This window comes from Arthrobacter sulfonylureivorans (assembly GCF_047607445.1).
Taxonomy (GTDB): Bacteria; Actinomycetota; Actinomycetes; order Actinomycetales; family Micrococcaceae; genus Crystallibacter; species Crystallibacter sulfonylureivorans_A.
This window is the reverse complement of sequence record NZ_JBLKRT010000022.1, coordinates 1-56,532: the sequence shown is the minus strand read 5'-3', so window position 1 is coordinate 56,532 and position 56,532 is coordinate 1. Positions and strand designations below refer to the sequence as shown.

The window sequence follows — 56,532 nt, the reverse complement described above, 5'->3', positions numbered from 1 at the left end:
ACGGCGGCGCCTGCCCTTCACGGGGCGGGCGCCGCCGTCGTTGGTGCCTGCGCTAGATCCACGGAGGCGGCCCTACGGGCCGACCAGGGTGTCCTAGCCCGACCCACGCTAAGCGGCTCCTCCCGGGCGTCGCCAGAGTGTCGTCGCCAGACTCACGGTAGGCGGCCCTCCGGGCGTCGCCAGGGCGCCGAGTGGCGCGGCCCACTACAGCTTCCGGAGCTCCATGAGGCGGCGTGCGCAGCACCGGAACGGCAGAAGGCCCCAGCCGATGGCTGGGACCCTCTGCGTCAGCACGGTTCTGTGAACCGGCTTACTCCAGCTTGCCGAACTCCTCAAGCTTCGGCTGCGGTACGTTGGTGTCGTCGTACTGGTAGATGCCGATGTAGGCCTCGGTCGGGTCACCGTTCTCGTCGAAGGTGATCGGCCCGGAGATGCCGTCGTAGTCGATGTCCTGGCCGTCACGCAGCAGCGTCACACAACCGGCGAAGTCATAGCACTTCTCACCGCCTTCAGACACAGCCTTCATCTCCTTGGCGATGTCCTCGCCCTTGGTGCTGCCGGCTGCCTCGGAGGCCAGCGCCACGAGGTTCACCGCGTCGTAGGACTCACCCGCGTACGAGTAGGAATTCAGCTTGTCGTCGACTTCCGCCAATTGCGCCTGGAATTCGTCCTTGGCGAAGGTGCCGGGAATGGTGCCCTGTGCCCCTGCCATGGCACCCGGGTCAAGTTCCTTGCTCAGGTCCGAGGTGTTGCCATCCACCAGGAACAGCTGGTCGGCCTTGACGCCCTTGGACAGCAGCAACGGTGCGATCGACTTGATCTGGTCGAACGTGATCAGCGCGATGGCGTCGGGCTTGGCGTTGACCACGGCGTCAACCTGCGAGCTGAACTGCGAATCGCCCTCGTTGAACATCTCGGTTGCCACCACTTGGCCGCCGGAGCCTTCGAAGGCCTCCTTGACGTTGTCCGCCAGACCGGTGCCGTACGCGTCGTTCAGTACGATCATGCCCAGGGTCTGGGCACCGCAGGTCACCATGTAGTTGCCGAGGGTGCGTCCCTGCAGCACATCCGACGGGGCGGTGCGCCAGTACAGGCCCTTGTCGTCCCACGTGGTGAAGTCCGGTGAGGTATTCGCCGGGGAAATCTGCAGGACACCCGCGCCGGTGATCTGGTTGATCACGGTAAAGGAAACACCCGAGGACGCCGCTCCCACGATCGCGTTGACCTTTTCGCTGAGCAAGTCGGTCACGGACTGGGTTGCGATGTCCGTGGTGGTGTCACCGGAGTCGCGTTGAACAGTTTCAACGTCTTTGCCGAGCACGCCGCCGGCTTCGTTGATCTTGTCCACGGCAAGCTTGACGCCTGCAATTTCCGGCGGGCCGAGGAAGGCCAAAGTTCCGGTGGTCGGCAGCAGCGTGCCGATTTTCAGCGGCGTATCGGTGGATCCCTTGGAATCGGGAACGTCCGCCGGGTTTCCTGTTGCACCGCCGGTGGGTCCCCCGTCCTCCCCCGGACCTGGACATGTCAGGCCCGATGCCGCCGCCGGTGCCGAGGACGCTCCCCCTCCAGTCTCCGACGGCGTGGAAGACCCTCCGCCGCAGGCCGAGGCAAACAAAGCGATCCCCAATCCGAGCGCGGCCAGCTTCCCCGCCCGCGCGGAGTTGCCGCCGGTGCCGAAAAGCACTGCGTTACGTGTTGCAGTCATGTATGTTTTCCCCTCGATCTAAAGGTTTATGAACCTTTGATGCGATTACCAGGTATTCCTGATTACAGAGAAAACTAGTCGAATTTGTTGTTGAAAATAAGCGTTTTCGGTTACATCCTTGTAACGCTCATCACACACTTCGGGTACCCCCGGTGGGACTCGAACCCACACTGGACCGATTTTAAGTCGGTTGTCTCTGCCATTGGACTACGGGGGCGTGGCGTTCCTGCACCTATCTAGGGTACTGGATAGCCTGGTGACGCTCTCCCCCGCGGCCTCGGCCCGCCGGCGCGTTTCGGCCAGCAGGGCAGCGCCGATGCCCGAACGCTGACGGTCCGGTTCCACCGCGATCGGCCCCAATCCGAGCGCCGGCGCCCCGTCAATCCAACCGCGGGTACTGATGACCTGGCCGACGACGGTTCCCGCATCCTCGGCGACGAGGGAGAACTCCGGCAGGAACCCGTCGCATGCGTACAACTCGGCCAGCAGCCGGAATTCAACGGGTTCGGAACCGTCATCGGTGGCGAAGGCCCGGGCTACAAGGTTGAGGACGGCGGGACGGTCCGCTGATTGTTCTGTCCGGATGAGCACCAAGACATTCTATGCCGCGGCCATGCGGTAAAAGCAGCAGGCCCAAAACAGCGGGCCCGGCCACCGCCGTGCGGTAGCCGGGCCTGCTGTCTTGCTGTGGCTAGCGGCCGGTGGAAGCGAGTTCCTTGTCCGACTCGGTGCCCTTGGCCTCTGCTGCGGGCTGGGGGGCTGCGGCGGCCTGCGGGCGCGGCTGCGGGGACGCGGCCTCGCGGAACTGGCGGTACGGAGTCTGCAGGTCGGCCAGTCGCGTGGTATCGCGGCCCAGGAAGATGGTCCAGAACCAGTTCGAGATCACGCGGATCTTGCGCTCCACGGTGGGCATGGCCAGTCCGTGGTAGCCGCGGTGGGCCATCCATGCCGGCCAGCCCTTGAGCTTGATGCCCATGATCTTGGCGACACCCTTGTTGAGGCCGAAGCCGGCAACAGCACCCAGGTTCTTGTGCTTGTACTGCTGGACGCTGCCCACACCCCAGCGGGCCGCGTAGATGTTCTTGGCGAGCCGCTTGGCCTGGCGGATGGCGTGCTGGGCGTTCGGCACGCAGAAACCGCCCACTCCGCCTCCGGTCAGGTCCGGCACGGCGGCGACGTCGCCGGCGGTCCAGGCGCCGTCGATCGGGCCGTTCTCGTCGACAATCCGGAGGGTGGCGTCGGCCTTGATCCGGCCGCGTTCATCCTGCGGGAAGCCGAAGCTGCGAGCCACCGGATTCGCCTGCACTCCGGCGGTCCACAGCAGGGTATCGGCCTCGAAAGTTTCGGCCGGAGTCTTGTCCGGCATGTTGATCAGTTCCAGCACGCCGCCCTCTGCCTTGGCCAGGGAGGTGTTGAGCATGACCTCGATGCCGCGGGAGCGCATGTGCTCGACGACCCACTTGGCCTGCTCTTCGGTGACCTCGGGCATGATCCGGCCCATCGCCTCAACCAGCACGAAACGCAGGTCTTCCTGGCGCAGCCGGGCGTTCTTCCTGACGGCAGAGCGGGCCAGATCCTCGATTTCGGTCATGGCCTCGATGCCGGCGAAGCCGCCGCCTACGCCAACAAACGTCAGGGCGCGGGTCCGTTCCGCCCCTGCCGGCAGCTGGGAGGCGGTCTCGATCCGCTCCAGCACCTTGTTGCGCAGTTCCACGGCTTCTTCGATGGTCTTCAGGCCAATGCCGGCTTCGGCCAGCCCCGGGATCGGGAAGGTGCGGGTCACGGCGCCGGCGGCAACGACGACGTCGCGGTAGTCCAGTTCGAAGGCCTCGCCCGCTGCGGGGGTAACCACGGCCTTCTTGGCGGCATGGTCGATGGAGGTGACCCGGCCGGTGATGAGTTCGGTGTCCTGCAGATGCTGGCGGTGGTTGACCACGGCATGCCGTGCTTCAATACTGCCGGAAGCCACTTCGGGCAGGAACGGCTGGTAAGTCATGTAGGGCAGCGGATCCACCAACGTGACGATGCCGCCGTGCTGCTTCACCTTTTTCTGGAGCTTCAGCGCAACGTAGAGACCAACGTAGCCGCCGCCGACCACAAGGACGCGCGGGCGATCGGACAGAGCTTCAGTGTTTGCCATGCCCTCCAGTGTAGCGGCTTTTGTGAAAGTTTTCACGAAGTGGCCGGAGCCACATTATCAGCGCTTGGTCGGCTTCTGCTGGCCGTCACGGATCGGCGGAATAAAGTCGGTATCCGCTTCTTCGACGGCTTGGGCTCCGCGTGCAGCCCGGCGCGCCCGGACTGTCTGCACAGCGCCCAGCACCAGGACACCGGCGATCAGCGCACCGAACGAGAAAACGAGGATGGCCGGCAATACCGAGTTTTCGGTGCGGGGAGGAACTGCCACCGGCGTGGTCGGTTCCGGAATCTCCGGGGCCTGGGCCTTGGACTGCACGGGAGACTGCGATTCCGGCGCCGCTACCTCGCCACGACGGTGCACGGTGATCCATTGGGCAATCGAACCCAGCGGGTTGGCTGATACCTCTGGGACTTCGGCGTTCAATGCCGCTTCAGCGTCCAACAGGCCGTAACCGTAGATCGGGTCATGCCCGGCAACGCCAGAGTCCTTGGCTGTGCTGATAATGCGGTTGATGACCTGGGCGGCACTCATGTCCGGGTATTTGGAGCGGATCAGTGCGGCCACGCCGGAGACCAGCGGGGTGGCACCGGACGTTCCGGACCAGTCTGCATAGAGCCCGCCGGGCAGCCCGCCCACCAGGTCCTCGGCCGGCGCCGCAACGCCAATGACGATGCTCTGGGCCGAGGCCTCCTGGCTGGCTTCGCCGTCGCGGTTAAGTCCTGCCACGGTCAGGACTCCCGGAATGGTGGCGGGAGCACCCGACTGCTCGGTCCCTCCGGCGCGGTTTCCGGCGGCGGCAACCACAACCACGTCATGCTGTTCGGCATAGAGGAATGCGGCGTCCCAACTCTCCGGCCAGGAGGTGCTGGAACTGGTCAGCGACATGTTGATGACCTTGGCGCCGTTGTCTACTGCCCAGCGGACGGCCGCGGGGATCTGCTCGTCAACACCGACGCCGGAAGGGTTCGGCGTCCCGAGCCAGGTTGAGGCGGTCAGGATCTGTGCCTTGGGCGCCACCCCGATCACGCCGTCGGTGCCGGCACCGATTCCCTTGTCCTTGGGATCAGGCTCTTTGTCCTTCTTGTCATCCTTGTTGTCTTTGTCCGGGGCATGTCCGCGTCCGGCCAGCAGGGTCGCCACCAGGGTGCCGTGCTCGGGCGTTTGTCCGATCCCGCGCTGGCCGTCGGGATCGCCCGATCCGGAGACGTCCGTGCCGCCTGCCATGGCCCCTTTAAGATCCGGATGGGTGCCATCGACGCCGCTGTCGATGACGGCGACTTTCACGCCTTCGCCCTGCGAGTCCTCCCATGCGGCCCGTACTCCGTAGGAGTCCAGCCAGTATTGCTTGTCCCGGGTGGAGTCAGCCTGGGCCGGTCCTGCCAGCACCAGCGAGGCGAGCACTGCAATCGCCGACCCCAGCGAAAGGGCCGTCGCGGCGGACCAGCGCCTGCTTGGCCGTTCACTTTCGCGGTGGCGCATAGATGTCCCTTCGGTTGGCACAGCTGTCTAGGTTCCTGGGGCCCGCTGGGTGGGCAGCCGGGTGGCGGCACTCAGGGCGATTCCATCAAGAATATCGTGTTCGCTGGCTGTTGCGCCGTCCACCCGACCAGCGGTCAATGCCGTGAGCCGCCGTGCCACGGTCCGCCAAATCAGTGCTCCGGCGCCAATGACGTCCACCCGCCCGGGGTGCATGTACGGTAGCGCGGCACGCTGCTGCCGCGTCATCTCCAGCAAGGAGGTGCAGGCCGCATCCAGCCGGTCCCCTTCCAGGCGAGCCCCGTGGATCGCTTCGGAACGGTACTGGTCCAACTGCAGGGCGTGCGCAGTGACGGTGGTGACGGATCCGGCGACCCCTACGAGCCGGTCCACCTCCGCCAGCGGCACCTCGTCCAGCACGCGAGCCAGATGCTGTTCGGCGTCGGCCACGGCCTCGGCAATCTCCGCAGCGGTGGGCGGGTCTGAGCGCAGGTGCCGCTCGGTGAAACGGACGCAGCCCATGTCGGTGCTGAGCGCGGCCAGCACCCCGTCGGCGGTGCCCAGCACAAACTCCGTGCTGCCGCCGCCGAGGTCGACCACCAGGACCTTTTCGCCCGGCGCCGGAGCCAGCACGCTGGAGGCGCCGGCGAAGGACAGCTCGGCTTCCTCGCGGCCGCTGATCACCTCAGGTTCCACACCGAGGCGGTCCCGGATGCCGTCGACAAACACCTGCCGGTTTGCAGCATCGCGGGTGGCGGAGGTGGCAACGAAACGCAGGCTTTCGACGCCCTGGCTGCGCAGTTGCTCTGCGTATTCTTCCGCCGCCGCGAACGTTCGGTCCAGCGCTTCGGGAGCCAGCGCCCCGGTGGCGTCGACGCCTTGCCCCAGCCGCACGACCTTCATCTCCCGGACCACGTCGCTGAGCCCGCCGTCCTCTACGTCGGCGATCAACAGGCGGATCGAGTTGGTGCCGCAATCGATGGCTCCGACCCGTGCCACTAGGACACCACTCCACCGGCTGGCGTCTGCGGAGCTCCGGCGTCGTCGCCGTCGGAGGATTCCTTGCTGACGGAACGCCGGGCCTTCTTGGCTGCCAGCTCGTCGGCGGACAGGCCCTGCGTCTTGGTATGCCGGCTCAGATCGCGGGCGGGCGCGGCACCTGCAACGTCCCAGGCGCCGGCGCAATAGCAGCGGTCGGCCGTCCACCATTCCGCGATGCCCTCAAGCGCCTCGTCGCCCAGCGGATTCACGCCCGGCCCCGCGGCCAGCGAATGGCCCACCAGGACGTGCAGGCACTTGACCCGGGTGGGCATGCCGCCGGCCGACACGCCAGCAATCTCCGGCACGTCCCCAATACCGGCCCGGTGGCCCACCTCATCGCGTGCGGCCAGGTATTGCTCGTGGGCGCGACGGTACGCGGCGGCCAGTTCAGCATCGTTCTCCAGCCGCTCGGTCATTTCCGTCATCACCCCGGCCGCTTCCAGGCGGGACACCGCGGCGGTAATGACCGGGTGGGTCAGGTAGTAGGTGGTGGGGAACGGGATGCCGTTGCCCAACCGCGGTGCGGTCGTGGCGACGAGCGGGTTTCCGCAGACGCATCGTGCGCCGATTTCCACCACGTCCCGTACCGGCCTGCCGAGCTGGCGGCTCAGCGTGTCGAGGTCTTCGGGGGTGGGTGTGCGCTGAGCGGTGTTCATGGCTCAGTCCTTCCTGGCGCTGCGGTTGGTCTGGCAGCATGCCGTGTGATCCGGCAGCGGTGGCTGGCGGGATGTTAGTCGGCGGCGGGCGCGTCGGTGGCGGCCCGGGTCATCGAATTCCACAGTGCGTCGACCCACGGCAAATCCTCGGGAGCCGTCGCGGAGGCGTGTTCGTCCGATTCACCCAGTCCTTCCGCGCCGGTGACCATGTACCGCTTCTCCCCCGGCATTACATAGAATATGCGATCCCGTGCCTGCTGTTTGATGTAGGCGGGGTCATCCCAGCGGGCCAGCTCCTTCGTCAACTGCTCGTTGGAGTCCTTCTTGGCTGCGATGTCGGCCTGCAGGGCCGCCAGTTCCGCGCGCTGCTCGATGAAAACCCGCACCGACGGTGCCAGCAGCACCGTGATCGAGACCAGGACCACCGCCAGCGCCAGAAGTCGGCCGGAGAAGGCTTTGGCCGGGACCGGGACGGCATCGGCAGGCGCTTCCCGGGCAGGTTCCCGGGGTTCCCGGCGCACAGCCGGTTCTACCGGCTGCCTGATTCCCCCGGACAGCTGCCGGCGTTCGGCGGCGCGGGCTTCCGAGGGCGCCGGCTTCGGCTTCGGTCTCCGGCGGTGGCCTGCCTCCGGGGTGCTCGGGGAGCCAGCGGGAGCCCGGTCCACCGATGCCCGGTCCACCGGCGCAGCAGACGTCCGGCCGAAGTCGGCCCTGATGACTTTTCCGGTCTCTGGTTCCCTGCGGCCGGTATCCGTTCCGGTCCCCTGTCCGCCGCCCTGCGCAGGCCCGCTGCCGGCCGGACGGCCAGCCCGCGGCATGTTGGGGCGTCGGGTGGACATGGAGGCTCCTCACCGTTGTCGTGCGGGGGCCGGCGTCGGCTGACGGCCGGTCCCCCGCTTAAGACATTACCGAGGGTTGGGCCGAACTATGCCGTGAAACGCGGAAAAGCGCTGCGACCGGCGTAGCGTGCCGCGTCGTCGAGCTCTTCCTCAATCCGCAGCAGCTGGTTGTACTTCGCCACCCGCTCCGAACGGGCGGGTGCACCGGTCTTGATCTGGCCGGCGTTGGTGGCCACGGCAATGTCGGCGATGGTGGTGTCCTCGGTTTCACCGGAGCGGTGCGAGGTGATGGTGGTGTAGCCATTGCGCTGGGCCAGGGCCACGGCTTCCAGGGTTTCGGTCAGCGACCCGATCTGGTTGACCTTGACCAGCAGCGAGTTGGCGGTCTTGGCGTCGATGCCCTGCTGCAGGCGTTCCGGGTTGGTGACGAACAGGTCGTCGCCCACCAGCTGCACCTTGTCGCCGAGCTCGGCCGTCAAGGTTGCCCAGCCGTCCCAGTCGGATTCGTCGAGCGGGTCCTCGATGGACACCAGCGGGAAGTCAGCCACCAGCTGACCGTAGTAGGCGCTCATCTCCGCTGCCGTCAGGGCCTTGCCTTCGAACTGGTAGGCGCCGTCCTGGTAGAACTCGGAGGACGCCACGTCCAGGGCCAGGGCAATGTCCTTGCCCGGCGTGTAGCCGGCGCGGGTGATCGCCTCGGTGATCAGGTCCAGTGCGGCACGGTTGCTGGGCAGGTTCGGAGCGAATCCACCCTCGTCGCCCAGCCCGGTGGAGAGGCCCTTCTCCTTCAGCACGGCCTTCAGGCTGTGGTAGACCTCCACGCCCCAGCGCAGCCCCTCGGAGAACGTTGCGGCGCCCAGCGGCACCACCATGAACTCCTGGATGTCGACGTCGGAGTCGGCGTGCGAACCGCCGTTGAGGATGTTCATCAGCGGCACCGGCAGCACGTGCGCGTTCGGTCCGCCCAGGTACTTGTACAACGGAAGGTTGGCGGACTCGGCGGCAGCCGACGCCACGGCCAGCGAGACACCCAGGATGGAGTTGGCGCCCAGATCGGATTTGTTGGACGTGCCGTCCAGGTCCAGCATGGTCTGGTCGATCAGCCGCTGGTCGGTGGCGTCGAGGCCCACCAGTGCCGGCTGGATGGTGTCCAGCACGGCGGCCACGGCCTGGCTGACGCCCTTGCCCAGGTAGCGGCCCTTCTCGCCATCGCGGCGTTCGACGGCCTCGAAAGCACCGGTGGAGGCGCCGGACGGCACCGCGGCGCGGCCCATCGAGCCGTCGGACAGCAGCACCTCAACTTCAACGGTGGGGTTGCCGCGGGAATCAAGAATTTCACGCGCGTGGATGGCATCGATCAGCGCCATGGAGTAGCTCCTGTTCGTTGGAACGAAAGATGGAATGTCTGCAGGCAAGGCAACAGCCGGCCGCAAGGTCCGGCTTAAGACTAATCGAGATCAGCCCGTGGAGTTTTCTTCCGTTACGCGCTGCTGGAATCGCCGGACGGCGGCCCGGAGGGCCTGCTCCGGGTCCACGCCTGCCTCCGCAGCGCGGCGGACGACGGCGAACAGCGCCTCGCCGACCTCAGCTTCTCCCGGTGATCGGCCAAGGCCCTCAAAGGCCGCCCGGAGATCCTCTGGCAGATGCGGTCCGTTCGCGGCAGGGTCGGCGTTGCCGCGCTCCGGATGCGTCTCCACGCGGCGCTGCGCGCCTTGGTCGACGACCGGGTTGCCGTTCTGCGCGCCTTGGTCGACGACCGAGGGACGGCGCTGCGCGCCTTGGTCGACGAACGGGGGGCGGCGCTGCGCGCCTTGGTCGACGACCGGGTTGCCGTTCTGCGCGCCTTGGTCGACGACCGGGGGACGGCGCTGCGCGCCTTGGTCGACGACCGGGGCCCGACGTGCCCGGTCCAGGGATTTTGCCGCCAGGGTCAGTGCCGGCAGCGACATCGGAACGCCGTCGAACGGCGTGCTGCGCTCCGGTTTCTCTGCGGCCTTCACCGCGTCATAGCTGGCCACGATCTTGGCGATGGTGTCCGGGAACGTCTCCTGCAGGGACCCGTCCGGCCGGAAAACGTGGCGGTTCCGCCGGATGAGTTTGGCAGTCAGTGCGGCAGCCACGGCGTCGAAATTAAAATGCCCGCGTTCTTCCTGCAACCGGGCATGCAGCAGCACCTGGAACAGCACGTCGGCCAGTTCGCCCCTGAGTTCGGCCACGTCGGCCGGGCCGGTGTGGCCCGTTTCGATTGCCTCGGCCAACTCGTGCGCTTCCTCGACCAGGTACTCGATCAGCGATTCATGCGTCAGCGCGGCCGTCCACAAGCAGTGGTCGCGCAGTTGCGCGACCACCTGGAGCAGCCGCGGAACCGCCCAGCCAGGGCCGGGCTCCGCCGTCGTGCTGTCCCGGCGCCGTCCGGGTGATGGTGGAACGGAGTCGGGCATGGTCCCGTCAGTCCAGTTGGCTGCGGAAGCCCTCGGCGATGTACTCGACCAGCGCCTCGCGCTCTTCCAGCGGCAGGAAGGCGGCTTCCGCGGCGTTGAGCGTGATCTCCAGCAGGTCGTCCAGGTCGTAATCGAAGGTTTCCACGAGCAACTCGTACTCGTCCGAGAGCGTAACCCCGCTCATCAGCCGGTTGTCCGTGTTGATCGTGACCTTGAACCCGGTCTGGTACAGCAGGTCGAAGGGATGGGCTTCGATGCCTTCGCCGAAAACGGCGATGGCTCCGGTCTGGAGGTTGGACGATGGGCTGCACTCCAGCGGAATGCCGCGGTCGCGGACCCAGCTGGCGACCCGGCCCAGGGTGACCATGCCGACCTCTTCGCCGTCCTCCTCGTCCGGGCCGAAGTCCACCGTGATGTCCTCGGCGATCCGCACGCCGTGGCCCAGCCGCAGCGCACGGCCGCTGACCAGTGCATCCGCGATGCTGTCCACTCCGGCCGCCTCGCCCGCGTGGACGGTAACCGGGAACTGGTGTTCGGCCAAGTACGTGAAGGCGTCCTTGAAGCGCGAGGCCGGGAAGCCGTCTTCGGCGCCGGCGATGTCGAAGCCGACGGCGCCGCGGTCGCGGTGGCGGATGGCGAGTTCGGCGATCTCCTGTGAACGGTCGGCGTGCCGCATTGCGGTGATCAGCTGTCCCACCTGGATGGGCCGCCCGCTGGCCTCGACCGCGTCCACGCCCGCTTCCAGCCCCGCTTGGACGGCTTCCACCGCTTCGTCCAAGGTCAGGCCCTTGGCCAAGTGCTGCTCCGGCGCCCAGCGGACCTCTCCGTACACGACGCCGTCGTCGGCCAGATCTTCGACAAATTCCTGTGCCACCCGGAACAGGCCTTCTTTGGTCTGCATGACGGCAACCGTGTGATCGAAGGTTTCCAGGTAGCGGACCAGCGAACCGGAGTCTGCCGACTCGCGGAACCACTCGCCCAGCGCCACCGGATCGGTGGAGGGCAGTTCGTGGCCCACGGCCGCTGCCAGTTCGATGATCGTGGCCGGACGCAAACCGCCGTCCAGGTGGTCGTGCAGTGATACCTTCGGCAGGCTGCGGATGTCGATGTCCATGTCGGCTGCGGTGTCTTCGGAGTAATCAGGCTCAGTCACACGCACCACCTTACGCGAGCCCGTGGCCTGCCTGAACCGGCACGGCTGCAGCGCGCCGGTTCAATCGTCCAGAGCGGCCGTGGAACGATTGCGCGAGGGCACGCTGGCATGGACGTACGGCTCAAAGCGCACCGTGCGCGAACCGGATTCCGGCGGTTGGTCGCCGGGATGCCGCCACGCCTGGACTGGGGCCCCGGCGGCCGACGTCGCGCCGTCGTCTTCGGTGGCCCGCTGTCCTGATTCGGCCCGCCCGGCAGGGCTGTGCGCGGCCTGGGCTGACGCACGCAGCCGCGCGGCGTGGCGGCGGCCGACCAGTTTCATTGCATGGTCCAGCACCAGGCCCAGCGACAGTGCCAGCACGATGGCCAGGCCCGCGGCCAGCAGCGTGTGGTCATGGAACCACTGACCCGCCAGCGCGCCGATGCCCACCGAGTACAAAGCCCAGGAGATGCCGGCCGCCACGGAGAAAAGGACAAACTTCCGGTGGTGGTATCCAGTGGCCCCGGCCGTCATGTTGACCGCTACCCGGCCCACGGGGATGTAGCGGGCGCCCAAGATCAGCAGGGCGCCGCGCCGGTCCAGTTCCCGGCGGGCCCAGGCGAAGGCGGCGGCAACGCGTGGGCGCTGCATCCAGCGGAAGCGGTCCGCTCCGATGCTGCGGCCGATTAAATAGGCGATGTTGTCGCCGGCGATGGCGCCCGCAGCCGCCACGGCAACGATCAGCCAGATATTGGGCGCTCCGGCCGAGATGGCGATGGCGGCCAGGGCGACGACGACCGATTCGCTGGGCACCGGTGGAAAGATGCCGTCGATCAGGCAGAGCGCCAAGAGCAGTGGGTAGATCCACCATTGTGCTGCCGCGTCGATGATGAAGACGCTGAGCGCGTCCATAAAAGTCTGCACGAGGTGTTCCTGTCCGCTGGATGTCTAGTCCAACGATGCCATGCCGCATTTGGTGCCGCTATCGGGTAAATCCCTGACCGGGCCCCCAACGATCGATGCCGCAGACCCTGCAGTGCGCCGGAGCCCTCCCCCTGGCTCCGGCCGCACACATCATCGTAGCCGGGTGCGGTAAGGCCGGGAAGAGGTTTATCCAGCGAATCTATAAACGGCCATCCCCAGATGTTTTCTGCTGGGGCCAGCTCGCCAGTCGATGGTCAGACGGCTGGGGCTAGGCGATCCGGTCAATGATCAACCGGCGGGCAGGCCGGCTTCCCTCGGGAGCAATAACGACGGCGTCGCGCAGCGCGTCCTTGGCCCGGTCGAACTTCTCCGGGGTATCGGTCAGCAACGTCATGAGCGGTTCGCCAGCGCGGACCGTTGCACCGGGCTTGGCATGCAGCCGCACGCCGGCACCGGCCTGCACTGCATCCTCCTTGCGGGCGCGTCCTGCACCCAGCCGCCAGGCCGCCACACCCACCGAGAGGGCGTCCAGTTGGACCAGCACACCGTCTGCCGGCGCGTAGACGACCTCGGATTCCTTGGCCACGGGCAAGGGCGCGTCGGGGTCGCCGCCCTGGGCGCGGATCATGGACTTCCAGACGTCCATGGCCCGGCCGTCGCGCAGCGCTGCCGCCGGGTCGGCGTCCGCCACGCCGGCCGCCTGCAGCATCTCCTCGGCCAGCCTGACGGTCAGCTCCACCACGTCCTCGGGGCCGCCGCCGGCCAGCACCTCCACCGATTCTTCGACTTCGATGGCGTTGCCCGCGGTGAGCCCCAGCGGGGTGCTCATGTCCGTCAGCAGGGCCACGGTGTTCACGCCGGCGTCCTTGCCCAGGGCCACCATGGTTTCGGCCAGTTCGCGGGCGTTGCGCTCGTCCTTCATGAAGGCACCGCTGCCGACCTTCACGTCCAGTACCAGCGAGCCGGTGCCTTCGGCGATCTTCTTGCTCATGATCGAAGAGGCAATCAGCGGGATCGCTTCCACCGTTCCGGTCACGTCCCGCAGCGCGTAGAGCTTCTTGTCCGCCGGGGCCAAGCCGGAGCCGGCCGCGCAGATCACCGCGCCGACGTCGGCCAACTGTTTCATCATCTCGTCGTTGGTCAGCAGTGCCCGCCAGCCCGGGATCGATTCAAGCTTGTCCAGGGTGCCGCCGGTGTGGCCCAGTCCGCGACCCGACAGCTGCGGCACGGCCACACCGAAAACGGCCACCAGAGGGGCCAGCGGGAGAGTGATCTTGTCCCCCACGCCACCAGTCGAGTGCTTATCCGCCGTCGCCTTGCCGAGCGATGCAAAGTCCATCCGCTCGCCGGAGGCGATCATCGCCGTCGTCCAATGCGAGATCTCCTGCCGGTCCATGCCGTTGAGCAGGATGGCCATGTTCAGTGCGGACATTTGCTCGTCTGCTATGACCCCGCGGGTGTAGGCATCGATGGTCCAGGCGATCTGCTCCGGGCTCAGCGTTCCCTTGTCGCGCTTGGTCCGGATGATGTCCACCGCGTCGAAAGTTTCGTTCATGCCCTCTTCCTCACTTGATCTGTGCCGGCTTATCAAGCCAAGTGCTGCGGACCGAAGGCATCCGGCAGCACCTCGTCCATGGTCTTGACTCCGGCGGGCGTCATCAGCAGCATGCCGGGCGCCCGGAATTCGTACAGCAACTGCCGGCAGCGGCCGCACGGCATCAGCGCACTGCCGTCCCGGTCCACGCAGCTGAAGGCCGCCAGTTTTCCGCCGCCGGTCATGTTCAGCTGGCTGACCAGTGAACACTCGGCGCACAAGGTCAGCCCGTAGGACGCGTTTTCCACGTTGCAGCCGGAAACCACCCGCCCGTCGTCGGTCAGTGCCGCCGCGCCGACCGGGAACCCCGAGTACGGCACATAGGCCCGCTGCATGGCGTCAGCTGCGGCTCGTTGGAGTGCATCCCAGTCAACCGGTCGGCCCGTCGTCGGTTCCATCCCTTACCCCTTGATGTACGGCACGCCGCTGGCGGCCGGCGGTCGGGCACGGCCCACCAGCCCGGCGACGGCGAAGATCGTCACCACGTAGGGCAGCATGGCCAGGAACTGGTTCGGCACCGTGGAGCCGAGAGCACTGAGCACGTACTGCAGGTTGGTGGCAAAACCGAACAGCAGGGCGGCGAAGAAGGCCCCGAGCGGATTCCAGCGCCCGAAGATCAGCGCCGCCAGTGCGATGTAGCCCTGCCCGGCCGTCATGTCCCGGCCGAAACTGGAGACGAGGACGAGGGTAAAGAAAGCGCCGCCGAAACCGGCGACGACGCCGGCCAGCAAAACGTTCATGAACCGCATCCGGTTGACCTTCACGCCCAGTGTGTCGGCGGCCTTGGGGTGCTCGCCGACCGCACGGGTCCGCAGGCCCCATTTGGTGTGGAACAGGCCAACGTAGATGACGGCCAACGCGATGTACATCAGGTAGCCGACCACCGACTGCTCAAACAGAATGGGGCCGAGGACCGGGATGTCGGACAGCACCGGGATGCTGATGATCGGCAGGCGCGGCGGCGAGTTCCACTTGGCCGGATCCGAGGAGAGGACGGTGGAGAACAGAAAGCCGGTCAGGCCGGAGACCAGCACGTTGAGCACCACGCCGACGATCACCTGGTTGACGATGTACTTGATGCTGAACACCGCCAGCACGGCCGACACCAAGACGCCGCCGATGGCCGCGGCGGCCAGGCCAACGAAGGCGTTGCCGGAGAGCGATCCGGCAACCGCAGCCGAGAACGCACCGAAGAGCAGCTGCCCTTCGATGGCGATGTTGACCACGCCGGACCGTTCGCACAGCACGCCGGAGAGGGACCCGAAGATCAGCGGAACGGCCAACGTGAAGGAACCGGCCAGCAGCCCGTAGAGGGCCACGTTCGGTGTGCGGGCGCTGCCCACCACCCAGGTTAGGAAAGCGACAATGAAGAGGATGGCAAAAACGGCCACCAGCCAGCCGGGCACCTTGCGGCCGGACCGGACCAGCTGGAACGACCAGACGGCGGCGGCGAGCATCAGGATAGCGGTGACCCAGCCGGTGACAACTGCCGACAGCACGATATCGGGCAGCACCAGGGCGTCGTTGGTAGCCGACAGCCGGAAGGTGACGGAGTTGTCCGGGGCGCCGATGGCGAAGACCAGGAGGGCCAGGACGGAGAGCACGGCCAGGATGACCGGGGTCTTCCAGTTGCGCACGACGTCCGTGGGGGCCGAGCCTTGTTGCGGTTCGGTGGCAGTAGCCGTGCTCATGCTGCACCTCCGGTGCTTGCGGTCTTGCGGGGTTTCGCCGTCAGCCGGCCCGGCTCAGGCAACCGGAAAATTGCCCGGACCAGTGGCGGAGCGGCGATGAACAGGACAATCAGGGACTGGACCACCAGCACAATGTCGATCGCGGTGCCGGTGTTGGTCTGCATGGTGACGCCGCCGGCGCGGAAGGCGCCGAACAGCACACCTGCCGCGAACGTACCCCACGGCGTCGAGCGCCCCAGCAGCGCGACGGTGATGGCATCGAAGCCGAAGCTGGCCGCCACACCGGCGGTCAACACCTGTTCGGTGCCGGCCACCTGGGCGGTGCCGGCCAGTCCGGCCAGTGCACCGGCGATCACCATAACCACGACGTAGCCCTTGGTGACGCTGATGCCCGCGGTCCGGGCGGCATGCGGGTTGGAACCCACGGCGCGCAATTCGAAGCCGATCGTCGAGCGGTTCAGCAGCCACCAGGCAAAGGCAGTGGCCAGGATGGCGACGATGAAGCCCCAATGCAGGCGGAAGGCGTCGCCAAAGAGCGGCGGGTACATGGCCGTCTCGTCCAGCTGGGGACTGATCGGGTTGGTGGATCCCGGGCGCTGGAAGGCCGGAATGGTCAGCAGGTACAGCACCAAGTTGATGGCCACATAGTTGAGCATGATCGAGACGATCACCTCATGGGCGCCGGTTTTGGCCTTCAACAAGCCAACCAGGCCGCCCCAGAGTGCGCCGCCCACGATGCCGGCCAGGATGACCAGCAGCAGATGCAGGCCCACCGGCAGGTGCCAGCTGAAACCGACCCAGGCGGCCAGGGTGGCGCCGATGATGATCTGGCCCTGGGCACCGATGTTGAACAGCCCGGCACGGAAAGCCAGCGCAACGCCCAGACCGGCGCAGATCAGCGGCGCCGCCACCGTCAGCGTCTGGGTCAGCGGGTAGATCATCCGGGTAAAGGTAGACCCGTCGGCGTTGAAGACAGCCCCTTGGAAGAGGGCGATGTAGGCCTCGGATGAAGCTGTCCAGGCCGCGATCAGCATGTCCTGCGGCCTGGCGAAGAAGTAGCTGGAAGTCCGCGCCACTTCTTCGTTGGTGAGTGCGATCAGGATGCCGCCGGCGACCAGCGCCAGCACCACGGCGAGGACCGACACCAGGGCATTACCGGTGACGATCCGCTGTATTACGGTCTGCTGCTCGCGCAGTTCCGGCTGCAGCCGCTCCCCCGAGGCCGGGACCGCCGGCGGCGCCTGGGTGCCGTCGCCGAGTTCGGCGGCCGCTAGCAGCCGCTGCTCGTCGCCGGCCGCTGGCTTGCCACCGTGTTCCGGCCGGTTCCCGGTCTGCTGACCGGTCTCATCCGCACTCATGCCTCGCCTCCTTCGACGTCTGTCTGTTCTGCTTCGACCTGTGCCTGCTGTGCCTGCGCTTCCTCTGCATTCATGCCGGCCATCATCAGGCCCAGCTCGCCGCGCGAAGTGCCCGCCGGCACGATCCCCATCAGCCGTCCTTGGTACAGCACGGCGATCCTGTCGGCCAGCTCCAGCACTTCGTCCAGCTCGGTGGAGACGATCAGCACCGGGGTGCCGACGTCGCGCTCGGCGACGATCCGCTTGTGCAGAAATTCAATGGAGCCCACATCGACGCCACGGGTGGGTTGCGAGGCGATGAAGAGTTTCAAGGGCCTCGACAGCTCCCGGGCCATCACCACTTTCTGCTGGTTTCCGCCCGACAAGGTGCCCGCCGCGGCTTCCGCCGACTGCGTGCGGACGTCGAACTCGGCGATGTATTGCTCGGCGTTCTTGGCGATCACGGCCGGTTTCATGGCCAGGCCGCGGGCGAAGGGCGGCTGGTCATAACGGTTGAGAATGAGGTTTTCCGCAACGGAGAAGGTACCGACCAGGCCTTCGACGCTGCGGTCCTCCGGCACAAAGCCGACCCCGGCTTCGATGATGTCCTTGACCTTTTTCCCCACGAGTTCGTGGCCTTCGAGCCGGATGGAGCCGGACACGTGGTCCTGCAGGCCCAGAATGGCCTCGGTCAGTTCGGTCTGTCCGTTGCCCTGCACGCCGGCCACTGCCATGATCTCGCCGCGGGCAATGCCAAAGCTTAGGCCGTCCACCACGCGCTGGCCGGTTGGCGAAAGCACCGTAAGGTCCGAGACCGTGAAGGTTTCCTCTCCCGGCTGCGCTGCTTCCTTGTTCAGGGTCAGGCTGACCGCCCGGCCCACCATCATTTCCGCCAGTTCCGTGGTGGATGCCGACGGCGGGGCGTCGCCGACCACCTTGCCGCGGCGGATCACGGTAATGATGTCCGAAACCGCTTTGACCTCGCGCAGCTTGTGCGAAATGAAGACGATCGCTTTGCCGTCGGCCTTGAGCTGGCCCATGATGCCCAGCAGTTCATCGGTTTCCTTGGGCGTGAGGACGGCGGTCGGCTCGTCCAGAATCAAGACTTCGGCGTCGCGGACCAAAGCCTTGATGATTTCCACGCGCTGCTGCACGCCGACGGGCAGGTCCTCGATCACGGCGTCCGGGTCCACCTGGAAGCCGTACTGGTCCGAGATCTCCCTGATCCGGGCCCGGGTGTCGTCGAGGTTCAGCATGCCGGCGGCCTTCGTAGCCTCGTTGCCCAGCGCCACGTTTTCCGCGACGGTAAAGACCGGGACCAGCATGAAGTGCTGGTGCACCATGCCGATGCCGGCGGCCATGGCGTCGCCGGGGCCGTCGAAGGTCACCGGCTTGTCGTCTACCAGAATCTGGCCTTCGGTCGGCTCGTAGAGCCCGTAAAGGACGTTCATCAGTGTCGACTTCCCGGCCCCGTTTTCGCCGAGCAGGCTGTGCACCTGGCCCGGCTGGACCACAAGGTCAATGTGGTCGTTGGCGACCAGGGAACCGAACCGCTTGGTGATTCCTTTGAGCTCGAGCTTCAAACCCCAACCCACCTGTTCTTTGTCCGTAGGTACGACGGTCCTCGTCCGGCATCGTCGGGCGGTGCCGGTCTTTCAAGCTGTGCCTAGCCTAAACCGATTCGGCTGCTGACAGCACGAACCGCCGCCCTCGGCACCGATGTCCGGCACGGAGAGCGGCGGTCCGCTTCATGCTTACTGCTGCGGGCTGGCCTTGGATTCGACCTTGATCTCGCCGGAGATGATCGATTCCTTGATGGTGTCCAGTTCCGACTTGGTGTCGTCGGAAACCGCAGCGTCGAGATCGTGGAACGGAGCCAGTGCCACGCCGCCGTTTTCCAGCGTTCCGACGTACGGGGTGCTGTCGAAGTTGCCCTCGGTGTCGGTCTTGATGACTTCCTCGACGGCGGTTCCCATCAGCTTCATCACGGAGGTGAGGATGAATTCCTCTGCCTTGCCTGCGGTCTCGTAGCCGTCCGAGTCAACCCAGACAACCTTGGCATCCTTGCCGTCTGCGTTGGCCTCGATCACCGCATCCAGGGTGCCCAGGCCGACCGGCCCGGCCACCGGCATGATGATGTCGGCGCCTTCATTGATGAAGTTCAGGGTGTTGGTCTTGCCCTTGCCCTGGTCCTCGAAGTTGCCCACGAAGGTGCCGTTCTGGGACTTCTTGTCCCAGCCCAGCAGTTCAACGTTGGCGTCCTTCTGCTGGTTGTAGTAGTCCACGCCATCGGCGAACCCGTCCATGAAGATGGTGACGGTCGGGATGTTCATTCCGCCGTAGGTGGCCACCTTGCCGGTCTCGCTGGTTGCCGCCGCGGCGTAGCCGGCCAGGAACGCAGCCTGGGCGGTGTCGTAGACGATCGGCTTGACGTTGTCGGTGAACTCCGGGTCGTTGTAGTCGACGATCGCGAAGTTGGTCTCGGGGTTGTCTGCCGCAGCTTCCTTGGTGACGTCGCCCAGCAGGAAGCCCACGGTGAGGATCATGTTGCAGTCGGCCTGCACCATGGCGTCCACGTTCGGGCCGAAGTCGGTTTCGGCCTGGGATTCCGCTTCACGGATCTTGATGCCCAGGTCCTGTTCGGCCATCTTCAGGCCTTCGTAGCTGGACTGGTTGAACGAACGGTCGTCGAATCCGCCGGAGTCGGAAACAATGCAGCCCAGGTAATCGGTGGCTTCCGCTGCCGGGCTGCCGCTGCCGCCTTCCTGGGCCGGCGGAGCACCGCAGCCGGTCAGGACCAGGGCGGACGCGCCGAGCACTGCGGCGGAGAGGCCGGTGCCACGCTTGATCTTGCGCAGTGAAGTCTTCAATTATCCTCCATAAAAGAATGTCTGCCCACGCCACAGTTCAATGGTCGCTTCACAAAGTGCGGCGCATGCCTTGTACTCCGCGTGGCACAACACCTGGCCTGCAGGTGCACAGTTGATGAGCCTACAGTAGTGGCCCGACGGGCAACGGGCGACGCCATCGGACGTGCGCGCCTGGATTGTTGAAAAGTTGTTACTTTTGGGTAGCTCCGGCAGCGATGTCCCGGTGGCGCCGTGCGGCCAGGGTCGCTGCCTTCGCCATCACCCGGACGCCCACGCCGATGGCATGCTCGTCCGGGGTGTAATCGCCCCGGTGCAAATCAAAAGTTTCGCCTCCGGGGGTCCTGGTCCCCAGCCGCATCATGGCGCCGGGCACTTCCTGTGTCATCCAGGCAAAGTCCTCCCCGCCCATGGACTGCGGCGTCAGCGTCACCGCGTCTTCGCCCAATTCGCTCCGGGCCGCGGCCTCGATCAGCGCCGTCTCCCGCTCGGTATTGATGACCGGGGGAACCCCGCGGATGTGTTCCAGTTTCACGTCCACGCCGAACGGGGCCGCCACTTGCGTCACTACCTCGTCCACCAGTTCCCCAGCGGCCTGCCAGGCTTCGCCGTCGAGGCAGCGCATGGTTCCAGCCATGTAACCGACGGCGGGAATGGCGTTCGGGGCGGCGCCGGCCTGGATCTGTCCCCAGACCAGCGAAACAGCACTGCGGACGTCGATCCGCCGGTTGATGACGGCCGGCACACTGACAGCGATCTCGGCCAGCGCGAACACCAAGTCCTCGGTCAAGTGGGGACGCGAGGTGTGTCCGCCGCGGCCGTTGAGCTGGATGCGGATGGTGTCGGAGGCCGATGTGATGGCGCCGATCCGGGTACCGACCTGTCCGACGTCGATCCGCGGGTCGCAGTGCAGCGCCAGAATGCGCGGCAGGCCTTCCAGGACGCCCTGCTCGATGACGGCCAAAGCCCCGCCAGGCATGGTTTCCTCGGCCGGCTGGAAAATCACCCGGACGCGGGCCGGCAGTTCGCCTTCCAGATCGAGCTTGTGCAGCACAAGCGCTACACCGAGCATCACCGTGGTGTGGATATCGTGCCCGCAGGCATGGCTGATGCCGGTGTTGACCGAAGCGTAGGCCAGGCCGGTTTCCTCCAGGATCGGCAGCGCGTCAATGTCAGCGCGCAGTCCGATGGCCAGCGGGCCTTCGCCGACGTCCACAAAAAGCCCGGTCCCGTCCAGCCGCTGCGGTTCCAGTCCTGCGGCCGCCAACCGGGCCGCGAGCTTCTCGGTGGTGAGGAATTCCTTGTGCGACAGTTCGGGATGCTGGTGCAGGTCCCGCCGGAAGTGCCTCAGCTCATCCAGCAGCGGCGATGCCCAGACGCCGATATTGAGATTGGCCGTCGGAGTTTCTGAAATCTTCTGCACACAAGCACTCTAGCGACTTGCGCGCGTGCCGACTCAGGCGGGGTGCCGGACACTGGTCTTTCCCGGTAACTTTTGCCAGCTTCCGGCGTTCCGCTCCGTTGGTTCCGCTACAGGACGTCGGTATCGCCGCTGGCTTTAAGGTGCTCCACAGCCGACTTCACCTTCTGCGCGTGCTCCTTGGTGGTGACCAGCAGCGCGTCCGGGGTATCAACCACGACGACGTCGTCGATCCCGATCAGCGCGATCACCCGCTTGGTATCGGAGACCACGACGCCGGTGGCGGACTCGGCGAAGACCCTCGCGCCGTCGCCGAGCACTGTCAGCCCGGACGTTTCGCTGGCGGTGTTCAGCCGCCCGATGGCGGCGAAGTCACCGACGTCGTCCCAGGAGAACGAGCCAGGGATCATCGCCACGTCCCCCGCGGCCGCCGCAGGTTCGGCCACCGCGTAGTCGATGGCTGTCTTGGGCAAGCCGGGCCAGACCCGCCGCATCACCGCTCCGCGCTCCGGCGCGTCCCAGGCCTCGGCGATCTCGGTCAACCCGGCGAACAGCTCGGGCTCATTGGTCTCCAGGTGCTTGAGCAGCACGTCCACGGGGGCCACGAACATGCCCGCGTTCCACGAATACTCCCCGGTCGCCAGGTAGCCGCGCGCCACCTGCTCGTCCGGCTTCTCCACGAACTCGGCTACCGCATGCGCGTTCGGAGCCCCGGGCACTTGCAGCGCCCCGGCGGAGCGGATGTACCCAAAGCCGGTGGCCGCGTGGGTCGGAGTGATCCCAATCGTGACGATGTAGCCTTCGGCTGCGGTATGCACCGCCTCCCGCACCGCCTGCTGGAAATCTTCTACCGGGGTGATCACCTGGTCGGCGGCAAATGAGCCCATGATGATGCGCGGATCGCGGCGGTGCAGGATGGCCGCGGCCAGGCCGATGGCCGCCGCGGAGTCCTTCGGTTCCGGCTCCAGCACCAGGTTGGCGTCCTCCAATTCCGGCAACTGCGCGCAGACGGCCTGACGGTGGACCTTGCCGGTGACCACCAGCGTGCGACCGTGGCACAAAGGCTCCAGGCGTGCATACGTGGCGCGGATCAGCGTGGAGCCAGACCCGGTCAGGTCATGCAGGAATTTCGGTGCCGCCGCCCGCGACAGCGGCCACAAGCGGGTTCCGGTACCGCCGGCCGGGATCACGGCATAGAAACGATCCAGCACGGCATCTTCGGCCGCGCCCCGGCCTGAATCTTGAGTCTTCACCCTCTCCAGGGTAATCCCCAGAAAAGCTGCTGGCCTCCACCCCGGGGCTGATTTCGTGCGCCGCAGGCAGTTGCCCCGTGCAAGCCGGAACGAAAAACCACAATTAGGGCATGGTTTAGTTGCGTATATTGCCGGAAATCCGCGGAATACGGCGTCCGGGACCCCGTGTCACCGATTGCTGTTAAAAAGGTCACATCGGCTGGTTCCTAAATTGAATAAGCCCTCAGCGAAGCCTAGATTAGTCTTGAGCTAATAGAGCGCTCTCGCACCGGCGTCAACTCTTGCGTGGAAGCCACGCTGCGCCTGGAGCGATGCAGGGAGGGTAATTCAGTGTCGAAGACACCAGCAGGGACCTTATACCGCGGCCGTGAAGGCATGTGGTCTTGGGTAGGACACCGCATCACGGGCGTCTCAATCTTTTTCTTTCTCTTGGTACACGTACTCGACACCGCGTTGGTCCGGGTATCTCCGGGTGCCTACGACGCCGTCATGGCCACGTACAAGAACCCGATCATGGCCGTCTTGGAAGCCGGTCTCGTCGCAGCCATCGTCTTCCATGCCTTCAACGGGCTGCGGATCATCCTCATCGACTTCTGGAAGAAGGGCCCCAAGAACCAGGCCAAGCTTCTGTGGGGCGTCGTCGGCCTGGCGGTCATCGTCATGATTCCGTTCCTCATCCGCCACCTCACGCTCGCTTTCACGTTCGCCTTCAACGGGGGTCACTAACTCATGTCGGTCAACTCTGAAATCCAGGCTCCCCGCAGCGCACGCATTGCTCCCGAGTACATGCGCAATAAGGGGCGCAAGGGCAACTTTGAGATGTACGCCTGGCTGTTCATGCGGCTCTCCGGCCTCATCTTGGTCGTGCTCGTTTTCGGCCACTTGTTCGTCAACCTGATGCTGGGCGATGGCGTCCATGCGATCAACTTCGGCTTCGTGGCCGGCAAGTGGGCGGACCCGTTCTGGCAGGTGTGGGACCTGGCCATGCTCTGGCTGGCCATGCTGCACGGCACCAATGGTGTCCGCACCATCATTGAGGACTACGCGGAGAAGGACAGCACCCGTTTCTGGTTCAAGATGGTCCTGTACGTGGCCTCTGCCGTCATCATCGTGCTCGGCACTCTGGTGATCTTCACCTTCGATCCGTGCCCGGCCAACGCCAGCGCTGAGCTGCTGCCGTCCTTCTGCCCGGCACCGTAACCGGGTCCGCGGAGAACGCGGTCCCGCTGCCTCGCCGCGGGTTTGAAGCGGCGACAAACTTCAGTTCAACAGAAAGAGCATCCAGTATGCAGGTCCATAAGTACGACGTCGTCATTGTCGGTGCAGGTGGCGCCGGAATGCGCGCGGCCATCGAATCCGGCCAGCGCGCGCACACGGCAGTACTGACCAAGCTGTACCCCACTCGTTCCCACACCGGCGCTGCCCAGGGCGGCATGTGTGCCGCGCTGGCCAACGTGGAAGAGGACAACTGGGAGTGGCATACCTTTGACACCATCAAGGGCGGGGACTACCTGGTAGACCAGGACGCCGCCGAAGTGATGGCCAAGGAAGCCATCGACGCCGTGCTGGACCTGGAAAAGATGGGCCTGCCGTTCAACCGGACACCCGAAGGCAAGATCGACCAGCGCCGTTTCGGCGGGCACACCCGCGACCATGGCAAAGCCCCCGTGCGCCGCGCCTGCTACGCCGCGGACCGTACCGGCCACATGATCCTGCAGACCCTGTACCAAAACTGCGTCAAGCACAACGTGGAGTTCTACAACGAGTACTACGTGCTGGACCTGCTGATGGTGGAGGAAGACGCCGTCCGCGAAGACGGCACGCCGTACAAGCAGAAGCGCGTCGCCGGCGTCGTCAGCTATGACCTCGCCTCCGGTGAGCTCCACGTCTTCCAGGCCAAGTCCGTGGTCTTCGCCTCCGGCGGCGTGGGCAAAGTCTTCAAGACCACGTCCAACGCCCACACCCTCACCGGTGACGGCATGGGCATCGCCTTCCGCCGTGGCCTGCCGCTGGAGGACATGGAGTTCGTCCAGTTCCACCCGACCGGCCTGGCCGGCCTGGGCATCCTGCTCTCCGAGGCCGCCCGCGGCGAAGGCGGAATCCTCCGCAACGCCGACGGTGAGCGTTTCATGGAGCGCTACGCCCCCACCATTAAGGACCTGGCGCCGCGCGACATTGTGGCCCGCTCGATGGCCCTTGAGGTCCGCGAAGGGCGCGGCTGCGGCCCGAACAAGGACTACGTGCTGCTGGACCTGACCCACCTGGAGCCGGCACACATCGACGCCAAGCTGCCGGACATCACCGAGTTCGCCCGCACCTACCTGGGCGTCGAGCCGTACACCGAACCGGTGCCGGTATTCCCCACGGCGCACTACGCCATGGGCGGCATTCCGACCAACATCAAGGGCGAAGTCCTGCAGGACAACGACACCGTTGTTCCCGGACTGTACGCCGCCGGCGAGGTTGCCTGCGTTTCCGTGCACGGCTCTAACCGCCTGGGCACCAACTCCCTGCTGGACATCAACGTGTTCGGCAAGCGCTCCGGAATCAACGCTGCCGAGTACGCCAAGACCGCGGACTTTGTCGAACTGCCGGAGAACCCGGAGCAGTACACGATGGACCTGCTCGAGACCGTCCGCGGTGCCGCCGGTACCGAGCGCGTCGCCCAGATCCGCAAGGAACTGCAGGACATCATGGACGCCAACGTTCAGGTGTTCCGCGATGAGCGGTCCCTGACCGAAGCACTGAACGTGATCGCGTCGCTGCGCGAGCGCTACAAGAACATCAGCGTCCAGGACAAGGGCAAGCGGTTCAACCTGGACCTGCTCGAGGCCGTGGAACTCGGCTTCCTGCTGGACATGGCCCAGGTGATGACCGTGGCCGCGCTGCACCGCACGGAATCCCGCGGCGGACACTTCCGCGAGGACTTCCCGGACCGCGACGACGAAAACTTCATGAAGCACTCCATGTGCTACCTGGATCCCGATGCCGTCACCGACGTGACGGCCGGCATCCGCATGGATACCAAACCGGTGGTATTCACGCGCTACGAACCGATGGTGAGGAAGTACTGATGAGCACCCCGACCGAAATTCCCGAAGGACCGTCTAAGGTCGAGCTGGCTCCCGGGGTCGGCGGCGGCGGCGAAATCCCCAGCTTCGACGTCACCCTGAAGGTTCGCCGCTACGATCCCGAGGTTTCCGCTGAAGCCCGCTGGGACGAGTTCAAGGTCACCATGTACGGTACGGACCGCGTGCTGGACGCGCTGCACAAGGTCAAGTGGGAGCATGACGGCTCGGTCTCCTTCCGCCGCTCCTGCGCCCATGGCGTCTGTGGTTCCGATGCGATGCGCATCAACGGCCGCAACCGTCTGGCCTGCAAGACCCTGCTGAAGGACCTTGACACCTCCAAGCCGATCACGGTGGAGCCGATCAAGGGCCTGCCGGTGGAGAAGGACCTGATCGTGGACATGGAACCGTTCTTCCAGTCCTACCGCGAGATCATGCCCTTCCTGATCAACAATGGCCACGAGCCCACTCGCGAGCGGCTGCAGTCCGCGGAGGACCGCGAGCGGTTCGACGACACCACCAAGTGCATCCTCTGCGCAGCCTGCACGTCCTCGTGCCCGGTGTTCTGGACCGACGGCCAGTACTTCGGTCCGGCCGCGATCGTGAACGCGCACCGTTTCATTTTCGACTCGCGCGATGATGCCGGTGACATGCGTCTGGAGATCCTCAACGACAAGGAAGGAGTGTGGCGCTGCCGCACCACCTTCAACTGCACCGAGGCGTGCCCCCGCGGCATCCAGGTGACCAAGGCCATTGCCGAGGTCAAGCAGGCCGTCCTGAACCGCTCCGTCTAGTTGTTCCAGCAGTCCTAGGGGTCATCCCGGGACTAGCCCCGCGTGGTGACCCAAGGTTCGCGGGGGGCCCAAGGTTCGCGTGGGGACCCGAGGTTCGTGTGGGGACCTAAGGTTCTCGTGGGGTTTTAGGCTCGTGTGGGGACGTAAGCCTTGGTAGGGATCGATGTCAGACGACCGCCGCTCCCCCGTCCCGGCGGGTTCCTTTCCCGGGCTTCCGGCGGCGCAGGCCCCATGCCCGCCGCCGCAGCGAGCGGCTGCCCCGGCCGCCCGCCAGCGCATGCCTGGCCACCGCGTCGGCCTTGCCGATGGCTCCCCAGGCAGTGGCGACCATGTACAGCTGGCTGAGCAGGTAGAACCACACGAAGAGGCCCAGGATGACGGCGGAAGAGGCCAGCAGCGGGTTGTTGCCAACACTGCCCAGGAGGATCGATGAGAAGTACCGGAGTACGGTGCTGCCGGCGCCGGCGATCAAGGCGCACTGCAGCATGATGGGACGAGGCATCCGGATTCCTGATGCCACCCGGAACAGCACCACTGCCACCGCCATGTCCAGCAGCAGCATGATCACGATGCTGCCGATCCGCGCCAACGGTTCGGCAGCGGCGCCTTCGAAGTGCAGCCATTCCACGATCAGGCCCAGCGCGGTATTAGCAAAGACGGCGAGGGCCGTGGTCACGATCAAGGCCACGGCCAGGATCAGCAGCGTTCCCGTGTCCTTGAGCTTGACCAGAACGATGTTGGTCTTCAGCGGCGGCAGGTCGAAGATGCCGCGCATTCCGGTGCGCAGCCCGGCGATCCACCCCAGTGACGTCCAGATCATCAGCGCCGTGGAAATGACCAGGCTGACGCCGAATCCGCCGCCCAGCGAGAACAGCTGCTCTGGTGTGACCAGGCCTTCCCCGGATTCACCGGTGGTGTTGATCAGACCTGGGGTGGTCTCGTCCAGCACCCGGATGATGGCCAGCTGCAGTTCACGGTTGCCGGAGACCACCAGGCCGAGAATAGAGAAACCGGCGACCAGCATCGCTGCCACCGAGAAGAACAGGTTGTAGGCGCAGCCGGCGGCCAGCAACGGCCCGTGCCGCAGGGCATAGAGATTAAAGACCCGCATCAGTCGCCAGGAATTGAGCTGCGCCAGCCGGTACTGGGCGCTGGCCAGCATCCCCGTCCATCTGCCGCCTTCGCGCTTGGCCCGGCCGGCTTCCCGCCGCAGTCTTAAGGCAGCGAGGACCATTTGCTGCCGTTGCAGCGGGTCCGGCCTTCCGTCAGCCTTCTCCTGCGGATTCGGCGCCAAAGGTCAACTCTTCCCGTAGTTTCCACACACCCGTCGCATCGTGCTCGTAGAGGCCCATGCTACTGACGAGGAAGGCTGCGTCATAACCGGCGAGCTTACTCTCGGCCGAATCCATGCTGGCGTCGCTGACATCGTGGGCCACGGTGACATGCGGGTGGAAGTCGAACTCGAGTTCGCGTTCCAGCGGCCCGGACTGCAGCTTACGGTGCAGTCCGACGCAATCGTCGAAACCGTCCCGGATGCCCAGATAGACCACGGGCGAGACCGGACGGAAACTACCGGTTCCGCACATGGCCAACGTGAAGGGGGCCTGCTGGCGGGCGACCGAGCGCACGTGGTCGGTCGCCTCATCCCAGTCGTGCACCGGGGTGGTGGTGATCAGCGTGATGTGCGGCGGGATCACCGCGGCCAGCGGGTCCCCGAAGGACGCCCGCCAGCCGCGCAGCTCGCTGGCCATCGGCTCGGGGATCCCGATCACCACTCCGATGCTCCCGACCGCAGGCCGGGCACCCGGGTCAGCACCGCCGTCGTGCTCCACACGGGCGATGCTGTCCTGGTCCTGCTGGCTCATGGCTAGCGTCCGCCTCCGGCGGGCAGGAAACCGACTTTGCTGTACACATCAGCGAGTGTAGCCGATGCAATTGAACGGGCTTTCTGGGCCCCGCGGGCCAGCAGCCGGTCAAGTTCGGCCGGGTCGTCCAGCAGCTCCTGGGCCCGGGCCTGCACCGGTGCAAGGGTCTCGACGACGACGTCGGCCAGATGCACTTTCAGGTGCCCGTACATCTTGCCCTGGTACTCCTCCTCCAGCTGGGCGATGCTCTTACCGGTGAGGGTGGAGTAGATGGTGAGGAGGTTGGAGATCCCCGGCTTGGCCTCACGGTCAAAGCGGATCTCGGTGCCGTCGTCGGTGACGGCGGACTTGATCTTCTTGGCAGCCTGCTTGGGGCTGTCCAAAATGTTGATCAAGCCAGCCGGCGATTCCGCCGACTTGGACATCTTTGCCGTGGGATGCTGCAGATCGTAGATCTTCGCTCCCTCCTTGGGGATGACCGCTTCCGGCACCACGAACGTCTCGCCGAACCGGTGATTGAACCGCTGGGCCAGGTTGCGTGCCAGCTCCAGGTGCTGGCGCTGGTCCTCCCCCACCGGCACGCCGTAGGGGCGGTAGAGCAGGATGTCCGCCGCCATCAGCACCGGGTAGGCGAACAGGCCCACGGTGGCTGCGTCGGTACCGCTCTTCTGGGTCTTGTCCTTGAACTGGGTCATCCGGGACGCCTCGCCGAAACCGGTCACGCAGTTGAGCACCCAGGCCAGCTCGGCGTGTTCGGGAACATGCGACTGGACGAACAGCGCCGTGCGCTCGATGTCGATGCCGCCGGCAATGTACTGGGCGCAGGTGACCCGGGTGCGCTGGGCCAAGTCCTTCGGATCGTAGTCCACGGTGATGGCGTGGAGGTCCGGGATGAAGAAGAACGTTTCATACTCGTCCTGCAGCTTGACCCAGTTGACCAGGGCGCCCAGGTAGTTGCCCAGATGCAGCGAGTCGGCCGAGGGCTGCATACCGGAGAGCAGCCTGGGGCGCGCGGCCTGCGGCGGCAGGGTCTGGCCGTTGTCCGCGCGGGCGGTGTGGGTCGGTTCTGTGGTTCCTGTGCTCATCGGGATGCTTTCTAGAACTGGTAGTCGACGACCAGCGGTGCGTGGTCGGAGAAGCGGGCGTCGTAGGTGGCGGCGCGGTCGACCACGGCCGCGGTTGCCAGGTCGGCCAGCGACGGGGTGGCCACCTGGTAGTCGATCCGCCAGCCGGAATCGTTGTCGAAGGCCTGGCCGCGCCAGGACCACCAGGTGTAGGGTCCGCTGACGGCGCCGGCCAGCGAGCGGTGGACGTCGCGCCAGCCGATCTCCTCGCCGAAGAACCGGTCGAAGTAGGCCCGCTCCTCAGGCAGGAATCCCGCCCGCTTGACGTTGCCCTTCCAGTTCTTGATGTCCAGTTCGGTGTGTCCCACGTTCAGGTCGCCGACCACCAGGGCGTAGTCCCGCTCGGCCTTCAAGTGCGGCAGCCGGTGGCACATGGTGTCCAGGAAGCGGTACTTGTCCACCTGCTTGGGGGTGTCCACCTCGCCCGAATGGACGTAGGCGCTGACCACGGTCAACGTCTTGTCGCCGTCGATGCCCTCGACGGCGAAGTCGGCCTCCACCCAGCGGCCGGAGGACAGGAAATATTCGTCGCCAATGTGGCTCCGGGTAGCCGTCGGCGCTACCCGGGAGGCGATGGCGACGCCGGCCCGGCCCTTGGCCTCCGCTTCTGCGTGCAGGATGTGCCAATCGTTGCCCAGTAACTCGTGCACGACGGCGTCGGGCGCGCGCACTTCCTGCAGGCACAGAATGTCCACGTCCCGGGCGGCCAGCCAGTCGGCCATGCCGCGCTTGTAGGCTGCGCGGATGCCGTTCACGTTGACGCTGGCGATGCGCAGCGTCTTGCCGGCCGGAATCAGTCCGGCTGCTGCGTCGCGGGAAGTGGTGGGTGCGGAGGAAACGGTTGCCAAAGTCACCCGACTACCTTACCCAACCCTTCAGTTCAGCTGACAACCGTGCCGGTGACCGTCCCGCCGTCCTCTTCCTTGTGGATCATGCCACGGCCATTGTGGGCGGTGATTTCCACCGTTTCGAGTGCGCGGTCCACCATGCCTTCATCCTTGCCGCGGTAGTCGCGGATCACCTTGGCCTGGACCTGGATGATCTTGAAGCTGTGGTCCAGCTTTTCGTCCCGCACGGCGTTGGCCCGCGACACCTGTTCATCGATGACGGCGGTGCCCCCGCCGGGAGCAGGATTCACGCGGCCGGCGTAGTCGGCCTGCACGCTGGCCAGCTTCTCCTTGGCCTTGCGGGTGGCGCCGCGGACGCTGAAGACGACAAATGCGGCCAGGATCAGCCAGGCCAAGGAGACTGCGACGACGATCCAGCCGATGACGTCGTTTTCATTGGCGGCGAAGACCACAGCCACCAGGAAGACCAGCACCAGGACGGCCAGGCTGATGTTGCCGGCTTTGAGCGGCATCTGCCGGGCGGCGGACGAAACAGAGGAAGACTCGGGGCCAAGAGATCGCATGGGGTTATTCTCTCAAATCCGCGCGGCCGCGTGCGCCGACTCCGCCCACAGCGTGACGCACGGCCCTGCTGCGTGCCGATCGGATACTTCCACCCGCTTCCACCTCAGTTCAGGAAGAGCTTGCGCAGCCGGCCTGTGGTCAGGATCAGCCCCAGCACAATCATGACCAGGAAGTACAGCAGGTGGATCCAGATGGCGCCGGTGAAGACGCCTGCACTCAGCTGCCGCAGCATTTCCACTCCGTGCCAGAGCGGCAGGGCCTGGATCAGCCACTGGATCGGCTGGGGGTAGACGGTGAGCGGATAGAACGTCGCGGAGAACAGGAACATCGGCAGCATGATGAAGTTGATCCAGTCCATCTGCTGGAAGGTCTTCATATAGCTGGTGATCGCCATGCCGAAGGACGCGAAGCCGAAAGCCACCACCACTGCGGCGGGAATCATCAACAGCGCCCAGGGTGACGTGATCAAGCCCATCGCGCCCATCACCGCGGTGAAACCCGTGGCGTAGAGGGCACCGCGCAACAGCGCAAGCAAAATTTCGCCGAGCGCCACGTCCAGCGGCCCCAGGGACGTGTACAGCATGCCTTCATAGAGCTTGGCGAAATTCAGCTTGAAAAAGACGTTCCAGGTGGAGTCGTACACCGCACCGTTCATGGCGGAGACTGCCAGCAACGCCGGGGCGATGTAGTTCGCGTAGCCGATTTCTGCCCCGCCGGGGCCGGTGACGGTGCCGATCAGCGAGCCCAGGCCAATACCCATCGCCACCAGGTAGAGGACCGGCTCCACGAAACCGCTGATCATGATCGCCCAGTTGGTGCCCCAGGTGGCCTTCACGCCGCGGGAAAAGACCGCGCGAACGTTACCGGCGTAGAGCGAACCGAGCGGACGCCGGGACGGTTCCAGCCTCAGCGGTTGCGAAGCAATGTGCTGGCTCATTTGCCCAGCCTCCTGATGTAGACGCGGCGGGCGAAGATCCACCCCACCACGCAGAGGACGGCCAAATAGACCACGTGCAGGGCTGTCAGCCAGAGCGGTTCCGCGTAGCCGTAGCTGAGCACCCGGCCCAGCTCGGTGGAATGCCACAGCGGCGAAACCCAGCCGATCCAGCGGACCAGCAGCGGCATGGCGTCCAAGGGGAAAAAGGTGCCGGAGAAGAGGAACAGCGGCATCACGATAAACCGCTGCACCAACGCGAACTGGCCGCGGTCCTCTTCAATCCTGGCCGAGTAGGCCATCAGCGGGAGGCCGAAGGACATCCCGGCCAGCGCAGCGGTGAAGATCATCACCCAGCCGGTCGGTTCAACCACCGCGCCGAACAGGACCAGGCACAGAAAGTAGAGCCCAGTGGTGAGCAGCAGCCGGGCCAGCACACCCATGGAGTGCCCGTTGACCAGTTGCTGGCTCTGCAGCGGGGAGGCGTTCGGACCGTAGTAGGTCTTGCGCCATTTAAAGCCGGACATGACCGAGTAGGTGTTTTCCTCGCTGGCCACCATGATGGCGGCGGTGGCCAGCAGCGCCGGGGCCACGAAGACCAGGTACGGCACAGCCTGGCCGTTGCCGGCGTCCAGCGACACGTCGGTGTTGGCGTCCACCAGCGTCGCCAGGCCCACGCCCATCGCGAACAAGTAGACCAGCGGGGTGCCGACGGCCGTCATCAGCACCGTCCAGCCGTAGCCGCGCAGCTGCCGCAGCCAGTGCTCCATGTAGTAGAACGATCCGAAGTTGCGGGCGCGTTCGGCCGACTGCAGCGGCGTCAGCGGCGAGCGCAGACCGGTCACCGGTCGGGTCAGGGCGTCGACCTCGCGCAGGGTCAACTGCGCCGGGACGCGGGCGTCAACCGAGCCGGCGGCTGCAGCGGCGTCGGGTTTGGGTGCCTGGGCCGGTCCGGCAGCGGGCTCAGCCGAGGTGTGCGAGGCGGCTTCCGCTTCTTGCCCGCCGGGCACCTGCGAGGGCTGTTGCTCAGTCAATGAGGCTCCTGCCGGTCAGCCGGAGGAAAACGTCCTCCAGGCTGGAGCGCCGCACCAGCGAGGTGATCGGGCGAAGCCCGCGGTTCGATACCTGCTCAAGCGCCGCCTCGCCGTCGTCGGCATAAATAAGGACGCGGTCCGGCAGCGTTTCGAGCCGCTCCCCGATGCCTCCCAGCTCCGGGGCCACAGTGGCGTTCCGTTCGGAACCGAACCGAAGCTCGAGGACCTCGCGGGTGGAATGCTCGCGGATCAGGGCCGCCGGCGATCCTTCGGCCATGATCTTGCCCTTGTCCACCACGATCAGCCGGTCGCACAACTGCTCCGCCTCATCCATGTAGTGGGTGGTCAGGATCAGCGTGACGCCCGCTTCCTTGAGCCGGAAGAGCCGGTCCCAGAGGATGTGGCGTGCCTGCGGATCGAGACCGGTGGTGGGCTCGTCCAGCAGCAGAACCTTCGGATCGTTCATCAGCGAACGGGCAATGGTGAGACGCCGCTTCATGCCGCCGGAGAGGGCATCGACCTTCGCCTTGGCCTTGTCCGTCAGCTGCGCGAATTCCAGCAGTTCGTCGGCCTTGGGCCGCAAGTAGGAATACGGCAGCCCGAAGTAGCGGCCGTAGACGATCAGGTTGTCGCGGACCTTCAGTTCCTCGTCCAGGTTGTCCTGCTGCGGCACCACCCCCAGATGGGCGCGCACTTCCGGTCCGTGCTGGTCGGGGTCCAGGCCCATGATGCTCAGCTCGCCGGCCGTCCGCTGCGAGACGCCGCCGATCATCCGCATGGTGGTGGACTTGCCCGCTCCGTTCGGCCCGAGCAGCCCGAAGGACTCCCCCGGCTGGACGTCGAACGAGATTCCGTCGACGGCGTTGAAATCGCCGTAAGTCTTCACCACGTCCCGGGCGGTGATGACGGCAGCGGGAGCCTGCTGGGGCAGCCGGTGTGAAAGAGATGTTTGAGGCACTGCTATAGCCTAGATCACATCACTGGTTGAGGAAAACCAATCGGGTCATTGACTGCTCAGCTCCACAGGGCGACGTGCACTTTGGAGCCACGCCGGGCCAGCCCCCTGGGCCCACCCGGCGCCACCATGGCTGCGGTGGCCTCTGCCGTGCCGGCAATACGCTGCAGGGTCCGGGCGGCGGCGGAAGCCCGGCCATGGTCCAGGGTGCTGGCCCACCACAGTCCGGACAGCGGCGTGCCGGCGGCGGGCAGCCGCGCCAGCACCCCGCCGGCTATCTCCGGCCGGACGATGTGCTCGAGTGCCAGCATGATGCCTTCGCCGGACCGGACGGCGGCCAGGGCGCTGGTTTCGCTGGACATCTCGATGGTTTCTGCAGGGGCCGGCGGCGCGCCCAGCCAGCCCTGCAGATCGAGCCCATCCAAGCCGGCCGGTCCGGTGAACCAGCGGTGGGCCAGCAATTGCCCGGCCGGGAGCGTTCCCTCCATCCGGGCCAGCGGATGGAGGGGCGATGCCACCAGCACCCGCTGGTAGCGCAGGAACGGGAGCACCTCCAGGGCAGGATGCTGCGGCGGCTGCGGCCGGGCTCCCAGGGCAATGTCGTAGGCGTGGTTGGCCAACAAGGCGGCCATGTCCGCCGCCGGCTCCACCACCACGTCCACCGTCGCGCCGGGCACCCGCTTGGTGTAGTAATCCACCAGCCGGCCGGCGGCGTGCTCGGCAAAATCAGCCGTGGCCAGCACCCTCAGGCTGCCGGCTGCGGCCTCGGCGTGGGCCACCTCCCGGCGCGCGTGGTCGGCCAGCCCGACGATTTCCTGGGCATGCGCCGCGAGCGCACGTCCGCCGGGCGTCAGGGCAATGCCGCCGCCTGACCGGACGAACAGCGGATCGCCCAGATCCTGCCGGAGCGCAGCCAGCGCGGCCGAAACCGCCGGCTCGCTGACTTCCAGCTCCTGGGCTGCGGCCCGCAGCGAACCCAGCCGTGCCACCAGGGCAAAGGCCTTCAGCTGGTTCAAAGTCATCGCCATTGCAGGTCATAACCTTTCGCTTATGAGGATCTTGACACCCCTCGGGCCGGGGAGCAACATGTGCCCCATGGGGGCCCTCAACGGTGAGGGCGACGTGTCTTTGAGGGGTAGACCATGCAGATTCCTGCTCCATTCGATTACGCCCGGGCCACAGACGTGGACAACGCGCTTGCCCTATTGGAACGCCACGGGCCGGACGCCCGGCTGGTGGCCGGCGGGCACAGCCTGCTGCCGATGATGAAACTGCGGCTGGCCCGGCCGGAGTGGCTGATCGACATCAACGGCCTGGCCGAACTCGACTTCATGGTGCGCGAAGGGAACGTGTTCAGGGTCGGCGCCCTGACCCGCCACACCACGCTCTTGGAGTCGTCCGACGTGGCGCGCTTGTTCCCGATCGTGACCGATGCCGAACAGGTGATTGCCGATCCGGTGGTGCGCAACCGGGGCACCATCGGCGGCTCGCTCTGCCAGGCAGACCCGGCCGAGGATCTGTCCACCGTCTGCGATGTGCTGCGGGCCGAGGCCGTGATCCGGGGGCCGGCCGGCGAGCGCACGGTATCGATGGACGAGTTCCACCGCGGCCCCTACGAGACCGCCGTCGGACAGAACGAGCTCTTGGCCGAGCTCCGTTTTCCCATCCGCGCCAGGTCCGGCAGCGCCTACGAAAAGGTGGAGCGCCGGGTGGGCGACTGGGCTGTCGCTGCGGCCGGGGCGGCGGTCGGGCTGGCAGCCGACGGCACCATCGAAGACGCCTCGGTGGGGCTCACCGCGGTGGGCCTGGACGGCACGGTTCCCGGCATCGGCGACCTGCTGCACGGCCGGCGGCCGGACGAAGACCTTTTCGCGGAGGCGGGCCGGATGGCCGCCGGCGCCTGCGAACCGGTCTCCGACCAGCGCGGCGGAATCGACTACAAGCGGCATCTGGCCGACGAACTGACCCGCCGGGTGCTGCGCAGTGCCTGCGCCCGCGCCGCAGAACAGGAAGGCTGAACCATGCAGATCAGCATGAGCGTCAACGGCAATGAAGTGACCCGCGACATCGAACCGCGCGTGCTGCTGGTCCACTTCATCCGCGAAGAACTGGGCCTGACCGGCACCCACTGGGGCTGCGACACCAGCAACTGCGGCACCTGCGTGGTGTTGATGGACGGGCAGCCGGTGAAGTCCTGCACCGTGCTGGCGGCTATGGCGGACGGACATGAGATCCGTACCGTCGAAGGACTGTCCAGCAACGGCGCACTGGATCCGGTCCAGCAAGGATTCATGGAGGAGCACGGGCTGCAGTGCGGATTCTGCACCCCCGGAATGATGCTCACCGCCCGGGCGCTGCTGGACAAGAACCCGCACCCGGACGACAGCGAGATCCGGCAGGCGATCTCCGGCCAGATCTGCCGCTGCACCGGCTACGCCACCATCGTCCGCTCGGTCCAATGGGCGGCGGACCACCCCAACGGCGGCGCCGCCGCGTCGGCTGCTGCCGGTCCGAGCGACACTGAAGAGGTGACAGCATGACCACCACCCAGGAGCGTCCGGCGTCCGGACAGGGAGAAAGCGCCCGTCCGGCCAATCCCGCCGCGGGAGACAAGGACCGCCCGATTGGATACGGCCGGATCCAGCGGAAAGAAGACCCGCGGTTCATCCGCGGCAAGGGACACTACGTCGACGACATCGTGCTGCCCGGCATGCTGCACGGCGCGATCCTGCGTGCCCCAGTGGCGCACGCCAGGCTGGTCTCGATGGACACATCCGAAGCGCTGGCACACCCCAAGGTCAAGGCCGTCATTACCGGCAAGGATCTGGAAGGGCTGAACCTGGCCTGGGCGCCGACGCTGTCCGCGGACGTACAGGCCGTGCTGGTCACGGACAAGGTCCGGTTCCAAGGCCAGGAAGTCGCGTTCGTGGTCGCCGAAGACCGCTACGCGGCCCGCGACGCGCTGGAACTGATCGACGTCGAATATGACATCCTGCCGCCGGTCATCGACGCGCGCAAAGCGCTCGACGCCGATGCGCCCGTCATCCGCGACGACCTCGAGGGCCGCACCGACAACCACATTTTCGATTGGGAGATGGGCGATGCGGACGAAACCGAGGCAGCGTTCGCCGCGGCCGACGTCGTCGTCGCGCAGGATATGGTCTACCCGCGGGTCCATCCGGCCCCGATGGAAACCTGCGGCGCGGTGGCGGATTTCGATCCGGTCGACGGCGCGCTGACCCTGTACGAGACGACGCAAGCGCCGCACGCCCACCGCACCCTCTATGCGATGGTGGCCGGGATTCCCGAGCACAAGATCCGTGTGGTGTCCCCGGACATCGGCGGCGGCTTCGGAAACAAGGTGGGCATCTACCCGGGCTACGTCCTCGCCGTCGTCGGGTCCATCGTCACCGGCAAACCGGTCAAGTGGGTGGAGGACCGCTCGGAGAACCTGATGTCCACCTCCTTCGCCCGGGACTACCTGATGCGCGGGGAAATCGCCGCCACCAAGGACGGCAAGATCCTGGCGCTGCGGACCAACGTGCTGGCCGACCACGGCGCGTTCAATGCCACCGCCCAGCCCACCAAGAACCCGGCCGGCTTCTTCAGCATCTTCACCGGCAGCTACGACCTGCAGGCGGCCCACTGCAAAGTCACCGGCGTGTACACGAACAAGGCACCGGGCGGCGTCGCCTACGCCTGTTCCTTCCGGGTCACCGAGGCCGTGTACTTGGTGGAACGCATGGTGGACGTGCTGGCCCGCAAACTGGAGATGGATCCGGCCGAACTGCGGCTGAAGAACTTCATCCGGCCGGAACAGTTCCCGTACGCCAACAAGACCGGCTGGGAGTACGACTCGGGGAACTATGAACCGGCGATGCGGCTGTCCATGAAGATGGCCGGCTACGAGGACCTGCGCCGTGAGCAGGCCGAGAAGCGCGAGCGCGGCGAACTGATGGGCATCGGGGTCTCCTTCTTCACCGAGACCGTCGGCGCCGGTCCGCGCAAGCATTTCGACATCGTTGGCCTGGGCATGGCCGATGGCGCCGAGCTGCGAGTCCACCCGACCGGCAAGGCGGTGGTCCGGCTGTCCGTGCAATCGCAGGGGCAGGGGCACGAGACCACCTTTGCGCAGATCGTGGCCGAAGAGTTGGGCATCCCGCCGGAGGACATCGACGTGGTGCACGGCGACACCGACCAGACGCCGTTCGGTCTGGGCACCTACGGCAGCCGCTCCACGCCGGTGAGCGGCGGCGCGGTGGCACTGGTGGCCCGCAAGGTCCGGGACAAGGCGAAGTTCATCGCGGCCGCGATGCTCGAAACCCGTCCCGAGGACCTGGAATGGGAGAAAGGCCGCTGGTTCGTCAAGGGCGATCCGAGCGCGGGCAAGACGATGGCGGAAATCGCCCTGGGCGCCCACGGCACGGTCGCGCTGCCGGAAGGAATCGACGGCAACCTGGACGCCGTGGTCACCTATGATCCGCCGAACCTGACGTTCCCGTTCGGCGCCTACATCTGCGTGGTCGACGTCGACCCCGGCACCGGCCGCGTGAAAGTCCGCCGGTTCATTGCGGTGGACGATTGTGGCACCCGGATCAACCCGATGATCATTGAGGGCCAGATCCACGGCGGCCTGACCGACGGCGTCGGGATGGCGCTGATGGAGATCATCGAATTCGACGAAGACGGCAACTGCCTGGGCGGCTCCTTCATGGACTACCTGATCCCGACGGCGATGGAAGTTCCGGACTGGGAGACCGGCTTCACCGTCACGCCGTCGCCGCACCATCCCATCGGTGCGAAGGGCATCGGCGAATCCGCCACCGTAGGGTCTCCGCCGGCCATCGTCAACGCCGTGGTCGACGCACTGGCGCCGTTCGGGATTACGCATATGGACATGCCGTGCACCCCCGCCCGCGTCTGGGAGGCCATGCAGGGCCGGCCGAGGCCACCGGTGTGACATGCCGCCGCGCGAGCTGGCCCTGGCCGCCAGGGCAGATGAACTGAGCAGGCGGCGGGAACCGTACGTCCGCGCCACCGTGGTCCGCGCCCAGCATCCGACCAGCGCCCACGCCGGCGATACCGCGTTGGTGTTGGCCGGCGGTGCGATCGAAGGGTTCGTCGGCGGGAACTGTGTGGAAGCTTCGGTGCGCGACTACGGGCTGCGGACCTTGGCCTCCGGCGAACCACTGCTGCTGCGGGTGATGCCGGGCGACCCGGTCCGCAATCAGGAGGAGGGGGCGGTCACCGTGGCGAATCCGTGCCTCAGCGGCGGCTCGGTGGAAATCTTCCTGCAGCCCTTCCTGCCGGCCCCACGCGTGGTGGTAGTGGGTTCCGGACCGATCGCACAGGCGCTGTCCGCCTTGGGGTCGGTGCTGGGGTTCGAACCCGAACTGGTGGCCGGCGGCGCGGCGGTACCCCGGCCGGATGATGCCGCGCTCATCGTCGCCTCGCACGGCAGGGAGGAGGAAGCAGCCCTGACCGCGGCGCTGCAGGCCTCCGTCCCCTACGTGGCGCTGGTGGCCAGCGAACGCCGAGGCCATGAGGTGCTCGCCTCGCTGGACGTGGACGAGGAACTGCGGTCCCGGGTGCACTGCCCGGCCGGACTGGCGCTGGGCGCCCGCACACCGGAAGAAACCGCCCTGTCCATTCTGGCCGAGCTGGTCTCTGAACGGTCCGCGGCCTCCGCTCCGGCGGCGGCAGGCGGGGTCCGCCCTGGGGCCGCTGAAGCCGCCGAGGAACCGGCGCCGGCCGAAGCAGGAAGCCACGAACCGAGGGCCGCTGAAGCCGCCGAGGCACCGGCGTCGGCCGAAGCGGGATCCCCCGAACCGGGCGCTACAAAAGCCGCCGAGGAACCGGCCTCGGCCGACGCGGGATCGGCTGAGCCCGCCACTGCCTTGGATCCGGTCTGCGGCATGACGGTTCCGGCCATACACGCCACGCTGCACACCGAACACGCCGGCAAGACCATCTACTTCTGCTCCGCCGGCTGCCGGGCCGCGTTCCTCAAGGATCCGGAGCATTATGCCGTCGCTTCCTGAACGCCGGACCGCCGCCCTGGTGCTCGCCGCCGGAGGATCCCGCAGGCTCGGCAGGCCCAAGCAGCTGCTGCCATACGGCAACGGTGTGCTGCTCGATGCCGTGCTCGGCACTGCCCGCGCATCCGGGTTTGACCAGATCGTCCTGGCGCTGGGCGGAGCCGCCGACGCGGTGCGCCGGTCCGTGGACACCAGCGGCTGCGACGTGGTGGACAACCCGGCGTACACCGACGGCTGCTCGTCCTCGATTGCGGCGGCCGTTCCAGCGCTGCACCCGCGGACCGAAGCGGTGGTGCTGTTGCTCGGCGACCAGCCCGGAGTGACACCGGCAACGGTGCACACGCTGCTCGCTGCACGGGGCGACGCGCCGCTGGCGGTGTGCCGCTATGACGACGGCGTGGGCCACCCGTTCGCGTTCCATCGTTCGCTGTTCCCGCTGCTGGCCCATTTGCACGGCGACAAGGCGGTGTGGAAGCTGCTGGAGCAGCGCGCCGCCGACGTGACCGAGGTCGCCGTCCCGGGACGGGTCCCGCGCGACGTGGACACCGAGGACGACTACCGTCAGGTTTTGGCAGAGTTACGGAGCACGCCATGACCTCGGCGGCGCGGACAGACGCGCAGGACGGCGGCCAGGCGGAGCTTCGGGAACGCATTCCTGACGTGGAATCGCTAATCGCCGCGCTGGACGCGGTTGACTACGTCGCGGATGCGGGCCTGGCCACCGCTCTGTTCCTGGCCCTGCGGCTCCCGCAGCCGATCCTGCTGGAAGGCGAAGCCGGAGTAGGCAAAACCGAAGCCGCCAAGGCGCTGGCCCAGGTGCTGGACACTCCGCTGTACCGGCTGCAGTGCTACGAAGGCATCGACGCCGGCGAAGCCCTGTACGAGTGGAACCACCAGCGCCAACTGCTGGGCATCCGGCTGGCCGAGGTCCACCACACCGACCTCGCGGAAACCGACCTCTTCGCCGAGAAGTATCTGCTGCGCCGGCCGTTGCTGCAGGCCATCGAGCATCCCGGTCCGCGGCCGGCTGTCCTGCTGCTGGACGAGATCGACCGGGCGGACGCCGAGTTCGAAGCGTTTACCTTCGAGCTGCTCGCCGAAGCTGCCGTCAGCGTGCCCGAACTGGGAACCATCCGTGCCGTGCATCCGCCCATCATCGTCCTCACCTCCAACCGGACCCGCGACCTGCACGATGCGCTCACCCGCCGCTGCCTTTACCATTGGATCGACTATCCGGCCCCGGAGAAGATCGCCGAGATCGTGCGGCGCCGGGTTCCGTCCAGCACCGAATCCATCGCGCTGCAGGCGGCAGCGGCCATCGCCCGGCTGCGCACGGTGGACATGGTCAAACCCCCGGGCATCGCCGAGGCCATCGACTGGGTGTCCGCGCTCAGCCTGCTGGGCGCGGACCGGCTGGACGCGGCGAGCGCAGAACGGACCTGGGGCTCGGTGCTCAAGAACCGGGACGACCTTGAACTCATCGCCGCCCGAGGCGGCGCTTGGCTGGTGGGCAGCCATGACTGAGCGCGGCTTGGACGGCTCCGTGCCGCCCGCTGACACGGCGGCATTTTGTGCCAGCCTCACGACGGCGCTGCGCCGCAACGGGGTGCCCACCTCGCCGGACCGCGCGGGGCGGCTGGCCGAAGCCCTGCGTCTGCTGCCGCCGGCGGACCGGACCACGTTGTACTGGGCCTGCCGCGTGGTGCTGGTTTCCGACCGCGAGCAGCTGCCGGTTTTCGACGCCGTGTTCGCGGCGGTCTTCGGTAGCGCCACCGGCCTTGTCCCGGATCCGGCGGAACACCGCGGCGATCCGCACCACCCGCCGTGGTCCGGCCAAGGCGCCACCGAGCGGCCGACCGGAGCCAGCAGCCCGTCCGACCACCGCCCGGTGCCGGAAACGGCCCTGCCGCCGGGCATGTTCCCGGGCCGGGACGGCGTCGGCTCCGGCGAGGGTCCGCTACGCGAATCGGTGCTGTTAATGGCTTCGGGACAGGAACGGCTGCACCACACGTCGTTTGCGGAACTGACCGAGGAGGAGACCGCCGTCGTGCGGCATCTGGTCCGCCGCATCGTGCTCTCCACCCCGGTGCGCGACAGCCGGCGGACCCGCCGATCGGCCCGCAGCAGTTCCCGGCTGGATATCCGCCGCACCGCCCGGACCGCGCGCCGCAACGGCCCGGATGCTGCCCGGCTGGTCTTTGCCCAACGACGGCCCAAGCCACGCCGGTTGGTGCTGCTGTGCGATGTCTCCGGGTCGATGGAGTCCTACACCCGGGTCTTCCTCTCGCTGCTGCAGGGCGCGGCGGCCGGAGCCCGGGCGGAAGCTTTCGTCTTTTCCACCCGCCTGACCCGGATCACCCGGCAGCTGGCCGTCCGCGACCCGGACACCGCGCTGGCCCGCGCCGCCGCCGAGGTGCGCGACTGGGCCAGCGGCACGCGCCTTGCCGAAAGCCTGCACCGGTTCATCGACGACTACGGCCGCCAGGGCATGGCCCGCGGCGCCGTGGTGGTGGTCATTTCGGACGGCTGGGCGCAGGACGATCCGGCCCAGGTCGCGGCGCAGATGGAGCGCCTGCGGCGGCTGGCGTATCGAATCATCTGGATCAATCCCCGTAAGGTGGCCGTAGGCTACCAACCGCTGGCCGGCGGCATGGCGGCCGCCCTGCCATACTGCGATGCGTTTGTCAGCGGCCACAGCTACTCCGCATTGGCGGAGGTGGCTGCGGCCATCCGCTCTGACCGCAGCCCGGGCTCCGGACTGCGGACCAACCAGTTCACCAGGCAAAGGACACGGTAATGCAGCTTGAACGCACGTTTTCCGTCACCGCACCGATAGGGACGGTCTGGGACACCCTGATGGACTTCGACCGGGTGGCTGGGTGCATTCCCGGAGCGCAGATCCTGGAAAAGACCTCCGACGACGAGTACCAAGTCGGCATGAAGGTGAAACTGGGGCCGGTCACCATGCAGTACAAAGGCACCTTGTACGTGATCGACCGCGACGCCGCAGGCCGGCGAGCGCAGCTGCAGGGGAAGGCGCGCGAAACACGGGGACAGGGCGCCGCGGAGGCAACGGTGACTATGCAGTTGTCCGAATCCGGAACTGCCACCGAGGGCAGCGTCAACGCCGACCTGACCCTGTCCGGCAAGGCGGCGGCCATGGGCAAGAGCGTGATCGGCAGCGTCACCGACCAGATGCTGGCCGTGTTCACCAAGAACCTGCAGGAGATGATCTCGGCGCCGGAAACCAACGCGGCCGGCAACAGTACCGAGGGAACGCCCGCTTCTGCAGCCACGGGGGCCGCCGCAGCGGGATCTGCCGGATCGGCGTCCACCGCACCTTCGACCGTTGCACCTTCAGCAGCGTCTTCATCGGCCGGATCGTCATCTGCGGGGTCGGCATCCGCGGCACCTTCATCGGCGGCCTCGTCGGTCGGCGCGCCTTCATCCGTTACGCCGTCGTCCGCTGCTCAGCCAAAGCCCGGGTCCGCGGCCGAGACGGAGCCGGGCGCACCGCCGTCGTCCTCCTCCCCCGCCGCTGCTGCGGCGCGAGCGGAACAGCAGGGCGGCAGCAGTATGGACGGCCTCGCTCTGGCCAGGCAAGTGCTCGCCGACCAGTTGCGCAGTCCGGGGAAGGTGCTGGGCCTGGTCGTTGTCGCCGCCGCGGTGGCACACCTGGCCGGGCGCAGGTCCGGACGACGGCAGGCCGTGGCCATACTGCGATCCGGAGGCCTGTAACCGTGCGCGACGTTTTGGCTGGGTTGCTGCCCGGCTGGCAGGCGGGGGAAACGGCCGGCTTGGCCACCGTGGTGCGTACCTTTAAGTCAGCACCCCGGCCGGCGGGCGCGTCGATGGCGGTCACCGCCGCCGGGGAAGCCATCGGCTCGGTGTCGGGAGGCTGTGTGGAAGGTGCGGTCTACGAACTCGCTACCGAGGTGACCGCCAGCGGCCAGCCTGCGCTGGTGCGCTATGGCATTAGCGACGACGAGGCGTTCTCGGTGGGCCTGACCTGCGGCGGCATCCTGGACGTCTTCGTGGAGCCGCTCTCCCGCGGGACCTTTCCGGGACTCGATGAGGTCGCCGCCGACATCGCCGCCTCCCGCCCGGTAGGCATCGCCACGGTGATTGAGCACCCGGATCCTCAGTGGCTGGGGCGCCATTTGGTGGTCCGGCCGGATGGCTTCGACGGCGACTTGGGAACCGAACGCGTCAACCACGCCGTCGCAGACGACACCTTGGGTCTATTGGCCGCAGGACGGAACTCCACGCTGACCTATGGGCCCGACGGGCACCGGCGCGGCGAGGGGATGCGGCTCTTTTTCGGCAGCTTCGCGCCCCGGCCCCGAATGCTGGTCTTCGGCGCGATTGACTTCGCTGCCGCCCTGGCGCGCATGGGAAGTTTCCTGGGGTACCAGGTCACTGTCTGTGATGCCCGGCCGGTCTTCGCCACCCGAGCGCGTTTTCCGGAGGCGGACGAGGTGGTGGTGCAGTGGCCGCACCAGTACCTGACCGAGCAACTGCAGCAGAACCTGCTGGATGAGCGGACGGTCATCTGCGTGCTGACCCACGACCCGAAGTTCGACGTCCCGCTGCTGGAGGTGGCGCTGCGCGGAAGCAAGACCGCGTACGTGGGAGCGATGGGTTCACGGCGCACCCACGACGACCGCCTGCAGCGGCTGCGCGAAGCAGGCCTGAGCACCGAGGAGCTCTCCCGGTTGCACAGCCCGGTCGGGCTGGACCTCGGCGCGCGCACCCCGGAGGAAACCGCGGTGTCCATCGCTGCCGAGATCATCGCCAGTCAATGGGGCGGCGGCGGCCAACCGCTTGGCGAACTCAGCGACCGGATCCACCATGACGAGGCGCATGAGCCTCAACCGCAAACCGAACCATCTCTGCAGCCCGGTCGGTCAATCTGATCCCTTCCGGCCAGACGATCTTCACGTCCACCGGGCGGACCGCGGGTTCGATGGGCAAGGCGGTGAACGGCCTGCCCTCGTACGTGGCGTCCCCGGCCGGCCGCTGCACCAGCACGGAGTAGCCGATGCCGCGCCCTACCAGCGAACGGGTCAGTTCGAAGTCCGTGGTGCGGTAGCGGATCTTGGGCACTACCGACGCGTCGCGGAACACGGACATGGTGTGGTGGCTGCTCGGCGGGGCGTCCAGCAGGATCATCGGTTCCTCCGCCAGGTCGGCCAGTGCCACCGTTTCCCGGCTGGCCAACCGGTGGCCCGCCGGCAACAGCGCATAGGCCTGCATGGTGTCCAACTGCACCGACTCCAGCCCGGGCCGCAGGTCCATGTCATACACAATGGCCACATCAAGTTCACCGGCGACCAGCTTGTCCTGGACGGCGTCCTGGGTACCTTCGACGAAATCCAGCTGCACTTTCGGGTGCTCGGCGGCAAAGAACTCGAGCAACCCGGGCAGGATGGTCGGCGCCAGAGTCAGGTAACAGCCCACCACCAGCGGCCCCGCCAGCTCTCCCCCGCCGCTGCTGGTGCTGAGCTCCAGCTCCTCCGCCTCGCGCAGGAAAGCCGCCGCCCGGGCATGCAACTGCCGGCCGGCCGGGGTGAGGGTGACTCCGTGTGCCTTGCGGCGGACCGTCAGCTGCGTGCCGAAAATCCGTTCCAGCTCTTTCACGGCGGCGGCCACCGCGGTCTGCGAAACATGCAGTTCGTCAGCGGCGGCGGCAATAGTTCCGCTCTCCGCCACCGCGACGAAGTACGTCAGCTGCCGCAAGGTATACCGGACCATTCAAATCTCCAGCCGTGCAAGCGATAAACCACACCTTTTCGGTGGATATTTCCACAAAATATGAACTTTACCGGCGGATATGTCTGCTGTCACACTCATTCGAGACACACCTCACGCCTCCGGCACGGGGTAAGCCGACCAGCTTCCGGGACAGCGCGTCCCGGCCGCGACACATCAGGAGACCGAGCATGACCGCCGCCGCTACCGAAGCCCACCCGGTTCCCACCGCGGATTGGGTCACCATCCCGGATCTCTACCGGAATCCGTATCCGATCTACCAGAAGATGCGTGCCGAGTCCCCGGTGCACTGGGTGCCCGCCGTCAACCGGTACATGGTCACCAGCTACCAGGCCTGCCATGTAATTGAACAGGACCAGGAGCGCTTTTCCGCCGACGAGACCAACTCGCTGATGAAGCGGGCCATGGGACACTCGATGCTGCGCAAGGACGACCCGGAACATGATGTGGACCGGAAGTCCTACGGCAACGTGCTGCGACCCAAGGCGATCAAGGAACACTGGAACGCCATTTTCCAGGCCAACAGCGACAAGTACTTGGCGCAGTTGAAGGCCGCCGGACCGGGCGCCGACTTCATCTGGGACTATGCCGCTCCCTACGCCGCGGAAAACCTGCGCCTCATCATGGGCTTCCACAACGCCACCCAGGAAGACATGCAGCGCTGGTCGCAGACCATGATTGACGGCACCGGCAACTACGCCGACGATCCCGACGTCTGGGCCAAGTCGGAACAGTCCTACAACGAAGTGGACGATGCGATCGACGAGATCCTGCCCTACCTGCGCAAGAACCCTGATGCCAGCCTGCTCTCCGGCATGACGTCGATGCCGATCCCGCTCGAAGCCATCCGGGCGAACATGAAAATGACCATCGGCGGAGGGCTGAACGAACCGCGCGACGTCCTGGGCACCACGGTGTGGGCCCTGCTGGACAACCCGGATCAGCTAGCCCAGGTTCTGGCCGACGAGACACTGTACGCCCGGGCGTTCGAAGAATCCGTCCGCTGGGTGGCACCCATCGGCATGTACCCGCGAGAGACCACCGCGGACACCGTGCTGGAAGGCGTGCAGTTGCCGGCCGGCGCCCGGCTCGGCATCGTCGTGGGCGCTGCCAACCGCGACCCGGCGGTTTTCGAAGATCCGGAGTCGTTCAACATCAATCGAGAGAAGAAGCCGCATCTGGCCTTCGGCGGCGGCAACCACTTCTGCGCAGGCGCCTGGGTGGCCCGGGCCTCGGTGGCGCAGATCGCCATGCCGCAGGTCTTCCGCGAACTGCCCAACCTCCGCCTGGACCCGGACAACGCTCCAGTGGACGCCGGCTGGGTCTTCCGCGGCATGACCAAAATGCCGGTGCTCTGGGGCTAAAACCCCAAGCCCTGCATTATCCCCGCCCTCCACCACCACCTCTACAGCAAGGACAGACTCCCCCATGGCAAAGATCAGCTTCCACCACTCCGACGGCAACGTTGACGTCCTGGACGTGGACCCCGGCACGTCACTGATGCGGGCCGCGGTCACCAACGGCGTGGACGGCATCGTCGGCGAATGCGGCGGCCAGGCCATGTGCGCCACCTGCCACGTCTACGTCCGGCCCGAGTACCTCGACGGGCTGCCGGACATCGGCGACGACGAGGAAGAGATGCTCGAGTGCACCGCCGGCCCCCGCGACGAGACCCGCAGCCGGCTCGGCTGCCAGCTCACGGTGGGCGATGGACTGGAACAGATCGAAGTGGACGTCCCCGACGACCAGATCTAGGCCCGGCGGTCCCGGCACCCGGGGACAGAGCGCTGCCGGGTCGTGCCGCTCTGCCGCCCCGGCCGCGCTGCCCCGGGGCGTGGCCGGCCCCGGGGCGCCCCGACCACTGTGAGCGAGCCGCAACCTAAGCTGACCAAAGCCGCCGCAGCTATCGCCCACGGGTGCGCCGTACTGCACCTACGATCAAGGTTCAGCCCAAACAAGGAGAAGAATCTTGGCGAATATCACCTACCACCACGCCGACGGGAACGTCGACAGCCTCGACGCCGAGGTCGGCATGACGGTCATGACGGCTGCGGTGATCAATGGTGTGGACGGCATCATCGGTGAATGCGGCGGCCAGGCAATCTGCGCCACCTGCCATGTTTACGTCCGCGACGAATACCTCGACGGCCTGCCCGCCATCAGCGGCGCCGAAGAAGAAATGCTCCAAGCCACCGTATCTCCCCGCAACCCGGCACGCAGCCGACTAGGCTGCCAGCTCACGGCCGGAGACCACTTCAACACCATCGAAGTCGACATTCCCGACGAACAGGACTGATCCGGCCACCGCGGCCTGGCTCCTTCCCCCCTACCGAAAGGCCCTCCATGAACGCGATAACTAATCCTGACAACGTGGTTGTTGTTGGCAACGGCCAGGCCGGCATCCAGCTGGTGGATTCGCTGCGCAAGGAAGGCTACACCGGCGCCATCACCCTGATCGGCGAGGAAACCCACCACCCGTACCAACGCCCGCCGCTGTCCAAGGACTACCTCGCCGCGGGCAAGGACCCGGTCCCGCTGCCGCTGCGGCCGGAAAAGTTCTTCACCACCCACGACGTCGATGCCCGCCTCGGCGTGCGCGTCACCTCGATCGACCGCACCGCCCGGACCGCCACCCTCGACGACGGCACCACCCTGGCCTATTCCAACCTGGTCCTGGCCACCGGCGCCGCCAACCGCGAACTCGCCGTGCCCGGCGCCGACCTGGCCGGCATCCACGGACTGCGCACCCTCACCGACGCCCAGGCCCTGCACGCCCGCCTCGACACGGTCCGCTCCGTCGTCGTGATCGGTGCCGGCTTCATCGGCCTGGAATTCGCCGCCGCCGCCCGCGCCCGCGGCCTGGACGTCACCGTCCTGGAATACGCCGACCGGCCGATGGGCCGCGCCCTGACCCCGGTGATGAGCGGTTTCTTCGCCGACGCCCACCAGCGCCTCGGCGTCACCCTGCGGCTGGGCGAAGGCATCGCTTCCTTCGACGGCAACAACGGGCACGTCACCGCCGCGGTGTCCACCACGGGGAACCGCTACCCCGCCGACTTGGTCCTGGTCGGCGTCGGCGTCACCCCGCGCACCGAACTCGCCGCCGCCGCCGGCCTGAACGTGGACAACGGCATCGTGGTGGACGGCAACCTGCGCACCAGCGACCCGGACATTTACGCCCTCGGCGACTGCGCGTCCTTCCCCAACATCCACGCCGGCACCCGCACCCGGCTCGAATCCGTGCAGAACGCCACCGACCAGGCCCGCCACGCCGCCGTCGCCATCCTCGCCGGCCGGCCCGGAAGCGAACCCGGAGCCAGCACCGGTGCCGGCGCCGGCGCCGAGTCCGGAAGCATACCCGGCAGTGAGCCCGCGGGCGGCACAGGCACCGGCACCGGACTTGGAGGCTACGCCGACCTGCCCTGGTTCTGGTCCAACCAAGGACCCCTGCGCCTGCAGATCGCCGGCCTGGTGGCCCCCGGCGACCAGACCGTACTCCGCGGCAACCCGGCCGAGGAGAAGTTCTCCGTCTTCTGCTTCCGCAACGGCAGCCTGACCGCCGTCGAGTCCGTCAACCAACCCGCCGACCACATGGCAGCCCGCCGACTCCTCACCGCCGGCCTCCCCCTCACACCCGACCAAGCCGCCGACCCGGACTTCGACCTCAAGACCTACTCCAAACAACAACCCGCCACCGTCTAACGCTGCCGCTGGAGCGCCACTGCCGAGCGCAGCAGCTGGGCCACTACGGCCCGGCGTTCCTGCCACCTGCGAGGGTCATTGCCGCTGCTGCGCGCCATCACCCAGCGCTGCAACTGGAGCGGCCCCGGTCTGGCGTTCCTGCTACCTGCAAGGGTCAGCGCCGCTGCCGCGCGCGATGACCAGCGCAGCAGTTGGAGCTTCTCGGTCTGGCCGCCATCATCATTCCGGCTCTCGCAGTCGCTGCCGCCTCGGCCACCTCGGCCGCTGTGTCCCAGCAGCTAAGGGCGGCCGCTGGATTACTGCGCGTGCGCGCTTTTACCCGATGGCGCTTCCGCTGAGCGCCCTGACCGCATGGCCCAGCACGGCCTCTGCGCGCGGGCTGAGCACCATGGTCTCGGGCCAGATGGCGCACATCGTGGTGCGGGATGCCGGAGGGGACAGCGGACGGACCGCCACGCTCCTGCCTTCTACGGTCACGGCGGGAGCTTCCGGCCGTGACATCAAAAGCGCGTAGCCCAATCCTCGGCCGACCAGCGCCTGAACCAGCACCACTTGCGGCATGGACGACACAATGCGGGGACGGAGACCGCGGTCGGCGAAGACCCGGTAGGTGTTGGCGGTGCTGGGGCTCGATTCATACATGATCAGAGGTTCTTCGGCCAGATCTGCCAGATCTACGGTGGGATGCGCGGCCAGCGGGTGCTCCGGCGGCAGCACCGCCTGCAGTTCAGTCTGGTAAATCGTGCGCTGGTGATAACCGGCCGGGAGCTCCATGTCGTAGACCATGGCCAGGTCCAGTTGGCCGGCATCCAGCGCAGGGAGCAGTTCGTCATGGGAACCGACTGTCACGTCCACGCTGATGCCCGGGTATTGTTCCGGCAGTTGGTCGAGCACCGAGGGCAGGACCGTGCTGGCGAAGCTCGCAAAGCAGCCCAACCGAACGGGGCCCTTGAGTTCACCGGCGGCGCCGGACAGATCATTGATGAGGGCGTCGGCGTCGCGCAACAGCTGGCGCGCACGTTGGGCAAAAAACTGCCCGGAGGGGGTCAGCTGCAGGCCACGCGCTTTCCGCCGCACACACAGCTGTTCTCCGGCGGCACGCTCCAGTGCCGTGATGGCCTGGGACAACGCGGATTCGGAGATGCGCAGGCTCGCTGCCGCAGAGCCCAGCGTCGAATGGTCGGGCAGGGCCGCAAAAAGCTCCAGTTGCCGCAGCGTGAAGTCCACCAAAGTTCTTCAGTCCCTTCAAAGATCTTCACCGGTTTTCTGAAGTTTACCGATAGAAGTAAGACGTGTCACAATAAGTGATAACTTCAATAGTTGCGTCCGTCACAGATGGCGGATCCTGTCTACGACGGTGCAACCGCGGGCCTTCACTCCGATTCCGGCCACGGAATCGATCGGCGCCGACTGCCACCGCCGTCGTCGTTCCTATCCCCTTCGCCCCATCAACACCACGCCGAACTCCTCGACGTAACCGTTCCTGAAGGAAACCATGAGTACAGCAGTTTCAGGGCATTCGACTGGCGCCAACCAGCGTCGCGTCGCGTTTGCCACGATCATCGGCACCACCATCGAGTGGTACGACTTCTTCATCTACGCCACGGCGGCGGGACTGGTCTTCGCGCACCTGTTCTTCGAGCCCGCCGGTGAGTCCATCGGCCTTCTGCTCGCCTTCGCGTCCGTCGGCATCAGCTTCCTGTTCCGACCGCTGGGCGCCTTCCTGGCCGGCCACTACGGCGACAAGCTCGGCCGCCGCGCCATGCTGGTGATCACCCTGATCCTGATGGGCATTTCGACAACGTTGATCGGTGTCCTGCCGACCTACGAGACCGTGGGTGTCCTCGCGCCGATCATGCTGCTGCTGCTGCGTATCCTGCAGGGCATTTCCGCCGGCGGCGAATGGGGCGGCGCTGTCCTGATGGCCGTGGAGCACGCTCCGCGCGACCGCCGCGGACGCGCCGGCTCGTTCCCGCAGCTGGGTGTCCCGCTGGGCATGCTGCTGGCCTCCGGCGTGATGACGCTGATGACCGGCGTCATCTCCCCCGGCGAGGCCTTCCTGGAATGGGGCTGGCGGATCCCGTTCCTGCTCAGCATCGTGCTGATCGCGGTCGGCTACCTGGTCCGCCGGGCCGTGGACGAGTCGCCGGTCTTCCAGGAAATTGCCGACAAGAAGCAGCAGCAGAAGGTCCCCGTCGTCGAGCTGTTCCGCAAGCACTGGCTGCTGGTCATCCTGGCCGCCCTCGTCTTCGCCGGCAACAACGCCGCCGGCTACATGGCCACCGGCGGCTTTATCCCCAGCTACGCCACGTCCGACGCCATCGGCATGGAGCGCACCGACGTGCTGCTGGCCATCACCTTCGCCTCGGCCATGTGGTTCATGTTCACCGCCATCGCCGGGATCCTGGCCGACAAGATCGGGCGAAAGCGAACGTACCTGATCGGCTTCAGCGCCCAGTTGCTGACGGTGTTCCCCCTGTTCTGGCTCATCGACACCGGTTCGCTGGGCATGCTCTACCTCGCCGTCGGCCTGTTCAGCGTGGGCCTGGGCCTGGGCTACGGCCCTCAGGCTGCCTGGTACAGCGAAATCTTCCCGGCCTCGGTCCGCTACTCCGGCGTCTCGATCGCCTACGCCCTGGGCGCGGTTCTCGGCGGCGCCTTCGCCCCGACCATCGCCCAGGCCTTGATCAACGCCACCGGAGCCAGCAGCTCGGTCTCGATGTACCTCTTCGGCATGACCGTCATCTCCATCATTGCCGTGCTGATCCTGCGCGACCGCCCGGGGATCGATCTGTCGATCAAGAACCAGGCCGAGCAGGAAGTCGGCGCCACCATCTTCGACAAGCGTCGTGGCGTCTCCACTGACGACGCCGTCAAGGTGGGCGTCTGAACACAACGGCTGCGCTGATTTAGCGCTGCTGACCATCAGGCGGGTGCCCTGCCGGAAGCGATTCCGGCAGGGCACCCGCCTTTTGTGCGTGCGCATGTCCTGTGTCCGAGTCCTGCCCGCCGTCATCGGCGTAGGCCAACGGACGGCTGCGAAGGAGTTGGACCGACTCCGGCCGCGGCGGCCCGAGCTACCCGGCGGTGATCTGCCAGAGGTGCTCGTCTGGGCCGGCGAAGACGCGAAGTCAGGCGGTGTTCTCGGGAGACGTTCTTGAACGCAGCGCTCCCTGCTCCAAACGGCAGCGTTCTCCTGCAACGCTCTCCGCGATCTAGGCAGGCCGCGTTCTCGGGTGGAGTTCTCAGGCGGCGTTCCGCGCTCCAGGCAGGCCGCGGCGCTCTCAGGCGGCGCTGTCCTGGCTCCAGCCGCGTGCACGGAGCGCCGCCAAGATTTTCTCGACCGCTCGCTTGGCGCCGTTGGCCATATGCCGGTTGGAGATCCGCACTTCGTCCAGTCGGCCCTCCTCGCTCCAAACAGGCGGCGTTCTCAGGCCGCGTTGTCCTGACTCCAGCCGCGTGCACGGAGCGCCGCGGCGATTTTCTGGACCGCTCGTCTGGCACCGTTGGCCATATGCCGGTTGGAGATCCGCACTTCGTCCCAGTCGGCGGCCCGTACGCGTTCTTCCCGGTCAATGTCGCGGGCGATCTGGCCGGATTCACCGTGACCATCACCGTCGTACTCAATGGCGATCCGGTACTCGGGTAGCGACAGGTCAGGGGAATGCAATATGTCGCCGTCGTCGTTCCTGATGGGCTGATTCACTGCGGGTTCCGGCAAACCGGCCCGAGCCATAGCCAAACGCAGCCTTGTTTCCGGCGGCGAATCGGCTCCTACTCGGGACAATGCCAATGCCCGACGGGCCTTCCGCAGACCGCGCTTGCCGGGATGCAGATCCAAGATGGCTTGCAGTTCCACCTTCGTAGCGAACGGCTCAAGCCGGCCCTCGAATTCCGGCCGTGGACGGCGGATCAAGTGGTCGGTGATAACTACCAAATCATCAAGGCCGAGCTTCCCAGCCAGATCGAGCCAGGTGCGGGCCCGGGTGGTAAGGAACACCCCGTCCACAACAGTGACCTCGCCGGGCAGCATCCGCGAACGATGGCCAACGACCCCGTCCCGCTGCATGCGCCCGCCGGTACTGGGGCGAGAGATGTGGACGCGTCGGTCAAAGGCATGACGCTCAGGTTCCGGGAACTTCCACAGAAGCGCTGCGGTGTCATGGGACGCTGCGCAGCGGCCACTAATCCGGGTCAAGGGTCTGACCAGCGCCACCAAATCAGGTTCTGCCTCCCGGTGCAGTCGGATACCGCGGCTGACTCGGACCAACGTCAGACTATCCAGTTGTCCCCTGGTCAGCCCCGCGGTGAAAGCGTCGCCGAAGGTGAAGGCTGAGTTCTTCAGGTGTGCGGGCAGCCGAGGAGGCCTCCCACGCCGTTGCCGGGCTGATTCCCCAGTTCCCTGGACCTGATCTGCCTCGGTTCCGCTGCAAGTCAGCGGGGTGCTTTCTTGTCCGGGTTCATTGGATTCGAAGGGCATACCGCATTATCCGCAACGGACGTTTACAGCGGAGGCGTTTTCCACAGGTGACATTCACGGAGCGCGTCCAGAAGTCGCAGTCATGGGCGCATACCCAGGGTCGCATCTACAGCTCGCATCCATCGGCCGAGCAACCGAGTGTCATCTACACACCGCATCCAGTGGAGAGAAAACGGGATAATCTGCAGCTGTCATGTCTCAGGTGCTCGTAGACAGTTCCTGTCTCAGGTCTCCATGGACAGTTCCTGTCTCAGGGGTTGGTAGACGATTGCCGTCGGGGTGGTCCGTTCTTACCGGGTTGCGTTTTCGTTTCCTAACGGCTGCGGCGGGATCGGCCATGATCCCGGCTGGCTTGCCGTTGCCGACGTAGCGTGTTCCCTTCGGGGGCCGGGGATGACTGATGATCTCGGCGCCGCGGGAGTCGAAGAACAGAATCTCAACGTCGTCATACAGGATGTGCACCGTTGAACCGATGTAGTCCTTGCCCAACATGAACTTGGTTCCTAGGACGGTGGCGTTTCCCATGGCCCCGACTATGCGCTTGGTGCTTTGCCTTCCGGCCTCTGTAGCGGCGGTTTCCGGTGGCGATGGTGCCGGCGCTTTGGGCGTGGCTTCCCAAGCATCTTGGGGTGTCATGTTCGGTGGCAGGGACTGGTGGACGCGTTCGGTGTTGTAGTAGCGGTCGAAGACATCGATCTGCGCCTGCAGGACGGCCATGGACTCGGCCGGCGGCTGCCGGTGAAGATACTTGTGCAGCGTCTGATGAAAGCGCTCGTTTTTGCCTTGGGTCGTCGGCTTGTACGGTTTGCCGGTGATCGGTTCTACCCCGCGGGCCTTGAGAAAATCAACGAGCGCACCGCGTTGGCCGCGCCTGGTCGGATTCAGAGCCGCACCGTTGTCGGAAAGAAACTTCTGCGGCACGCCATGGCGTTCGATGGCCAGCGTGACGATTGCGATCGCAGCCTCGCTGGTCTCACCGGAAGCTACCAGCGAGGCCAAAGCCAAGCGGGAATGATCGTCCACGAGTTGAAAGACCGCTACCGTTTTTCCGCACGCCAGCGGCCATTCCGTGGAATCAATCTGCCAACATGCATTCGGCTGCGGGTAGGTGAACCGCTGGAAGGAACTGCGTGGCCGCTTCCTTGGTTCCGGGACCACGGCACCGGCCCGGGAGAAGATCCTGGCCACGGTCGCCCGGGAGGGAGGCTCGAAGCCTTGGCGTCTCAACTTTGCGATCACCGAGAGCGGACCATGATCGAACCCTCCCTCTTCCAAGCTGACACGAGTCGCCAGCAACAGCTCCACCATGACCGGCGGGGTTGCCGTGGGAGTGCTGCGCGGGATCGGCAGTTTCTTCTCCAACGCCTTCACCACGCCCACATCTGCGGCCGCCCTCCGGACTTGGTAGAACCAAGCCCGGGAGACCTTGTGGGTTCTACAGAACGCGGTGACTGCTCCACGAGGAGCATCTTCTGGCCAGGTAGCCACGGCATGACGGACCTTGATATCCGGTTGTGGGTTGCTCACACATCAGAGCAAAACCCGCGCAAGTGTCCACCAAGTCCTGAGACACTGTGTCTACACAGTCATGAGACATAACTGTCCAATAAGTCATGAGACTTCACAGGGATAATCTGCAGCCTTTTATCGGCGTTTCTCTCCAGTGGATGCCAATCAGCCCTAAAGCGGCGGCTCGAGACGTACCAGGCGGTCACGCGGAAGGGCCCCACCCGGCACCGCAAGCTCCGGGCAGCCATACAGAAGGGCCGCACCGCGCTCTGGCGATGCGACCCTTCAAGGCACTACCTTCGTGGCGTCATGAGTGCACGCCGGCTTAGCGCGCTTGGCGTTCGGCGGCTTCCACCACGTTGGCCAGCAGCATGGCGCGGGTCATCGGGCCGACGCCGCCGGGGTTGGGCGAGAGCCAGCTGGCCACGTTGCGGGCCTCGGGCTCCACGTCGCCGGTCACCCGGGCCTTGCCTTCCTCGTCCTCAACCCGGCTCACTCCCACGTCCAGCACCACCGCGCCGGGCTTGAGGTCGGCCGCCTTGATCATGTGCGGCATCCCTGCGGCGGCAATGACGACGTCGGCCTCCCGCAGTTCCGCGGCCAGGTCGACAGTCCCGGTGTGGGCCAGGACCACCGTGGCGTTGATCGTCTTCCGGGTCAGCAGCAGCCCCAGCGGACGGCCCACGGTGACACCGCGGCCCACCACCAGCACTCGCTTGCCGGCCAGTTCAATGTCGTGGCGGAGCAGCAGCTCCACGCATCCATGCGGGGTGCAGGGCAGCGGCGAGTCCAGCGGCTCGCCCACATTGAGCACCAGCCGGCCCAGGTTCATCGGGTGCAGACCGTCGGCGTCCTTGGCCGGATCGATCTTTTCCAGAATGCGGTTGGTATCGATGTGCTTGGGCAGCGGCAGCTGCACGATGTAGCCCGTGCAGGCCGGATCCGCGTTCAGATCATCGAGGACGGCTTCCAGTTCTTCCTGCGAGATGGTGTCCGGCAGGTCCCGGCGGATGGACTCGATGCCCACCTCGGCGCAGTCCTTGTGCTTGCCGCCCACATACCACTTGCTGCCCGGATCCTCGCCGACCAGCACGGTGCCCAGTCCGGGCACGATGCCTTTGGCCTTGAGCGCCGAGACCCGCTCGGTGAGTTCGCTTTTGATCTGCGCCGCGGTGGCCTTGCCATCCAGCACGCGCGAGGTCGGCGGGGTTGAGTACAGGTTCATATCACCACTCCTCGTGGCCCGGGTAGAGCGGGAAGTCGTCGGCCAGTTTCTTCACGCGGGCCCGCAGCGCGGCAACATCGGCGCCGCCCTTGAGCGCGGTGGCG

General features: G+C 66.5%; 51 protein-coding genes and 1 tRNA gene. 18 read left to right on the top strand and 34 right to left on the bottom strand.

Annotated features, from left to right (window positions below; all coding sequences use genetic code 11):
• Positions 1 to 310: 310 nt before the first annotated feature.
• From ACMX2H_RS11875 to ACMX2H_RS11780, 20 genes are all read right to left on the bottom strand, one after another.
• The gene (locus tag ACMX2H_RS11875) at positions 311 to 1,705 is read right to left on the bottom strand and encodes an ABC transporter substrate-binding protein (protein ID WP_414960693.1); all 1,395 of its coding nucleotides are present in this window, start codon (positions 1,703 to 1,705) and stop codon (positions 311 to 313) included.
• A 144-nt stretch (positions 1,706 to 1,849) separates the two neighbouring features.
• Positions 1,850 to 1,922: transfer RNA gene (locus tag ACMX2H_RS11870), tRNA-Leu, on the bottom strand.
• Entirely contained in the window at positions 1,913 to 2,296 is a 384-nt protein-coding gene (locus ACMX2H_RS11865) for a GNAT family N-acetyltransferase (protein WP_414960692.1), read from the bottom strand. Before ACMX2H_RS11865 ends, ACMX2H_RS11870 begins: the two co-directional genes overlap by 10 nt.
• Positions 2,297 to 2,396: 100 nt before the next feature.
• On the bottom strand, positions 2,397 to 3,845 hold the full coding sequence (locus tag ACMX2H_RS11860) for an NAD(P)/FAD-dependent oxidoreductase (RefSeq protein WP_414960691.1): 1,449 nt from the start codon (positions 3,843 to 3,845) through the stop codon (positions 2,397 to 2,399).
• Positions 3,846 to 3,902: 57 nt separating this feature from the next.
• Positions 3,903 to 5,324, bottom strand: a complete 1,422-nt coding sequence (locus tag ACMX2H_RS11855) for a S8 family serine peptidase (protein WP_414960690.1) — start codon at positions 5,322 to 5,324, stop codon at positions 3,903 to 3,905.
• A gap of 27 nt (positions 5,325 to 5,351) precedes the next feature.
• Entirely contained in the window at positions 5,352 to 6,320 is a 969-nt protein-coding gene (locus tag ACMX2H_RS11850) for a Ppx/GppA phosphatase family protein (protein WP_414960689.1), read from the bottom strand.
• Positions 6,320 to 7,018: a DUF501 domain-containing protein gene (locus ACMX2H_RS11845; protein WP_414960688.1), complete on the bottom strand. Its 699-nt coding sequence runs from the start codon at positions 7,016 to 7,018 to the stop codon at positions 6,320 to 6,322. The genes ACMX2H_RS11850 and ACMX2H_RS11845 overlap by 1 nt, the downstream gene beginning before the upstream one ends.
• A 74-nt stretch (positions 7,019 to 7,092) precedes the next feature.
• Positions 7,093 to 7,857: an FtsB family cell division protein gene (locus ACMX2H_RS11840; protein WP_414960687.1), complete on the bottom strand. Its 765-nt coding sequence runs from the start codon at positions 7,855 to 7,857 to the stop codon at positions 7,093 to 7,095.
• 86 nt (positions 7,858 to 7,943) lie between these two features.
• Positions 7,944 to 9,224 (bottom strand): phosphopyruvate hydratase, encoded by a 1,281-nt coding sequence (gene eno, locus ACMX2H_RS11835; protein WP_414960686.1) that lies wholly within the window; start codon positions 9,222 to 9,224, stop codon positions 7,944 to 7,946.
• A 90-nt stretch (positions 9,225 to 9,314) separates the two neighbouring features.
• On the bottom strand, positions 9,315 to 10,298 hold the full coding sequence (locus ACMX2H_RS11830; protein ID WP_414960685.1) for a MazG nucleotide pyrophosphohydrolase domain-containing protein: 984 nt from the start codon (positions 10,296 to 10,298) through the stop codon (positions 9,315 to 9,317).
• Positions 10,299 to 10,305: 7 nt separating this feature from the next.
• The gene (locus tag ACMX2H_RS11825) at positions 10,306 to 11,412 is read right to left on the bottom strand and encodes an adenosine deaminase (protein ID WP_414960712.1); all 1,107 of its coding nucleotides are present in this window, start codon (positions 11,410 to 11,412) and stop codon (positions 10,306 to 10,308) included.
• 99 nt (positions 11,413 to 11,511) lie between these two features.
• A complete protein-coding gene (locus tag ACMX2H_RS11820; RefSeq protein WP_414960684.1) occupies positions 11,512 to 12,354 on the bottom strand; it encodes a DedA family protein in 843 nt (280 codons plus the stop codon).
• Between the two features lie 268 nt (positions 12,355 to 12,622).
• A complete protein-coding gene (locus ACMX2H_RS11815) occupies positions 12,623 to 13,909 on the bottom strand; it encodes a thymidine phosphorylase (RefSeq protein ID WP_414960683.1) in 1,287 nt (428 codons plus the stop codon).
• A 32-nt stretch (positions 13,910 to 13,941) separates the two neighbouring features.
• A complete protein-coding gene (locus tag ACMX2H_RS11810; RefSeq protein WP_136784369.1) occupies positions 13,942 to 14,346 on the bottom strand; it encodes a cytidine deaminase in 405 nt (134 codons plus the stop codon).
• A gap of 3 nt (positions 14,347 to 14,349) precedes the next feature.
• Positions 14,350 to 15,639 carry an ABC transporter permease gene (locus ACMX2H_RS11805; RefSeq protein ID WP_414960682.1) on the bottom strand — a complete coding sequence of 430 codons (1,290 nt, stop codon included), beginning with the start codon at positions 15,637 to 15,639 and terminating at the stop codon, positions 14,350 to 14,352.
• Entirely contained in the window at positions 15,636 to 16,997 is a 1,362-nt protein-coding gene (locus ACMX2H_RS11800) for an ABC transporter permease (RefSeq protein ID WP_414960681.1), read from the bottom strand. Before ACMX2H_RS11800 ends, ACMX2H_RS11805 begins: the two co-directional genes overlap by 4 nt.
• Positions 16,994 to 18,559 carry an ABC transporter ATP-binding protein gene (locus ACMX2H_RS11795; RefSeq protein WP_414960711.1) on the bottom strand — a complete coding sequence of 522 codons (1,566 nt, stop codon included), beginning with the start codon at positions 18,557 to 18,559 and terminating at the stop codon, positions 16,994 to 16,996. Before ACMX2H_RS11795 ends, ACMX2H_RS11800 begins: the two co-directional genes overlap by 4 nt.
• A gap of 171 nt (positions 18,560 to 18,730) precedes the next feature.
• On the bottom strand, positions 18,731 to 19,846 hold the full coding sequence (locus ACMX2H_RS11790; protein WP_414960680.1) for a BMP family lipoprotein: 1,116 nt from the start codon (positions 19,844 to 19,846) through the stop codon (positions 18,731 to 18,733).
• 190 nt (positions 19,847 to 20,036) lie between these two features.
• Positions 20,037 to 21,266 carry an amidohydrolase gene (locus ACMX2H_RS11785; protein WP_414960679.1) on the bottom strand — a complete coding sequence of 410 codons (1,230 nt, stop codon included), beginning with the start codon at positions 21,264 to 21,266 and terminating at the stop codon, positions 20,037 to 20,039.
• Positions 21,267 to 21,373: 107 nt separating this feature from the next.
• Complete coding sequence (locus tag ACMX2H_RS11780) at positions 21,374 to 22,516, bottom strand: mannose-1-phosphate guanylyltransferase (protein WP_414960678.1); 1,143 nt, start codon at positions 22,514 to 22,516, stop codon at positions 21,374 to 21,376.
• Between the two features lie 330 nt (positions 22,517 to 22,846).
• Between ACMX2H_RS11780 and sdhC the strand changes: the two genes are divergently transcribed.
• The 4 genes from sdhC to ACMX2H_RS11760 all read left to right on the top strand — a co-directional run bounded on the left by sdhC (position 22,847) and on the right by ACMX2H_RS11760 (position 26,378).
• Positions 22,847 to 23,242 (top strand): succinate dehydrogenase, cytochrome b556 subunit, encoded by a 396-nt coding sequence (gene sdhC, locus ACMX2H_RS11775; protein WP_136784374.1) that lies wholly within the window; start codon positions 22,847 to 22,849, stop codon positions 23,240 to 23,242.
• 3 nt (positions 23,243 to 23,245) lie between these two features.
• Complete coding sequence (locus ACMX2H_RS11770; protein WP_136784375.1) at positions 23,246 to 23,716, top strand: succinate dehydrogenase hydrophobic membrane anchor subunit; 471 nt, start codon at positions 23,246 to 23,248, stop codon at positions 23,714 to 23,716.
• Positions 23,717 to 23,802: 86 nt separating this feature from the next.
• On the top strand, positions 23,803 to 25,590 hold the full coding sequence (gene sdhA / locus ACMX2H_RS11765) for a succinate dehydrogenase flavoprotein subunit (protein WP_414960677.1): 1,788 nt from the start codon (positions 23,803 to 23,805) through the stop codon (positions 25,588 to 25,590).
• Positions 25,590 to 26,378: a succinate dehydrogenase iron-sulfur subunit gene (locus ACMX2H_RS11760; protein ID WP_414960676.1), complete on the top strand. Its 789-nt coding sequence runs from the start codon at positions 25,590 to 25,592 to the stop codon at positions 26,376 to 26,378. Before sdhA ends, ACMX2H_RS11760 begins: the two co-directional genes overlap by 1 nt.
• A gap of 166 nt (positions 26,379 to 26,544) precedes the next feature.
• On the opposite strand, the gene ACMX2H_RS11755 is transcribed toward ACMX2H_RS11760, so the two are convergent.
• From ACMX2H_RS11755 to ACMX2H_RS11715, 9 genes are all read right to left on the bottom strand, one after another.
• Positions 26,545 to 27,672, bottom strand: a complete 1,128-nt coding sequence (locus tag ACMX2H_RS11755; protein ID WP_414960675.1) for a YihY/virulence factor BrkB family protein — start codon at positions 27,670 to 27,672, stop codon at positions 26,545 to 26,547.
• Positions 27,644 to 28,243, bottom strand: coding sequence for a 2'-5' RNA ligase family protein (locus ACMX2H_RS11750; protein ID WP_414960674.1), 600 nt, complete (start codon positions 28,241 to 28,243; stop codon positions 27,644 to 27,646). The genes ACMX2H_RS11755 and ACMX2H_RS11750 overlap by 29 nt, the downstream gene beginning before the upstream one ends.
• Before the next feature lie 2 nt (positions 28,244 to 28,245).
• Positions 28,246 to 29,328, bottom strand: coding sequence for a tryptophan--tRNA ligase (gene trpS, locus ACMX2H_RS11745; protein WP_414960673.1), 1,083 nt, complete (start codon positions 29,326 to 29,328; stop codon positions 28,246 to 28,248).
• 11 nt (positions 29,329 to 29,339) lie between these two features.
• The gene (locus tag ACMX2H_RS11740) at positions 29,340 to 30,164 is read right to left on the bottom strand and encodes an exodeoxyribonuclease III (RefSeq protein ID WP_414960710.1); all 825 of its coding nucleotides are present in this window, start codon (positions 30,162 to 30,164) and stop codon (positions 29,340 to 29,342) included.
• Positions 30,165 to 30,247: 83 nt separating this feature from the next.
• Entirely contained in the window at positions 30,248 to 30,778 is a 531-nt protein-coding gene (locus tag ACMX2H_RS11735; RefSeq protein ID WP_414960672.1) for a hypothetical protein, read from the bottom strand.
• Positions 30,779 to 30,882: 104 nt separating this feature from the next.
• Positions 30,883 to 31,716: an ABC transporter permease gene (locus ACMX2H_RS11730; protein ID WP_414960671.1), complete on the bottom strand. Its 834-nt coding sequence runs from the start codon at positions 31,714 to 31,716 to the stop codon at positions 30,883 to 30,885.
• The gene (locus tag ACMX2H_RS11725; protein WP_414960709.1) at positions 31,713 to 32,570 is read right to left on the bottom strand and encodes an ABC transporter permease; all 858 of its coding nucleotides are present in this window, start codon (positions 32,568 to 32,570) and stop codon (positions 31,713 to 31,715) included. Before ACMX2H_RS11725 ends, ACMX2H_RS11730 begins: the two co-directional genes overlap by 4 nt.
• 169 nt (positions 32,571 to 32,739) lie before the next feature.
• Positions 32,740 to 33,705: an ABC transporter ATP-binding protein gene (locus ACMX2H_RS11720; protein WP_414960670.1), complete on the bottom strand. Its 966-nt coding sequence runs from the start codon at positions 33,703 to 33,705 to the stop codon at positions 32,740 to 32,742.
• A gap of 56 nt (positions 33,706 to 33,761) precedes the next feature.
• Positions 33,762 to 34,730 (bottom strand): LysR family transcriptional regulator, encoded by a 969-nt coding sequence (locus tag ACMX2H_RS11715; RefSeq protein WP_414960669.1) that lies wholly within the window; start codon positions 34,728 to 34,730, stop codon positions 33,762 to 33,764.
• A gap of 114 nt (positions 34,731 to 34,844) precedes the next feature.
• On the opposite strand from ACMX2H_RS11715, the gene ACMX2H_RS11710 reads away from it, so the two are divergent.
• Genes ACMX2H_RS11710 through ACMX2H_RS11670 form a run of 9 tightly spaced genes read left to right on the top strand, consistent with a single transcriptional unit; the run spans position 34,845 to position 44,656 of the window.
• Positions 34,845 to 35,720 carry an FAD binding domain-containing protein gene (locus ACMX2H_RS11710; RefSeq protein WP_414960668.1) on the top strand — a complete coding sequence of 292 codons (876 nt, stop codon included), beginning with the start codon at positions 34,845 to 34,847 and terminating at the stop codon, positions 35,718 to 35,720.
• Between the two features lie 3 nt (positions 35,721 to 35,723).
• Positions 35,724 to 36,242, top strand: coding sequence for a (2Fe-2S)-binding protein (locus tag ACMX2H_RS11705; RefSeq protein ID WP_414960667.1), 519 nt, complete (start codon positions 35,724 to 35,726; stop codon positions 36,240 to 36,242).
• Positions 36,239 to 38,662 (top strand): aerobic carbon-monoxide dehydrogenase large subunit, encoded by a 2,424-nt coding sequence (locus ACMX2H_RS11700; RefSeq protein ID WP_414960666.1) that lies wholly within the window; start codon positions 36,239 to 36,241, stop codon positions 38,660 to 38,662. Before ACMX2H_RS11705 ends, ACMX2H_RS11700 begins: the two co-directional genes overlap by 4 nt.
• Before the next feature lies 1 nt (position 38,663).
• A complete protein-coding gene (locus tag ACMX2H_RS11695) occupies positions 38,664 to 39,743 on the top strand; it encodes an XdhC family protein (RefSeq protein WP_414960665.1) in 1,080 nt (359 codons plus the stop codon).
• Positions 39,727 to 40,335, top strand: a complete 609-nt coding sequence (locus tag ACMX2H_RS11690) for a nucleotidyltransferase family protein (RefSeq protein WP_414960664.1) — start codon at positions 39,727 to 39,729, stop codon at positions 40,333 to 40,335. Before ACMX2H_RS11695 ends, ACMX2H_RS11690 begins: the two co-directional genes overlap by 17 nt.
• Positions 40,332 to 41,264, top strand: a complete 933-nt coding sequence (locus ACMX2H_RS11685) for an AAA family ATPase (RefSeq protein WP_414960663.1) — start codon at positions 40,332 to 40,334, stop codon at positions 41,262 to 41,264. Before ACMX2H_RS11690 ends, ACMX2H_RS11685 begins: the two co-directional genes overlap by 4 nt.
• Entirely contained in the window at positions 41,257 to 42,537 is a 1,281-nt protein-coding gene (locus ACMX2H_RS11680) for a vWA domain-containing protein (protein WP_414960662.1), read from the top strand. The genes ACMX2H_RS11685 and ACMX2H_RS11680 overlap by 8 nt, the downstream gene beginning before the upstream one ends.
• Positions 42,537 to 43,478 carry an SRPBCC family protein gene (locus ACMX2H_RS11675; protein WP_414960661.1) on the top strand — a complete coding sequence of 314 codons (942 nt, stop codon included), beginning with the start codon at positions 42,537 to 42,539 and terminating at the stop codon, positions 43,476 to 43,478. The genes ACMX2H_RS11680 and ACMX2H_RS11675 overlap by 1 nt, the downstream gene beginning before the upstream one ends.
• Positions 43,479 to 43,480: 2 nt before the next feature.
• Positions 43,481 to 44,656, top strand: a complete 1,176-nt coding sequence (locus ACMX2H_RS11670; RefSeq protein WP_414960660.1) for an XdhC family protein — start codon at positions 43,481 to 43,483, stop codon at positions 44,654 to 44,656.
• On the opposite strand, the gene ACMX2H_RS11665 is transcribed toward ACMX2H_RS11670, so the two are convergent.
• Complete coding sequence (locus ACMX2H_RS11665) at positions 44,574 to 45,494, bottom strand: LysR substrate-binding domain-containing protein (RefSeq protein ID WP_414960659.1); 921 nt, start codon at positions 45,492 to 45,494, stop codon at positions 44,574 to 44,576. The genes ACMX2H_RS11670 and ACMX2H_RS11665 overlap by 83 nt on opposite strands.
• Before the next feature lie 188 nt (positions 45,495 to 45,682).
• Between ACMX2H_RS11665 and ACMX2H_RS11660 the strand changes: the two genes are divergently transcribed.
• From ACMX2H_RS11660 to ACMX2H_RS11645, 4 genes are all read left to right on the top strand, one after another.
• Positions 45,683 to 46,876: a cytochrome P450 gene (locus ACMX2H_RS11660; RefSeq protein WP_414960658.1), complete on the top strand. Its 1,194-nt coding sequence runs from the start codon at positions 45,683 to 45,685 to the stop codon at positions 46,874 to 46,876.
• Positions 46,877 to 46,940: 64 nt separating this feature from the next.
• Positions 46,941 to 47,267 carry a 2Fe-2S iron-sulfur cluster-binding protein gene (locus ACMX2H_RS11655; protein ID WP_414960657.1) on the top strand — a complete coding sequence of 109 codons (327 nt, stop codon included), beginning with the start codon at positions 46,941 to 46,943 and terminating at the stop codon, positions 47,265 to 47,267.
• Positions 47,268 to 47,481: 214 nt separating this feature from the next.
• The gene (locus ACMX2H_RS11650; protein ID WP_414960656.1) at positions 47,482 to 47,808 is read left to right on the top strand and encodes a 2Fe-2S iron-sulfur cluster-binding protein; all 327 of its coding nucleotides are present in this window, start codon (positions 47,482 to 47,484) and stop codon (positions 47,806 to 47,808) included.
• A gap of 47 nt (positions 47,809 to 47,855) precedes the next feature.
• On the top strand, positions 47,856 to 49,214 hold the full coding sequence (locus tag ACMX2H_RS11645; RefSeq protein ID WP_414960655.1) for an NAD(P)/FAD-dependent oxidoreductase: 1,359 nt from the start codon (positions 47,856 to 47,858) through the stop codon (positions 49,212 to 49,214).
• A gap of 315 nt (positions 49,215 to 49,529) precedes the next feature.
• On the opposite strand, the gene ACMX2H_RS11640 is transcribed toward ACMX2H_RS11645, so the two are convergent.
• Positions 49,530 to 50,441 (bottom strand): LysR family transcriptional regulator, encoded by a 912-nt coding sequence (locus tag ACMX2H_RS11640; protein ID WP_414960654.1) that lies wholly within the window; start codon positions 50,439 to 50,441, stop codon positions 49,530 to 49,532.
• Between the two features lie 268 nt (positions 50,442 to 50,709).
• On the opposite strand from ACMX2H_RS11640, the gene ACMX2H_RS11635 reads away from it, so the two are divergent.
• Positions 50,710 to 52,104: an MFS transporter gene (locus ACMX2H_RS11635; protein ID WP_414960653.1), complete on the top strand. Its 1,395-nt coding sequence runs from the start codon at positions 50,710 to 50,712 to the stop codon at positions 52,102 to 52,104.
• A 540-nt stretch (positions 52,105 to 52,644) separates the two neighbouring features.
• On the opposite strand, the gene ACMX2H_RS11630 is transcribed toward ACMX2H_RS11635, so the two are convergent.
• The 3 genes from ACMX2H_RS11630 to ACMX2H_RS11620 form a co-directional block, all read right to left on the bottom strand.
• Positions 52,645 to 53,283 carry an endonuclease domain-containing protein gene (locus ACMX2H_RS11630; protein ID WP_414960652.1) on the bottom strand — a complete coding sequence of 213 codons (639 nt, stop codon included), beginning with the start codon at positions 53,281 to 53,283 and terminating at the stop codon, positions 52,645 to 52,647.
• 609 nt (positions 53,284 to 53,892) lie between these two features.
• On the bottom strand, positions 53,893 to 55,221 hold the full coding sequence (locus tag ACMX2H_RS11625; protein WP_414960651.1) for a DDE-type integrase/transposase/recombinase: 1,329 nt from the start codon (positions 55,219 to 55,221) through the stop codon (positions 53,893 to 53,895).
• A 307-nt stretch (positions 55,222 to 55,528) separates the two neighbouring features.
• Entirely contained in the window at positions 55,529 to 56,428 is a 900-nt protein-coding gene (locus ACMX2H_RS11620) for a bifunctional methylenetetrahydrofolate dehydrogenase/methenyltetrahydrofolate cyclohydrolase (protein WP_414960650.1), read from the bottom strand.
• Positions 56,429 to 56,532: the final 104 nt, after the last annotated feature.

What these genes read in the sequence shown, in the direction of transcription:
- ACMX2H_RS11875 (WP_414960693.1), bottom strand. Translation starts at nt 1,705, where the DNA reads ATGACTGCAACACGTAACGCAGTGCTTTTCGGCACCGGCGGCAACTCC.
- ACMX2H_RS11860 (WP_414960691.1), bottom strand. Translation starts at nt 3,845, where the DNA reads ATGGCAAACACTGAAGCTCTGTCCGATCGCCCGCGCGTCCTTGTGGTC.
- ACMX2H_RS11855 (WP_414960690.1), bottom strand. Translation starts at nt 5,324, where the DNA reads ATGCGCCACCGCGAAAGTGAACGGCCAAGCAGGCGCTGGTCCGCCGCG.
- ACMX2H_RS11845 (WP_414960688.1), bottom strand. Translation starts at nt 7,018, where the DNA reads ATGAACACCGCTCAGCGCACACCCACCCCCGAAGACCTCGACACGCTG.
- ACMX2H_RS11840 (WP_414960687.1), bottom strand. Translation starts at nt 7,857, where the DNA reads ATGTCCACCCGACGCCCCAACATGCCGCGGGCTGGCCGTCCGGCCGGC.
- eno (WP_414960686.1), bottom strand. Translation starts at nt 9,224, where the DNA reads ATGGCGCTGATCGATGCCATCCACGCGCGTGAAATTCTTGATTCCCGC.
- ACMX2H_RS11830 (WP_414960685.1), bottom strand. Translation starts at nt 10,298, where the DNA reads ATGCCCGACTCCGTTCCACCATCACCCGGACGGCGCCGGGACAGCACG.
- ACMX2H_RS11825 (WP_414960712.1), bottom strand. Translation starts at nt 11,412, where the DNA reads ATGGACATCGACATCCGCAGCCTGCCGAAGGTATCACTGCACGACCAC.
- ACMX2H_RS11815 (WP_414960683.1), bottom strand. Translation starts at nt 13,909, where the DNA reads ATGAACGAAACTTTCGACGCGGTGGACATCATCCGGACCAAGCGCGAC.
- ACMX2H_RS11810 (WP_136784369.1), bottom strand. Translation starts at nt 14,346, where the DNA reads ATGGAACCGACGACGGGCCGACCGGTTGACTGGGATGCACTCCAACGA.
- ACMX2H_RS11805 (WP_414960682.1), bottom strand. Translation starts at nt 15,639, where the DNA reads ATGAGCACGGCTACTGCCACCGAACCGCAACAAGGCTCGGCCCCCACG.
- ACMX2H_RS11800 (WP_414960681.1), bottom strand. Translation starts at nt 16,997, where the DNA reads ATGAGTGCGGATGAGACCGGTCAGCAGACCGGGAACCGGCCGGAACAC.
- ACMX2H_RS11770 (WP_136784375.1), top strand. Translation starts at nt 23,246, where the DNA reads ATGTCGGTCAACTCTGAAATCCAGGCTCCCCGCAGCGCACGCATTGCT.
- sdhA (WP_414960677.1), top strand. Translation starts at nt 23,803, where the DNA reads ATGCAGGTCCATAAGTACGACGTCGTCATTGTCGGTGCAGGTGGCGCC.
- ACMX2H_RS11760 (WP_414960676.1), top strand. Translation starts at nt 25,590, where the DNA reads ATGAGCACCCCGACCGAAATTCCCGAAGGACCGTCTAAGGTCGAGCTG.
- ACMX2H_RS11750 (WP_414960674.1), bottom strand. Translation starts at nt 28,243, where the DNA reads ATGAGCCAGCAGGACCAGGACAGCATCGCCCGTGTGGAGCACGACGGC.
- trpS (WP_414960673.1), bottom strand. Translation starts at nt 29,328, where the DNA reads ATGAGCACAGGAACCACAGAACCGACCCACACCGCCCGCGCGGACAAC.
- ACMX2H_RS11735 (WP_414960672.1), bottom strand. Translation starts at nt 30,778, where the DNA reads ATGCGATCTCTTGGCCCCGAGTCTTCCTCTGTTTCGTCCGCCGCCCGG.
- ACMX2H_RS11730 (WP_414960671.1), bottom strand. Translation starts at nt 31,716, where the DNA reads ATGAGCCAGCACATTGCTTCGCAACCGCTGAGGCTGGAACCGTCCCGG.
- ACMX2H_RS11715 (WP_414960669.1), bottom strand. Translation starts at nt 34,730, where the DNA reads ATGGCGATGACTTTGAACCAGCTGAAGGCCTTTGCCCTGGTGGCACGG.
- ACMX2H_RS11710 (WP_414960668.1), top strand. Translation starts at nt 34,845, where the DNA reads ATGCAGATTCCTGCTCCATTCGATTACGCCCGGGCCACAGACGTGGAC.
- ACMX2H_RS11705 (WP_414960667.1), top strand. Translation starts at nt 35,724, where the DNA reads ATGCAGATCAGCATGAGCGTCAACGGCAATGAAGTGACCCGCGACATC.
- ACMX2H_RS11700 (WP_414960666.1), top strand. Translation starts at nt 36,239, where the DNA reads ATGACCACCACCCAGGAGCGTCCGGCGTCCGGACAGGGAGAAAGCGCC.
- ACMX2H_RS11695 (WP_414960665.1), top strand. Translation starts at nt 38,664, where the DNA reads ATGCCGCCGCGCGAGCTGGCCCTGGCCGCCAGGGCAGATGAACTGAGC.
- ACMX2H_RS11690 (WP_414960664.1), top strand. Translation starts at nt 39,727, where the DNA reads ATGCCGTCGCTTCCTGAACGCCGGACCGCCGCCCTGGTGCTCGCCGCC.
- ACMX2H_RS11685 (WP_414960663.1), top strand. Translation starts at nt 40,332, where the DNA reads ATGACCTCGGCGGCGCGGACAGACGCGCAGGACGGCGGCCAGGCGGAG.
- ACMX2H_RS11680 (WP_414960662.1), top strand. Translation starts at nt 41,257, where the DNA reads ATGACTGAGCGCGGCTTGGACGGCTCCGTGCCGCCCGCTGACACGGCG.
- ACMX2H_RS11675 (WP_414960661.1), top strand. Translation starts at nt 42,537, where the DNA reads ATGCAGCTTGAACGCACGTTTTCCGTCACCGCACCGATAGGGACGGTC.
- ACMX2H_RS11665 (WP_414960659.1), bottom strand. Translation starts at nt 45,494, where the DNA reads ATGGTCCGGTATACCTTGCGGCAGCTGACGTACTTCGTCGCGGTGGCG.
- ACMX2H_RS11660 (WP_414960658.1), top strand. Translation starts at nt 45,683, where the DNA reads ATGACCGCCGCCGCTACCGAAGCCCACCCGGTTCCCACCGCGGATTGG.
- ACMX2H_RS11655 (WP_414960657.1), top strand. Translation starts at nt 46,941, where the DNA reads ATGGCAAAGATCAGCTTCCACCACTCCGACGGCAACGTTGACGTCCTG.
- ACMX2H_RS11645 (WP_414960655.1), top strand. Translation starts at nt 47,856, where the DNA reads ATGAACGCGATAACTAATCCTGACAACGTGGTTGTTGTTGGCAACGGC.
- ACMX2H_RS11635 (WP_414960653.1), top strand. Translation starts at nt 50,710, where the DNA reads ATGAGTACAGCAGTTTCAGGGCATTCGACTGGCGCCAACCAGCGTCGC.
- ACMX2H_RS11630 (WP_414960652.1), bottom strand. Translation starts at nt 53,283, where the DNA reads ATGCAGCGGGACGGGGTCGTTGGCCATCGTTCGCGGATGCTGCCCGGC.
- ACMX2H_RS11620 (WP_414960650.1), bottom strand. Translation starts at nt 56,428, where the DNA reads ATGAACCTGTACTCAACCCCGCCGACCTCGCGCGTGCTGGATGGCAAG.